The organism is Mesorhizobium monacense (assembly GCF_056781675.1).
In genome coordinates, this window is the sequence record NZ_CM165567.1 from 3,704,836 (window position 1) to 3,760,784 (window position 55,949).

A 55,949-nucleotide genomic window follows, 5' to 3' on the forward strand; every position below is an offset into this window, starting at 1 on the left:
GGGCGGCCATTCGGCCTACGCAACGACCTTCTACTCACGCGTCGTCGATCTTTACATCATCTGCGGTACACGGCTGAACGCGCCATCGCAGAAGGCCGCGGAAGACATGGCGCTGCGCAACTGTCAGGCTGGCCTGGAGAAGTGGAAGGTCAAGACCGCGAGCGGCGGCTGCGCGATCGCGGCTTCCAAGTAGGCTGGTTCCTGGCAGACTGGCGCCGCCCGAAGCAAACCCGGGAGGCTCCATGTTCGCCAAGATCCTGATCGCCAATCGCGGTGAGATCGCCTGCAGGGTGATCCGCACGGCGCGCAAGATGGGTGTGCGCTGTGTCGCCGTCTATTCCGACGCCGACGCCAAAGCCATGCATGTCGCTATGGCCGACGAAGCCGTGCATATCGGCGCCTCGCCGGTCGGCGAAAGCTATCTGCGCGGCGACAAGATCGTCGCCGCGGCCTTGGCGACGGGCGCGCAAGCGATCCACCCCGGCTACGGCTTCCTCTCGGAAAACCCTGATTTCGTCGATCAGGTGACCGCAGCGGGGCTCACCTTCATCGGCCCGTCAGCTGCCTCGATCCGCGCCATGGGGCTGAAGGACGCGGCCAAGCGGCTGATGGAAAAGGCCGGCGTGCCTGTGGTGCCCGGCTATCATGGCGAAGCGCAGGAGATCGTGCTGCTCGCCTCCAAGGCGCGCGAGATCGGCTATCCCGTGCTGATCAAGGCGCGCGCCGGCGGCGGCGGCAAGGGCATGCGGCGGGTCGAGCATCCCGACGATTTCTCCGAAGCGCTGTCGGGCGCGCGACGCGAGGCCAAGGCCGCCTTCGGCGACGACCGCGTGCTGGTCGAAAAATATGTCGACAAGCCCAGGCATATCGAGGTGCAGGTGTTCGGCGACAATTTCGGCAACGCCGTGCATCTTTACGAGCGCGACTGCTCGGCGCAGCGCCGCCACCAGAAGGTGATCGAGGAAGCCCCCGCTCCCGGCATGACGCCGGCATTGCGCAAGGCGATGACAGAAGCGGCGGTCAAGGCCGCCAAGGCGATCAGCTATTCGGGCGCCGGCACCATCGAGTTCATCGTCGATGCCTCGCAAGGGCTGAAGGCGGACCGCTTCTGGTTCATGGAAATGAACACCCGGCTGCAGGTCGAACACCCCGTCACCGAAATGGTCACCGGCACCGATCTGGTCGAGTGGCAGCTCAGGGTGGCGGCCGGCGAGAAGCTGCCGAAGACGCAGAGCGAGATAACGCTTTCAGGCCATGCCTTCGAGGCACGTATCTATGCCGAGGACGCGGCAAAGGGATTCCTGCCGGCGACAGGCACGCTGCATCATCTGAAATTTCCCGACGCAGCACCGGAAGGCGCTGCCATGCGCATCGAGACCGGCGTGCGGGCGGGCGATGCGATCTCGCCCTTCTACGACCCGATGATCGCCAAGCTGGTCGTCCACGGCAGGGACAGGCAATCAGCACTCGATGCGCTCGGCTCCGCGCTGGCGCAGACCGAGATTGCCGGCTCGACCGTCAACACCGCGTTTCTGGCGGCGCTGGCCGCCGATGCGGAGTTCTCAGCCGGCGATGTCGACACCGGTCTGATCGGCCGGCATCAGGAGGCGCTGACCGTCGTTCCGCCGCCGAGCGGCGAGACCGTTGCCGCGGCAGCGCTTGCGGCCTCTGGCGCCGGAGTTCAGGCGCCATCCGACGATCCCTGGTCATCGCTTGCCGGCTATGCGCATTTTCACACCGTGGCGCGGCGCACGCGGCTGCGCCATGGCGAGGAGGATATCCTCGCGCGGGTTTCGGTGCGGCCGGACGGACGCTTCGAGGTGGCGCTGAGTGCTCCCTATGAGGATGTCAATTCGCACGATCTTCGCGCCACCCCTCGTCTCGCCCGCTGGCCCGACCACGTCACCGTGTTCGAGGGCGCAACCAGCTATAATTTCGCGGTGCCGGACCCGCTGGCCAAGGCGGACGAAGCCGCCGCCGCTTCAGACAGCCTGCGTGCGCCGATGCCGGGCCTGGTCAAGCTGGTGCGCGTCGGCAAAGGCGATGCCGTCATCAAGGGCCAGCCGCTGCTGATCCTGGAAGCGATGAAGATGGAACACACGATTGCCGCTCCGCATGACGGGGTGATCGCCGAGATCGCGGTCGAGGGCGCGCAGGTCAGCGACGGCACCGTATTGGTACGCTTTGCCGAGCAAGCCCAGGGCTGAGGCACAGCCAAACATCGGCTGCCCGAAAATGAAAATGGCCGGGCAAGCCGGCCATTCCAAGATGCCGACAGGCGGCAGCGCTTACGGCTGAATCGGCGCGTATTTGCCGTCGTGCCACTGGTTGATGTCGTAGCTGGCGTTCTTCAAGTCGCCCTTCTCGTCGAAGGTGACCTCGCCGACCACGGTGCTGATCGGCTGGCCGTTCTTCAGCGCTTCGGCGACCTTGGCCGGGTCATCGCTGCCGGCGCGCTTGATGCCTTCGGCGAAAGCCTGGACCACGGCATAGGAGAACAGCGTAAAGCCTTCCGGTACGAAGCCGCCGGCCTTGATCTTGGCGATAGCATCCTTGGCTTCGGGCTTGGCCTGCGGATCGGACGGGAAGACGAACATGGTACCTTCGCCGGCCGGGCCGGCGATCTGCCAGAATTCCGGCGAGGCGATCGAGTCCGGCATGATCAGCTGGAACTTGACGTTCTGCTCGGCAGCCTGGCGCAGGATGAGGCCGGCCTCGGGGTGGTAGCCGCCGAAATAGACGACGTCTGCCTTCAATTCCTTCAGCTTGGTGACGAGAGCCGAATAGTCCTTCTCGCCGGCATTGATGCCTTCGTAATTCACCTCCTTGAGGCCGCCGGCATTCATCGTCGCCTTGACGGCGTCGGCAACGCCCTGGCCGTAGGCGCTCTTGTCATGCAGGATGACGACGTTCTTGCCGGCGTATTTCTTGGCGATCCACGGGCCGATGAAGGCGCCCTGCGCATCGTCGCGCGTATAGAGGCGCATGATCGTCGGCCAGCCGGCCTTTGCCGCGGCATCGGTCAGCTCCGGGTTGGATGACGCCGGGCTCATCATCAGCGTGCCGGCTTCGGCATAGACGGCCGAGGCAGGAATGCTCGAGCCCGAGCAGGCATGGCCGTCGACGAACTTGGTCCCGTCGGCGACGATGCGGTTGGCGACCGAGACAGCCTGCTTCGGATCGCACTGGTCGTCCTGGATGTCGAGCTTGATCTTGTTGCCGTTGACACCGCCTGCGGCATTGATGGCGTCGGCGGCTGCCTGTGCGCCCTGCTTGAACTGGTCGCCGATGTTGGCGAGTTGGCCGGTCATCGGGCCGACCACCGAGACGGTGATGTCGTCGGCAAACGCAACCGGTGCGCTCATCATCAGGCTCAATACGGCCGCGCTCAAAATACCCAATTTTTTCATGGTGATAGTGCTCCTCCACTCACGCGCGACCCTTCCGGCCACGCTTCTTTCAGATGGCGGGACAATTTCACCCTTCGCCCGGCATGTCTTGGCGCATCGCAGGCACTCGATTGGGCCTGCGCAGTATCACCACCGAACATGCTTCAGTCATAGACGCGGCCTGATCTCGCCCGGGCCAAGAAAGCCAAAGCCGCGCCGGCCTTGTCCCGGCCGGTCGCGGCTTTTGCCAATGGAGTTTCCCCGAACGCCCCCGCGCCCCGAAACCCGCTCACTTCCCTGTCTGCCGTACCGCTTGGCCGGAGTCGGCCTGCCGTGTTCTTGGTCTTGTTAATATGGCCGTCTTCTCGCGGCCTTGTCCCTGGTGGGGCCGGCCGTCTTTCGCGGCCTTGACCCAAAAGCGTTCCTGCCCCGTACCCGCTGCTCAGTGCATCGTCATCCATTCGCGCGCTTCGCGCAGCGCCTTGGCGATCTCGGCCTTGGACATCGCGGCCGACAGTTCCGAGCGCAACTCCGCGGCGCGGACCGAACCCTTGATGGCGGCGATGTTGAACCATTTGTGGGCGGCGATGACGTCGGTCTCGCAATCGCGGCCGGTCGCATACATCATGCCCAGTTCGAAAAGAATGTCGGCCTGGGCAGTTGCCCCCATGGCGCCGAAGCCGGCTTCAAGCATTTCAAAACGTGCCATTTCAAATCCCCTGTCTGGCTCCCGAGAGCTGCCTCCTTCTGTCCCTTGGTATCCCTTGGGGGGCCGCTCTTTCGATGCTTTCGAGAATGCAGCCGAGCCTTGAATCCGTCGTTAAATGGCGTGCTTAATTTGAGGAAAACAAAGCTAAAACAAGAGGTAAACGCGGAAATTCGTTAAGGATACAAAGCCAGCGATTCAGCCTGTTTGCGAAAAATTTGACGAAAATTCCGAGCAGCCGGGTCAAGACTCCGCTAACCACGGGAACCAATCACCAGCGCATGACCCGAAAATCGAAATCGATTTTCGGAAAGGATCATGCGCCAATTAAAGTGCTGCAGCGTCCTTTGCGCGTCCAAGAAGACGCGCAGCGCTGTAGGTCGAGATCGCTTCATTTGTTCGCCGACGGTAGCGAATAAATCCCGAAACCTTCCGTGGCGGCACCGCTTTTGTTTTGCTGGAAGCTGGATTAGCTTACGTTTGCGTAAGGGCGGGAAGGCGGAACGGAGCCCCATCGGAACCCATAGGGAGGACAGACATGTTTCGAAAAGTGAGCCTGGCCCTGGCGGCCACCTTGATCATGACCGGTGCGGCATGGGCCGACCCGATCGAAGGCAATTGGAAGACACAGGCCGGCGATACCGCAGCCATCGCTGGCGGCGGTTCGTTTTCGATCACGCTCAAGACCGGCAAATATGCCGGCAAGACCATCGGCTCGCTCAAGCCTGCCGGCGACAACAAATATGCCGGCGACATCACCGATCCGGCAAACGACAAGACCTATTCCGGCAAGGCGACGCTTTCGGGCACCTCGCTCAAGATGAGCGGCTGCGTGCTCGGCGGACTGATCTGCAAGAGCCAGACCTGGCACAAGCTCTGATCGTCTTCACCGCCAAAGAATGAGAGAACGGGGCCTTCGCGGCCCCGTTTCCTTTTGCGCTGCGCGGTGGCGCCGCCGACTTGTTGTTGCCAAGGGGCAGGCGCACAGCCTCGACCTCACGCCCCTGCGCGACGTCCAAAACACCGTCAATCAATTTGAACCGCAGATGAACGCCGGCATCAGAGCCGGTTCAGAGGCATTCGGGCATTCTCCTCGGTATTGAAGGAGGACACCACGCCAATGCTCGCTCGCCGCTTCGCCATCGTCTGCCTGCTGATGAGCCTGTTCGGCATGTTGTTCGCCATCCTCGTCGCCGAAGCAGGCCGTCCGGCCCGCTCCTGGGACGCTGCCAATTCCTGCAGCTTCGGCTGTTCGAACCATCTTCGCCACTGAAACGACAAAGCACCAGAAACCCAAAGAAAAGCAAACGACCATGAACCGCATCGCCACCAGCGCCCTGACGATCCTTCGGCTCCTGCCGCGGACAGCGCTCATCCTGACGCTTCTCGCCGCCCCGGTGCTGGCGGTGCCGATGATCCGCGCCGATGCGGGCTCGACGATCGAGGCGCCGGCGTTGAAGAAGAACGGCGTCGGCTTTGTGCTCCTGGTCAGCCTGCAGCGCGGCTGAAGAAAAAACTTGCCGCCCGGTCACGTTCGGCCCGCCTCCCCCTCCCAAGCGCCCTTCCAAGTCTCTATATTGAGCCATGGAAAAGCGAATCTACCCCCAAGCCATCGAATCGGTCGTCATGCCGGAGCCTTTCGGCAAGCAGAGCTACGACGACGCCAAGAAGGCGGTCGCGGCCTTGCAGGCGCTTTACGACCGCAACACCAAGTTCCTGCGCGATTCCTTCACGGCGCTGGCCGCGGGCGGCGACAACAACAAGCGCTATCGGGCCTTCTACCCGGAGATCGGCGTCACCACGAGTTCCTTCACGCAGATCGACTCGCGGCAGGCCTATGGCCATATGCCGACGCCGGGGCATTTCTCGACCACCATCACCCAGCCGATGCTGTTCGAGAGCTATCTCATCGAACAGCTTCGCCTGATCATGCGCAATCACGGCGTTCAGGTCACGGTTTCGGAATCGACCACGCCGATCCCGCTGCATTTCGCCTTCCTTGAAGGCACCCATGTCGACGGCGCTGCCGCCGAGCGCATCAAGCGGCCGATCCGCGATCTGTTCGACGTGCCTGACCTCGACGGCACCGACGACCAGATCGCCAACGGCACCTTCGAAGTGGCGTTCGGCGAGCCGAGGCCGCTGGCGCCGTTCACGGCGCAGCGCATCGACTATTCGCTGCACCGGCTGTCGCACTATACGGCGACCACGCCGCAGCATTTCCAGAACTTCGTGCTGTTCACCAACTACCAGTTCTACATCGACGAGTTCGTCGCCCGCGCGCGCGAACTGATGGCCAATGGCGACAGCGGATATGCCGAATTCGTCGAACCCGGCAATGTCGTCACCAAGTCCGGAGCGACGATGCCCGGTGAAGGCACGCCGCCGCAGCGCCTGCCGCAGATGCCGGCCTATCATTTGAAGAAGCCGAACCATGGCGGCATCACCATGGTCAATATCGGCGTCGGCCCGTCCAACGCCAAGACGATCACCGACCATATCGCGGTGCTGAGGCCGCATGCCTGGGTGATGCTCGGCCACTGCGCTGGCTTGCGCAATACGCAGGCGCTGGGCGACTACGTGCTGGCGCATGCCTATGTCCGGGAAGACCATGTGCTGGACGACGACCTGCCGGTCTGGGTGCCGATCCCGCCGCTGGCCGAGATCCAGGTGGCGCTGCAGGAAGCGGTCGCCGAAGTCACCGGGCTCTCCGGCTACGACCTCAAGCGCATCATGCGCACCGGCACCGTCGCCACCATCGACAACCGCAACTGGGAGCTGCGCGACCAGCGCGGGCCGGTGCAGCGGCTATCGCAGTCGCGGGCGATCGCGCTCGATATGGAATCGGCGACCATCGCCGCCAACGGCTTCCGCTTCCGCGTGCCCTACGGCACGCTGCTTTGTGTCTCCGACAAGCCGCTGCATGGCGAGTTGAAACTGCCCGGCATGGCGACCGAATTCTACAAGCGGCAAGTGGCGCAGCATTTGACCATCGGCATCAGGGCGATGGAAAAACTGGCCGGGATGCCGATGGATAGGCTGCATTCGCGCAAGCTCCGAAGCTTTTCGGAGACGGCCTTCCAGTAGGCGCGGCCCGCAGGCTCCCGGTGAGCCATTTGGTCATCTTGATTGGGCCGCATTTTGGCCGATAAACAGGCTGGACACCTCGGCGATGCAAACCCTGGTCTGATGGCACGCGTGCGAAACATGATGGCTTCGATGGCGTTCCTGGCAATGCTGGGTCTCTCTGCCGCGCTGGTGGCCGGGTTTTTTGGCGCGTTGCATCCGGCTTTCGATTCATTCTCCCACTTCCGCGTCCATCTGGCCGTGCTGATGGCACTGTGCGCCTTGCCGCTGCTTGTCACTTCGTTTCGCCTGCAGGCGGCCGCGGCGCTCGTCTTTGCGGTGGCGGCCTTCGCCACGACGTCGAACGCCTTGCCGCGCCTGTGGCAGGTGCAGGCCGCCTATGTCGACAAGCCGGTCGACCAGCCCGTCTACAGACTGCTGCAGATGAACTTGCGCTACGACAATCCGACGCCGAAGAAGGTGCTGTCGCTGATCGGCCGGACCACCCCCGACGTGATTACCCTCGACGAAGTGTCGGAGATGTGGACGACCGAGCTTGGCTATATCACCAATGCCTATCCCTACCGGATCCTCTGCCCCTACCCCAACGGGGTATTCGGCGTCGCACTGCTGTCCAGGCGACCGTTCGTCGCCGGCACCGAGCCCTTTTGTGAACGGCGCGGCGCGATGGCCATCGCGAAGGTCGATTTCGGCGGCAGCGCCGTCGATGTCGCCGCCATCCATCTCAGCTGGCCATGGCCGCGAGAACAGTCATGGCAGATCGGCGAGTTGTCGCAGCAACTGGCCTCGCTCGGCGAAACGGCGATCATGGCGGGCGACTGCAACGCCGTGCCGTGGAGCGCTGCCGTGCGGCGCGTCGCCTCGCTCGGCAAACTGACAGCGATGCCCTCGGCCGGGCCGACCTGGATCTTTCTCCAGCTGCCGGACTTCCTGCGGCGCTACGCCGGACTGCCTATCGATCAGGTCTTCAGCAAGGGAGCGGTGCAGATCCATTCGGCGTCGCGGCTGGAGGATACCGGCTCCGACCATCTTCCTGTGATGGTGGAGTTCTCGCTGCGGCCCGAGGAGAAAAAGCCTGACGACGAGCATGAGACGGCGCTCGCGGCGGTGAGGCCGTGGGGTCAGACGAAAAATTGACTTGTCGCGATCCTTCGCGCCCCTCTGTCCTGCCAGCATAGGTGGTTCAGAACCCAGTCTTCAAGGCTTGATCAAAGCGATGATGAGGCGCTCGACATGACCACCGTTGCGATGCTCGCGGGCATCGAAAGCGTTCTGCTTCGCCTCGTATACGGCATAGGTGGCCTCGATACGCCGCCGCGCCTCGCGGCGTGTCTTGTAGCAGAACGGGTCGTCGGCAACTTTCAGTCCCCGGATCGACCTCTCGGTGACGCGCATCATTTCCCGGGCGATGCGGCCGTGGGTCTCCTCATGAGCGCGGACGCCGGTGAAGAACCGCTTCCAGCGCTTCTGGAGGGCTGGCGTCGTCGCTGAGGCGACACGGGGATACGTATAGAAGAGATTGAGCGTGCCGTTGGCCCGCCGCATGCGGCAGACGCCATTGTCCTGGCCGGCGTCAAGGTCCCAATCGACGGTATAGCCGGTCTGCGCGATGGCATGCGTCATGAAGCCGTGCTTCGGTCCCCTGCGGTCCATGGCTTCCATCAGCGCCAGTCCCGTGGTTCCGGTGATGTCATAGGTCCTGGTCTTGACCACCACCTTGCTGCCGGCCGAGGCCGCCGCAGCGAAGCCGCATAGGGCAGCGATCGCCACCAAACATGTCAGAACCGCCAGGCGCATTGGCCATCTCCGTATCGTCCGGGAATGGAAACATAGGCGCGTGACAGTTTCAACAGTCCTTATGTCTCACATGTTCTGGTAGACCGGGCCTTCGCCGGCATCTTTGCCGGCGGCGGTCGAGACGGCCCGGTCGGCGCGTGGCTTACATGTTTTGATAGACCGGGCCTTCGCCGCCTTGGGGCGGAACCCAGTTGATGTTCTGGTTCGGGTCCTTGATGTCGCAGGTCTTGCAGTGGACGCAGTTCTGCGCGTTGATGACGAAGCGCACATCCTTGGCCGTCGGGTCGGCGGCGGCGTTGCCGTCCTTGTCGACCCATTCATAGACGCCGGCCGGGCAGTAGCGCGTCGAGGGCCCGGCAAAGACATCGTGCTCGGAGCGCTGCTGCAGGGCCATGTCGGCGACCAGCAGATGCACCGGCTCGTTTTCCTCGTGGTTGGTGTTGGACAGGAACACCGAGGACAGGCGGTCGAAGGTCAGCACGCCGTCGGGCTTGGGATAGGCGATCTTCTCGTGCTTGGCGGCGCTCTCCAGCGTCGCATAGTCGGCCTTGCCGTGCTTCAACGTGCCGAAGGGCGAGAAGCCGAACAGCGTGTTCAGCCACATGTCGAGGCCGCCCAGGCCGACGCCGATGATGGTGCCGAAGCGCGACCACAGCGGCTTGACGTTGCGGACCTTCTTCAGGTCCTTGCCGATGTCGGTCGAGCGCCATGCCGCCTCGTAGGAAGCCAACTCGTCATTGGCGCGGCCGGCGCCGATCGCCTCGGCGACATGCTCGGCCGCCAGCATCCCGGAGAGCACCGCATTGTGCGAGCCCTTGATGCGCGGCACGTTGACGAAGCCCGCCGCGCAGCCCATCAGCGCGCCGCCCGGGAAGGACAGTTTCGGTACCGACTGAAAGCCGCCCTCGGTGATGGCGCGCGCGCCATAGCCCAGCCGCTTGGCGCCGGCGAAGGTGCCGGCGATGGCCGGATGGGTCTTGAAGCGCTGGAATTCCTCGAACGGCGACAGGTAAGGGTTCTTGTAATTGAGGTGGAGGACGAAACCGACCGCTACCTGGTTGTCCTCGAGATGATAGAGGAAGGAGCCGCCGCCGGTCTTCATGTCGAGCGGCCAGCCGAAGGAATGCTGCACCAGGCCGGGCTTGTGGTTCTCCGGCTTGACCTGCCAGAGTTCCTTGAGGCCGATGCCGAACTTGGCCGGCTCGCGGCCTTCGGAAAGCTTGTATTTGGCGATCAGCTGCTTGGCGAGCGAACCGCGCGCACCCTCGGCGATCAGCACATATTTGCCCATCAGCGCCATGCCCGGCGCAAAGGACGGGCCGTGCGTGCCGTCCTTCTCGACGCCCATGTCGCCGGTGACGACACCGGTGACGGCACCCGCATCGTTGTAGAGCAGGCCGGCGGCAGCAAAACCCGGATAGATCTCGACGCCGAGCGCCTCGGCCTTGGTCGCCAGCCAGCGGCAGACATTGCCGAGCGAGACGATGTAGTTGCCGTGGTTGTTCATCAGTGGCGGCATCAGGATATTGGGCAGGCGGAACGAGCCGGTGGGGCCTAGAACCAGGAAATGATCGTCGGTGACCGGCGTCTTGAAGGGATGCCCCTCCTCCTCGCGCCAGCCCGGCAGGAGGCGGTCGATGCCGATCGGATCGACGACGGCGCCGGACAGGATGTGGGCGCCGACCTCACCGCCCTTTTCCAGGACGACGACGGAAAGCTCGGGATTGACCTGCTTGAGACGGATCGCTGCGGCGAGGCCGGCAGGGCCTGCGCCGACGACGACCACGTCGAATTCCATGCTCTCGCATTCGATGTCGCTCATCAACCCCTCCGCACTGGCCAATCCCATCCGGGTATCTTGCTGGCTTATCCGCTGCATAGCGCATCAATTCGCGACGGGAAACCGGCGCTGGCGTGACAATACCGATTTCGACAAAAAGTCGCGGCTGATGGGGAGAAGCATTCGGCTGCCGCTTTTTCAATTGTTCGACGGCTTGCTTATCGGCCATACTTCGCCCCATGCGCCCGCCTGAGCCATCCGGCTTTTCATTGACGCGCTTTTTCTCAACGCCCGGCCAGGCCTGCCGCGTGGCTCTTCTGCTCCTCTCGCCGCTGGCTGTCACCGAAGCCCATGGCGAGCAGCTAAAGGTCTGGGCGACCGGCGCCTATTCCTTTTCCGACGAGCTCGGCGGCTTCCACATCACAGGCGCTTCGGGCATCGGCACCAAGGACGATCCGATCGTCATCACCGAAGAGCTGAATTCGGCGACACCGGTGACGCTGACCATCCGCACGACCAAACCGATCGAGGCGTTCGGCAGGGCCGGCGATGTCGCTAACGGCATCATGTACATGCGCATCGAAGTGCTCAACAACAGCGGCCAGGCCTGGGTAGAGTTCCAGTTCGAGCTGCAGGAGATCCTCAACCAGCCGAGCGTGTTCGGCGACGGCCTGTCGTTCGACCAGCGCAACAAGACACCCGACTACATCATATCGAGCAGTTTTGCCGATTTCGACCGCGACTTCGAACCCTATGACCGGCTGTTGTTCAAGAACGGCAAGATCGATCCGCTGATGACGGGTCGCTTCGAATTCCTCATTACCGACTACACGCCGCGCTGGACGTTTTATCTGGTGCAGGATCCGCGCATACCCACCGGATGAAGTATGCCGCCATACTTCAACGCGCGGTCCAACCTTGCAAATTCATGTCGCGCGGACGATGGTGGCGGCATGACTGCCGCCTCCCCCATCAACCGATCCGACCTCGCCGACTTGCTCGCCTTCTATGCCAGCGCCGGCGTTGACGACGCGCTCGAGGACGCGCCGGTGAACCGGTTCGCCGAGGCGGCGCCGAAACTGGCGGAGCGCGCGCAGATGGCAGCGACGCCCGCGCACGAAAACGTTCAACAGCAACCGCCATCAGCGCCGTCACGGCCTGACATGAGCCGGTTGCCGGACGCGCCACCCCCGCGTGCGCCTTCAGCCGCGACGGTACCGGATGAGGCGCAGGCCGCACTTGCACGGCAACTGGCGGCGACGGCCTCGACGCTTGAGGAACTGCGCCAGCACATGGCGACCTTTGACGGCTGCAACCTCAAATTCACCGCCAAGAACCTCGTATTCGCCGACGGCAACCCGAACGCGGACCTGATGCTGGTCGGCGAAGCGCCCGGCCGTGACGAGGACCTTGAAGGCGTGCCCTTCGTTGGCCGCTCCGGCCGGTTGCTCGACCGCATGCTGGCGGCGATCGGCCTCGACCGGACATCGGCCTATATCGCCAATGTCATCCCGTGGCGGCCGCCAGGCAACCGGACGCCGACGCCGCACGAGACCGAAATCTGCCGTCCGTTCATCGTTAGGCAAATCGAGCTGGTCAATCCGAAGGTGCTGGTCAATCTCGGCGGCCCCTCGGCCAAGACCTTGCTCAACACCACCGAGGGCATCCTGCGTCTGCGCGGCAACTGGCGCGTCCATACCACCGCGTCCGGCATCGCCATTCCGGCCATGCCGACCCTGCATCCGGCCTATCTGCTGAGGACGCCGGCGCACAAGAAGCTGGCCTGGCGGGATTTTCTCGAAGTGAAGGCGAAGCTGCGGGGATTGGGTTGAGGGCTGGGCGCCTCTTGCTTCTCCCACAAGAAGGGGAGAAGGGAAAGCAGCGCTATGACCTCCCAGGTAATTGAAATCCCCTCCCGCCAGCCTAGTCCTACCGTCATGACAACAACCCAGACCTCCGCCGGCAGCCTGATCCGCGAATGGCGCACGCGCCGGCGCATGAGCCAGCTCGACCTTGCCATGGAGGCCGAGATCTCGCAGCGGCATCTGAGCTTCGTCGAAAGCGGCCGCGCCGCGCCTTCGCGCGACATGGTGCTGCATCTGGCCGAGCAACTTTCGATCCCGCTCCGGCAGCGCAACCAGCTTCTGCTGGCGGCGGGCTTTGCGCCGAGCTTCAGCGAGCGGCAGCTCACCGATGCCTCGCTGGCGCCGGCGATGGCCGCGGTCGAGACCGTGCTCAGGGGGCACGAGCCCTTCCCGGCGCTGGCGGTCGACCGCCACTGGAACCTGGTTTCGGCGAATGCCGCCATCGGCCCGCTGCTGGCGGATGTCAGCGAAACGTCGCTGCTCAAGCCGCCGGCCAATGTGCTGCGGCTCAGCCTGCATCCGGGTGGCGTCGCGCCGCGCATCGTCAATTTGGCGGAATGGCGGGCGCATCTGCTGGAGCGGCTGAAGCACCAGAACGATGCCAGCGGCGACCCGGTGCTGGTCGAACTGGAGCGCGAACTGCGATCCTATCCGTCCGGCCTCAAGGGCGGTCGTCCCGTTCCGGTCGAGCCTGATGGTATCGTGCATCCACTGAGGCTCGCGCATGGCGACCAGGTGCTGTCCTTCATCAGCACCATCACCGTCTTCGGCACGCCGCTCGATGTGACGCTGTCGGAACTGGCGATCGAATCCTTTTTCCCGGCCGACGAACAGACGAGGACGGTGCTGGTGCGGATGGCGAAGGAGCGGGCGGCGAAGGTGTCGTAACCGGAAAGGTCGCGGGGTTTGAAGGAACTCTACAGAACGAAGTCAGCCTCACCCCTGCGGCGGCGTTGCCTTACGCGTGCGGGTACGTTCCAGGCCCAGCTGCCGCTCGCGCCAGATGATGAAGATGCCGGCCGCTACGACGATTGCGCCGCCGACTAGCATGTTCAGCGACGCCACGTCGCCGAACACCAGATAGCCGACGACGACGCCGAGGATCATCGAGGTGTATTCGAAGGGCGCCACGACCGAGGCCTCGGCATGGCGGTAGGCCGCCGTCATCAGGATCTGGCCGAGCCCGCCGCAGAACCCGGCCGCGACCAGCAGCGCTGTCTGCACCGGCGTCAGCGCCTGCCAGCCGAACGGCAGCGACAACAGCGACATGACGCTCGCCGTCGACGAGAACCAGAGCACGATGGTCGCCGTCTTCTCGGTCTGGACGAGGTTGCGCACAAGGAGCATGGCGACGGCTGAGATCGCCGCGGCAATCAGCGCGGCAATGACGCCGAGCACCTCCTGGTCGCCAAGCGCGGCGCCCGAGTGCAGCAGCGTCAGTTCCGGCCAGGAGATGATCAGCACGCCGACAAGGCCGACCGCGACCGCGCTCCAGCGGTAGACGCGGATCGCCTCGCCGAGGAAGATCGAGGAGAACACCACCACCAGCAGCGGCTGGGCATAGTTGAGCGTTATCGCCTCCGGCAGCGGCAGCCTGGTCAGTGCGAAGAAGCCGAGCCCCATGGCGCCGACGCCGACGACACCGCGTGCAATGTGGTTGAACGGCCGTTTGGTCGTGAATGCGGTGCCGAGCTTTCCCCTGAAGGCGAGGAAAGCGATGATCGGAAAGATGGCGAAGAAGGAGCGGAAGAAGACGATTTGTCCGGCCGGCACCGTGCCTGCCGCCTTGATGCAGGTCGACATGCCGACGAAGACCGCCACCGAAACGACCTTGAGTGCGATGCCCCGCAGGGTGCTGTGGCCGACTGCATGATCGCCGGCAGCCTTCGGCTCGGCCCCGTTCTCCGCCGTCACGTCGGCGATGCTTCCTGGATCGCCGCCCAAATGCGCGCCGGTGTTGCCGGCATCTCGATGTGCCTGATGCCATAGGCGCGCCAGAGCGCGTCGGTCACCGCGTTGAGCGCGGCCGGCGTCGCGCCGATCGTGCCGGCCTCGCCGGCGCCCTTGATGCCTAGTGCATTGGTGGTCGAGGGCACGTTGCGGGTCTCGAAATGGAAGAACGGGAAATTGTCGGCGCGCGGCATGGCATAGTCCATGAAGCTCGCGGTCAACAGCTGACCGTCCTCGCCATAGACCGTACCTTCGGTCAGCGCCTGGCCGATGCCCTGGACGACGCCGCCATGCACCTGCCCGGCGAGCAGGATCGGGTTCACGGTAACGCCGAAATCGTCGACGATGGTGTAGCGCACGATGTCCGTCGTGCCGGTGTCGGGGTCGATCTCGACCTCGCAGATATGGGTGCCATTCGGATAGGTGCATTCGTCCTGGACGAATTCGCCGAAACCCTTGAGATCATCCGGGGTCTTGGCCGCCTTGGCGATGCTGGAAAAATCGATCGTGCGGTCGGTGCCGACGATGCGGGCGACGCCATCGGAGAGTTCGATGTCACCGGCCGAGGCTTCGAGCTCGTCGGCGGCGATGCGCCTGATCTTGTTGGCTAGGTCCTCGCCCGCGCGAGAAGCCGATACGCCGCCAAGGGGAATGGAGCGCGAGCCGCCGGTGCCGCCGCCGTCCTTCAGCTCGTCGGTATCGCCCTGGCGGACATGGATTTTTTCGATCGGCAGATCGAGCTTCTCCGACAGGAACTGCGCATAGGCGGTGGCATGGCCCTGGCCGTTGGTCTGGGTGCCGATCTTCAGCGTCACCGTGCCGTCGCCGTTGAGTTCGACAAAGGCCGGCTCGGAACCCGGAAAGGCGCAGGCCTCGATATAGGTCGCCATGCCGATGCCGCGGACCTTTCCGCCTGCTTTCGACAGCTCGAGCCGCTTTGGAAACGCCTTCCACTCGGCCTGCTCGATGGCGCGGTCCATATGGCCGGCGAATTCGCCGGTGTCGTAGAGGCGGCCGGTCTGCGTGCGGTAGGGGAACTGTTCGGGGCGGATGAAATTCTTCCGCCGGATTTCCTCGACCGGCAGGCCAAGATCATGGGCGCAGGCGTCGGCCAGCTTCTCCAGCAGCAGGGCCGCTTCCGGGCGACCGGCGCCGCGATAGGCGTCGACCGGGCAGGTGTTGGTGTAGAGGCCGGTCACCGACACGTCGAGCGCCCCGATATCGTAGACGCCGGTCGACATGGTGACGCCGACATAGGGGATGAACGGCCCGTATTGCGAGACATAGGCGCCCATATTGGCCAACAGCTCGACCTTCATGCCGAGGAAGCGGCCGTCCTTGTCGAGCGCCATTTCGGCCTGCACGACGTTGTCGCGACCTTGCGCGTCGGTGAGGAAATGCTCGGTGCGGTCGCCCGCCCATTTGACCGGACGTCCAAGCCGCTTCGCCGCCTCCAGCACCAGCGGATATTCGCGGTAGACGAAACTCTTCGGCCCGAAGCCGCCGCCGACGTCCGGCGTGATGACGCGCAGCTCACTCTTCTTGATCTTGAACAGGTCGGCGATGATGTACTGCATGGAGTGCACGCCCTGCGACCCCGTGGTCAGCACGAAGCGGTTCTCGTCCACGTTCCATTCGCCGATCGCCGAGCGCGGCTCCATGTAGTTGCAGACCAGCCGGTTGTTGACGAATTCGATGCGGGTGACGTGCGCGGCCTTGGCAAAGGCGGCCGCAGTCCTGGCCTTGTCGCCGATGTGGTAGGTGAAGGCGCGGTTGGAGCCGAGTTCCGGCCAGACCAGCGGCGTGGCTTCATCCAGCGCGGTGGCGGTGCCGGAGGCGGCGTCCTCGCTGTCGTAGTCGACCTCGACCATCTCGGCCGCGTCCTGCGCCAGCGCGCGGCTGTCGGCGACGACGAAGGCGACGGCATCGCCGACATAATTGACCCTGTCGCTGCACAGGATCGGGATATCGCGGGTCGGCGCCTTGGTGCCGTCGGGCTGCCGCTGCATGACGCCGGACTTCAGCTTGCCGAGATGGGCGAGATCGGCACCGGTCAGCACCAGATGGACGCCAGGCGCGGCCCTTGCCGCTTCCGTCGAGGCGATGGTGAAGCTCGCCTTGGCGACCGGCGAGCGCAGCACATAGCCGTGCAACAGGCCGGCAGGGCTGATGTCGTCGGTGTAACGCCCCTCACCCTTGATGAAAGCCTGGTCCTCGCGCCGCAACACGGAAGCGCCCATGCCGAATTTCGGTGTGACGACGGTCATGAATGCCTCGCGATGATGATTGGGAACGAGTGCCTGAAATAGGCACTGCCGCAGTTTTGTCGAGTGACCGTTTCGTGTAAAGAGCGCGGACTTCAAACTTTTTGGACCAGCGGACACACTTTCCGCCACGCAAATCGACGGGAAACCCAAGGGAATGCGCACCGATACCGGCCATGTCTTCAAGCTCGAAGACTATCGCCCCAGCGACTATCTCATTTTGGAAACCAGCCTTGTTTTCCGCCTTTCCCCGGAGGCGACCCGCGTCACCGCAACCCTGACGATCGAACGTCGTGACGGCGTCGTGGCATCCGCGCCGCTGGTTCTGGATGGCGATGGGCTGACGCTCATCCGTGTCGCCATCGACGGCCGCGAGCTTCAGCCCGCGGATTTCCTGGCGACACCGGATCAACTGACAATTTCCCAGCCGCCGGCGGCGCCCCGCTTCCAGTTGCTGATCGAGACCGAAGTCGCGCCGGCTGGCAACGAAACGCTGATGGGGCTCTATCGCTCCAGCTCTGTCTACTGCACCCAATGCGAGGCCGAGGGCTTTCGGCGCATCACCTATTTCCTCGACCGTCCCGACATATTGTCGGTCTACACGGTGCGCATCGAGGCAAAGCTGGACGAGGCGCCGCTGCTTCTGTCCAATGGCAACCCGGCCGGCAGCGGCGACCTTGCCGACGGCTGGCACTATGCGGTCTGGCACGATCCCTTCCCCAAGCCGTCCTATCTGTTCGCGCTGGTGGCGGGCGCGCTGGGCAAGGTCGCCGACAGCTTCGTCACCCTATCCGGCCGCACGGTCGAGCTCGGCATCTATGTCGAGCCCGGCAAGGAGTGGCTCGCCGGCTACGCCATGGATGCGCTGAAGCGGTCGATGAAATGGGATGAAGAAGCCTTCGGGCGCGAGTACGACCTCGACGTCTTCAACATCGTCGCCGTCTCCGACTTCAACATGGGGGCGATGGAGAACAAGGGCCTCAACATCTTCAACGACAAATATGTGCTGGCCGACGAGGAGACCGCGACCGATGCCGACTTCGCCAATATCGAGGCAATCATCGCGCATGAATATTTCCACAATTGGACAGGCAACAGAATCACTTGCCGCGACTGGTTCCAGCTTTGCCTGAAGGAAGGGCTGACGGTCTTTCGGGACCACGAATTCTCCGCCGACCAGCGCTCGCGGGCGGTGAAGCGCATCGCCGAGGTGCGCACCTTGCGCGCGCATCAATTCCCCGAGGACCAGGGGCCGCTGGCGCATCCGGTGCGGCCGCGCCGCTACCGCGAGATCAACAATTTCTACACGGCGACCGTCTACGAAAAAGGCTCGGAAGTGGTGCGCATGATCCGCACCATCCTCGGCGCTGAGGCCTTCCGCGCCGGCATGGATCTCTATTTCGAGCGCCATGACGGCGAGGCGGCGACGATCGAGGATTTCCTGAAAGTGTTCGAGGATGTCTCCGGGCGTGACCTGTCGCAGTTTGCGCTCTGGTACCATCAGGCCGGCACCCCGAACCTGACGGTGAGTTCGACGCACAATCCGGCGGCGCGCGAGTTCACGCTGGAGATCGAACAGTCGGTGCCGCCGACGCCGTCGGAGAGCCGCAAGCGGCTGATGCACATTCCGCTGGCCTTCGGCCTGGTCGGCGCCGACGGCAGACCGGTCACCTATGACGGCGTCGAGGGCGCCACCGTCGAGGACGGCGTCATCCATATCCGCAAGCGCCGGCAGGTTGTGCGCTTCTCGGGCGTGGCCGAGCGCCCGGCGGTGTCGCTCAACCGCGGCTTCTCCGCGCCGATCACGCTTTCGGTCGAGCAGAAGGCCGACGACCAGTTCTTCCTGGCCGGCCATGACAGCGACAGTTTCTCGCGCTGGCAAGCGTTCAACACGCTATTGACCGACGCACTGATTGCAGCCTTCCGCCAGATCCTCGGCGGCAAAGAGCCGGTCTACACGGCGCGGCTGAGCGAGCTTGCCGGCAAGATCGCCGCCGACGAGGCGCTGGAGCCGGCCTACCGGGCGCTGGCGCTGGCGCTTCCCGGCGAAGCCGACATCGCCCGCGACATCGGCAAGGGCATCGACCCGGATGCGATCTTAACCGCCCGCGAGGCGCTGGCGCTGGCGATCGCCAAGGCCAACGGGCAAGCCTTCTCGAGCCTCTACGACCGCCTTGCCGACAAGGGGCCGTTCAGCCCGGACGCGGCGAGTGCCGGGCGGCGGTCGCTGCGCAACATCCTGCTCGACTATCTGGCGCTGCTGCCGGAAGGCACCGAACTCGCAGCCCGACATTTCCGCTCCGCCACCAACATGACCGACCGCGCCGCTGCGCTGACCGTGCTTGCGCACCGCCATCGCGGTTCGCCGGCGGCGGCGAAGGCCCTGGCCGATTTCGAGACGAAATATGGCAGCGACGCATTGGTGATGGACAAATGGTTCCAGGTCCAGGCCGGCGTGCCTGGGCCGCAAACCGTCGAGACGGTGCGCGCCCTGACGAAGCATGCGGGATTCTCGATGGCCAATCCGAACCGGGTGCGCTCGCTGGTCGGCACGTTCTCCAGCGCCAACCAGACCGGCTTCCACCGCCCCGACGGCGAAGGCTACCGTTTCTTTGCCGAGACGGTGCTCGAGGTCGAAAAGCGCAACCCGCAAGTGGCGGCCAGGCTGGCAACGGCGCTGCGCTCATGGCGCTCGCTCGAGCCTGTGCGGCAGGCCAAGGCCAGGGAGGCGCTGCTGACGATCGCCGGTGCGGAGAACCTGTCGGCCGATCTGCGCGACATTGTGGAGCGGACGCTGGCATGATCCCTCCCCTCAAGGGGAAAGAGATCGCAGCTTTGGCATTATTTTAGTCGATTTTTAATCTTTTTTGGCCGCGCCTCTGGACAAGGCGAATCACCTTTGATTCCTTACTGACGATTCGGACGTGCGGTGTTGCCGGGTCGTCAAGCACAGGGAATTCGGGGAGTAGCCATTTATGGCCAAGGCGGACGCGTGGGGCGCGCCCGGAGGGACGGCTTTTGAGCGGCGTGAGGCGCGGGGCGACGGTCTTGCGGGCAACACGCGGCTGATCGCTGAACCCGCCTACCGGCGGCTCTTGGCAGCCGAGCCCTTGCTGCGCCGTTCGATCCCGGCCCTCATCATCCTGTTCCTGATCGTCATCGCGGCGCTGCGCTGCCTGTCGCTGATGAACGAGCGCGACGAGGTGGAGCGGGACACCAAGGCCATCCTTTCGCTGGCGGCGGGCCAGATGGCGAGCGCGATTGCCGCCGATCCCAACGCCGCCTCCACCGGCGCGCTGGACCTCTTGGAGAATGCCGGCCGGCTGGGCGCCATGGGCCGAAGCCATGTGCTTGCCGTCACCGACGGCGCCTTCAAGATCATTGCCGTATCGCCGCTGTCGACCGGCTGGCAGGGACGCTCGCTCGACAGCCTTGTCCAGGGCGGCCAGCCGCTGTTCATGTTCGGCGAGCGCGCCGGCGTCATGAACGTCAGCATCGCCGGACAGGACTGGTATGCGGCGGTGAGCCTGACGGCGAGCCGCAAGAATGCGGCCGCCGTGCTGGTGCCGCAGGAAGCGGTCTTCGACAGCTGGCGCAAGACCGTATCGCTCAACGTCACGCTGTTCGTGCTGACGGCAGGCGTGCTGATCATCATCCTCTATGCCTATTTCGGCCAGGCGGCGCGGGCGCAGGCCGCCGACCGCATCTACCTCGAAGCACACCAGCGCATCGACATGGCGCTGGTGCGCGGCCGCTGCGGCCTGTGGGACTGGGACATGGTGCGCGGCAAGATGTACTGGTCCCGCTCGATGTACGACATGCTGGGCTACGAGCCCTGCGACACGATGCTGTCGTTCGGCGAAGTCGACGAGATCATCCATCCCGAGGATGGCGACCTGTTCGAACTTGCCAACCGCATCGTCGAGCGCGAGATCGACCATATCGACCAGGTGTTCCGCATGCGCCATGCCGACGGGCAATGGGTGTGGATGCGCGCCAGGGCCCAGGTGATCGACCCCGAAGCGCCCGAGATCCAGCTGATCGGCATCGCCGTCGACGTCACCGAACAGCGGCATCTGGCGCTGCGCTCGGAAGCCGCGGACCTGCGCCTCAGGACGGCGATCGAGAACATCAACGAATCCTTCGTGCTGTGGGATGCCTCCGAGCACCTGATCATGTGCAATTCCAAATTCCAGAAGGACAACGGCCTTTCGGACCGCGACGTGATGCCAGGCGCGGCGCGCACGGCGCTGGAAGAGCGCATGTTGGCCTTCGCCTCGGAGCGCAGGCTGGCCAACAGCAACGGACCGCAAGGCGGCGTGACGCTGGAACGGCAGCTTGCCGACGGTCGCTGGCTGCAGGTCAACGAACTCAGGACCAGGGATGGCGGCACCGTCTCGGTCGGTTCCGACATCACCCAGATCAAGCTGCACCAGGAAAAGCTGGTCGACAGCGAACGCCGGCTGATGGCGACGATCCACGATCTCAGCCTCGCCCGCCGGGCGGAAGAGGAGCGGGCGCGAGAACTCGTCGATCTCAATCGCAAATACATGAAGGAGACCGAACGCGCCGAGGCGGCCAACCGGGCCAAATCCGAATTCCTGGCCAACATGTCTCACGAATTGCGCACGCCGCTCAACGCCATCATCGGCTTTTCTGAACTGATGGAACAGGGCCTGTTCGGGCCGCTCGGCTCGCCGCGCTACGAGGAGTATGCCACCGACATCAACGGCAGCGGCAAATATCTGCTCGGCGTCATCAACGATATACTCGACATGTCGAAGATCGAGGCCGGCCAGTTCTCGGTGGACCGCGAGGAGATCGACCTCTGCCCGCTGATCAAGGAGACCGTGCGAGTCGTCTCGCTGCAGGCGGCCGAGAAATCGATCGCGGTGGAAACCCGTATCGCCGATTCGATGCGGCTCTACGCCGACCGCCGCGCGATCAAGCAGATCGTCATCAACCTGTTGTCCAACGCGGTAAAATTCACCGGACAGGGCGGCCACATTTCGGTCAGGGCGCGCAACACTTCAGGTGCGCTGGTGCTGACCATCGAGGACAATGGCTGTGGCATCCCCAAGGAAGCGCTGGGCAAGCTCGGCCGGCCGTTCGAACAGGTGCAGAACCAGTTTTCCAAGAACCACGCGGGATCCGGCCTTGGGCTGGCCATCTCGCGCTCGCTGGCCGAGCTGCAGGGCGGCGCATTGAAGATCCGTTCGACCGAAGGCGTCGGCACCATCGTGTCGGTGCGCATCCCGGTCAAGAAGGCGACGCCGGTAAAGGTGGCGGCCTAAAGCTGGGCTTCGATGGCGGTCTTGTCTATAACCGACCACACTTCCACGATCTTTCCGCCGCGAAATTCGTAGATCACGTTCTCCGCGAAAGACACTCTCCTGCCGTCTACGTCCAGGCCAAGGAACCTTCCCCTTGGCGTGCAGTCGAATGCAATCCGGCTCGCGACATAGGGCAGGTCGGAAATCAGCATACGGACGTTGAAATGAAGGTCTCTAATTTGCTCGAAGTCGCTCTCCAGCATTTCGCGATAACCCGACAAGCCGATCCGCCGGGCATTGTGGATCGCTTGGTCGTCAACGAACTGCACGAGCTTCGACCAATCCTGATGTTCAGGCAGGCGATGTAGTCGCGGTAGATATTGGCGAGATCGGTTTTGGTCATCGCAGTCGGCCTATCTTCCCACAAGCGCCGGCGGCTTGCGCCGCCGGAGCCGGTATCCGGGTCACTGCATCCCGCCTTCGTCGTTACCGTCCCATAGGCGGTGACGGGCAAAACGGCCGCCCTTCGGCAGCTCGCTCTTCTCGATCTTGCCGTCATTGTTCCTGTCCAGCATGGCGAAGACCTTCTTCTCGCGGCTGGTGATGTCGTCGGTGGTCAGCGTGCCGTCGCCCCTGGTGTCGTAGCGTTCGATGATGCGCTTGGCCATGCGCTCGAAGCGTGCCTTCTCCAGCGCATCGGCGAGCTGGGCGACGGTGAGCTTGCCGCCATTGTCGGCGACCATCTTCTTCAGCCGTGCGTTCATGGCGTCGGAAAACTGGTCGAAGGTGATGGTGCCGTCTGAATCCTTCATCGCCTTGTCGAGGCGCATCATCATGTCGTCGCGCATTTTGGCGCTGGCATTGTTTTCGGCATAGGCCGTGGTGCCGACGGCGCCGGCAAGGGCTGCGAAAGCGAGGGCAAGTTTGGTCGACTTTCTCATTGGTCTTCTCCTGTTGCATCGTCACCCCCGATGCGATCGGGAACCGCCGCTCGTTGTTGCGGCTGTCCCACACGAAGCAAAAGGTCGAAATCCTTTCTGACCTTTCGCGACGTCTCCTTGAGGTGTGCTTCCAGCACACCGAAATCCGGCAGGTCGGTGACCGCCAGAAGCAGATCGGACAGACCCGGCGGAACGTCGTCGCGTTCGAAGACGCCGGTGAGGCAGAGCCTGATCATCTGGGTCAGCGCCAGATAAAGCTGGTAGGCATCGCATAGCTCCTGCCTGATGTCAGCGCCGGCGAAATCCGGCGCCAGCCGCGCCAGGATCTCGGCTGTCGCGGTTACCCTGCGGCCGGCCTCGACATGGCCTGATATCACAGCCACCTGGGCGATGAATTCGAGGTCGATGAGCCCGCCGGGGATCAGCTTGATGTCCCAGCGATCGCGCGGCGGCTTCTCCTTCTCGATCAGCGCCCGCATCTCCGAAGCCTCGGCCATCACCTTGGCGACATCGCGCGGCAAGGCAAGCACGGCGGCCACCTCGGCCTCGACCTCGGCGCGGAGTGCCGCATCGCCGCCGATGGCGCGCGCTCTCGCTAGCGCCATGTGCTCCCAGGTCCAGGCATCCTGGCGCTGGTACTTTTTGAAGGCATCGACATGGGTGGCAACCGGCCCCTTGTTGCCGGAGGGACGCAAGCGCAGGTCGAGTTCGTAGAGGACACCTTCCGCCGTCGGCGCCGAGACGGCGGCGATCAGCCGCTGTGTCATCCTGGTGTAGTAGTGGGATGGGGCGAGCGCCTTGTGGCCGTCGGACTCTTCGGCATCGGCGTCGTGGTCGTAGAGCAGGATGAGGTCGACGTCGGAGCCCGCCGTCAATTCACGGCTGCCGAGCTTGCCCATGCCGAGCAGCGCTACCCTGGCCCCGGCGATCCGGCCGTGGCGCAGCGCGAACTCGGCCATGACGGCCTGCAGAGCGGCCTCGATGGTGAGATCGGCGAGGTCGGAAAAGGCGCGGCCGGCGCGGGCCGGATCGATCGCGCCGGCGAGCAGCCTGACCCCGATCAGGAACTTCTGCTCGGAGGCGAAGATGCGTAGGCGGTCGAGCACGTCCTCATAGGCGCGGTCGCCTTCGATGAAGGCGGCAAGCCGCGCCGACAGATAGGCGCGGTTTGGCAATTCATTGAGCAGAGCCGGGTCGAGCAGGCCGTCGAAGACATGCGGCCGCCGGGTGATGATGGCGGCAAGCCTGGGTGCCGCGCCCATGATCGTCGCCATCAATTTCAGCAGCGCCGGGTTGGACTGCAGCAGCGAAAACAGCTGGATGCCGGCCGGCAGTCCGGCGAGGAATTCGTCGAAGCGCATCACCGCCTCGTCGGCCCGCCGCGTCTGGCCGAACCCCTTTAGCAGCGCCGGCGTCAGCTCGGTCAGCCGCTCGCGCGCTTCCGCCGACTGGGTGACGCGATAGCGGCCGAAATGCCAGCCGCGGATGACGCGGCAGATGTCGCTCGGCCGCTGGAAGCCGAGGCGATGCAAGGTCTGCAGCGTGTCGGGATCGTCGACATCACCGGTAAAGACCAGATTGCCGACGCCGGCCGACAGTTCCGGCGCGGTTTCGAACAGCGCCGCGTAGTGGCGCTCGACCTGTTGCAGCGACGCACGAAAGGCTTCGGAAAAGGTCTTGGCATCGGCAAAGCCCAGCATGCGGGCAATGCGCTCCAGCCCCTCGTCGCTGTCGGGCAGGATATGCGTCTGCTCGTCGGCGACCATCTGGATGGCATGCTCGACGCGGCGCAGGAACCAGTATTGCCGGGTCAGTGCATCGCGCGCATCGGCGGTGATCCAGCCGCGCGCGGCGAGCTCGCCCAGCATCGGCACCGTCTCGCGACCGCGCAGCTCCGGAAAGCGGCCGCCGGCGATGAGCTGCTGCGTCTGGACGAAGAACTCGATCTCGCGGATGCCGCCACGGCCGAGCTTGACGTTGTGGCCCTTGACCGCGATCTCGCCGTGGCCCTTGTGGGCGTGGATCTGGCGCTTGATGGAATGGACGTCGGCGATCGCCGCGTAGTCCATGTATTTGCGCCAGACATAGGGCTGCAACTCCTTCAGGAAGGTAGCGCCGGCGGCGAGATCGCCGGCCACCGGGCGCGCCTTGATCATGGCGGCGCGCTCCCAGTTCTGGCCGCGCCCCTCGTAGTAGTGAAGGGCGGCCTCGACCGGGATCGCCAGCGGTGTCGAGCCGGGGTCGGGGCGGAGTCTCAGATCGGTGCGGAAGACATAGCCGTGCTCGGTGCGGTCCTGCAGGATGCGCACCAGGCGGCGGGTCAAGCGTGAAAACAACTCCGTGGCATCGAGCGGATCGACGACAGCGGGCGCCTCCGGATCGAAGAAGACGACGAGATCGATGTCGGACGAAAAGTTCAGTTCATGCGCGCCAAGCTTGCCCATGCCGAGCAGGATCCAGCCCGATTGCAGCGCCGGCATTTCGGGATCGGGCAATTTGAGCTTGCCTTGCCCGTGCGCATCGCGAAGCAGGAAGTCGACGGCGGCACGGGCGCAGGCGTCAGCGAGGTCGCTGAGGCGGCGCACCGTCAGCGCGGGCTCGGCCTCGCCGGCGAGATCGGCGAGCGCGATCAGGAAATGCGCCTCGGCCTTCCACTGCCGCAGTTCCATCATCAGGCTCGTTTCCGAACCGGAATCGGTAAACGCCGCCTTGCCGATTGCCTCGCCAATCGCCATCAGCCGCGCCTCGACATCGGCGTCGAACAGCTGATCGAGAATCCCGGGCCGGCGGCGCGCCACATCACGCAGGAACGGCGACAGATCGAAGACCGCGGCGAGCAGATCCTGAACGGTACCCTCGGCTGCCAGGAATTTCGTCAGCCGGGGCAGGCCCTCTTCCTCGGCGGCGTCAGCGATCTCCGACAGTTCACGCCGGGCGCGGTTTTCATCCAGCGGCAAAAGCCTTGCCACCGGTTGCAGACGCCATTCAGTCTCGATCCGCTGCACAGGCTTCCTCGCGGCCATCAATGGTCCTCCCGTGCGGGAAAACCCATGACCACGGACAATCCGGGATTGGCGGGTAAAAGATCAAGCCTGCCGCTATGGAAAGTCATGATTGCCTTGGCGAGGCTGAGGCCCAGGCCCGACCCCGGCTGCGAGCGGCTCTTTTCCAGCCGCACGAAACGTTCGGTCGCGCGGGCGCGGTCGGCATCGTCGGGAATGCCCTGGCCGTTGTCGGTGACCGAAAGCCTGATTTCGCCGCCGACGCGCCCGAGCGCCACGCGCACCGCGGGCTTGCCGGTCGCGTCGGTCGAGTACTTGATCGCATTGTCGACGATGTTCGACAGCGCCTGGCCGATCAGTTCGCGATTGCCGTTGACGGCAAAATCACCCTCGACCGAGCTCTCCAACGTCACTCCCGCCTCCTCGGCAACTGGCTCATAGAGTTCGACGACGTCGCGCACGGCAGCGGCGAGATCGACGCGGCTGGTGCTCTCGGAGGAATAACCCGCCTCCAGCCTGGAGATCATCAGGATGGCGTTGAAGGTCTTTATCAGCTGCTCCGACTCGGCAATCGTGCCTTCCAGCGCCTGCCGGTAATCAGTGGTCTTTTGCTTGCCGGAAAGCGTCGCCTCGGCGCGGTTGCGCAGTCTTGTCAGCGGTGTCTTCAGGTCGTGGGCGATGTTGTCCGAAACCTGCTTCAGCCCTTCGTTCAGCGTGGCAATCCTGGCCAGCATGGCATTGAGGTTTTCGGACAGGCGGTCGAATTCGTCGCCGGCGCCGGTGACCGGCAGGCGCCCGGACAGATCGCCGCCCATGATGCGGCGGCTGGCTTCGGAGACGCTGTCGATGCGCTTCAGCGCCGCGCGCCCGACGAAGAACCAGATCAACAGCCCGCCGAGCCCCATCATGCCCAGCGCCAGCATCAGAGAGCGGCGTATGACGGCGCGGAACCGCTCGGGCTCGCCGAGGTCGCGGCCGACCAGCATGATCATCTGGTTGGGCAGGCGCAGCACCAGCGCAATCGCGTTGTGGCCCTTCTCGCCTTCGGCCTGGACTTCGTTCTGGCCAGACTGCGTCTCGTTCTGGTCGGCGGCAGTATTGCGCTGCCGTTCGAGCTCGCCCTCGCCGAAGCGCCGGTAGGAGAACGGCTCCGTCGTCCAGCCTTCGGTCTCGATCACCCCAGGCTCCAGACTCTGCACATTGCCGGTCAGGATCTGGCCGTTGGTGTCGGCGATCAGATAGAGGTTGGCGCCGGGCTGTCGGGAGCGGGCCTCGACCACGCGGACCAGAACCGGCAGCCCGCCGCGCTGATAGGCGCGGGCAAGGCCGAGCACCTCGTCATTGATGGTCTCCTGCGTCTGCGCGGTCAGCATGCGCGCCGACAGCGAGGTCATGTATAAGACCAGCAGCACGGCGCAGAGCGCGAAAAGCAGGAAATAGAGCGCCGAGAGCCGCGCCGCCGTCGTCCTCATGATGGCCGGCAGGGACAGGGCCATGCTGGGTTCAGCCGCTCTTCAGCATGTAGCCGGCGCCGCGAACCGTATGCAGGATCGGCTTGTCGAAGCCTTTTTCGATCTTGCCGCGCAGCCGCGAGACATGGACGTCGATGACGTTGGTCTGCGGATCGAAATGGTAGTCCCAGACATTCTCGAGCAGCATGGTGCGGGTCACCACCTGGCCGGCGTGGCGCATCAGATATTCGAGCAGGCGGAATTCGCGCGGCTGCAGCGTGATTTCGCGCGCGGCGCGACGGACCGAATGCGAGAGACGGTCGAGCTCGAGATCGCCGACCCGGTAGACGGTTTCGGCTTCGCGGGCGCTGGCACGGCGATTCAGCACCTCGACGCGGGCGAGCAGCTCGGAAAAGGCATAGGGCTTGGTCAGATAGTCGTCGCCGCCGGCGCGCAGGCCGGTGACGCGGTCGTCGACCTCGCCCAGCGCCGACAGGATCAGCACCGGCGTGGTGTTGCCGCGCGAACGCAGGCCGGCGATGACCGACAGGCCGTCGCGGCGCGGCAGCATGCGGTCGACCACCATGACGTCATAGTCGCCGGCATCGGCAAGCGTGAAGCCGGTCTCGCCGTCGCCGGCGACATGGGCGGTGTGCCCGGCCTCGGCAAAGGCTTTCTCAAGGTAGTCCGCGGCCTCGCGATCGTCTTCTATGACAAGAATCTTCATAGAGCCGTTATACGCGATTTCGCTGGAAGTTTGAGTGGCGGCCGACATGGGCATCATGGCCTTTGAGGTTAAGCGGCAGCGGGCGATGGGAAGCCCGCTGCCGCCGGGGGCGGAACACGATGACTGACTAACGCATTCAGGCCCCGTGCTTTCCCGTGCGGCGGCTCGGGGGTGTTGAAACCGCCGCACCGGAAAAGTTCTGGAACGTCAGCCCTTGGCGACAGGCAGGGCGACGAAGCGGTTCGAGTCGTCGCGGGTGATCTGCATCAGCACCGCCTTGCGGCCCGACTTCACCGCGTCGGCCATGGCCTTGGTGACATCGTCGGTTCCGATCACCTCCACCGAATTGACCGAGGTGATAACATCGCCGGGCTGGATGCCGCGATCGGCGGCGGCGCTGTCCGGGTCGACATCGGTCACCACCAGCCCCTGGCCCTTTTCGGACTTGGTGACGGTGAGGCCAAGATCGGCCAGCGTGTCGGGCTTTGCCGGAGCTGCGGGCTGCTGCTGATCGGCCGAGGCCTGCTTGTCGCTTGCCGGCAGCTTGCCGAGGTCGACCTTGATGGTCTCGCTCTTGCCGTCACGCCACACGGTGACATCAACCGGCTTGCCAGGCGAGTAGGCGCCGATCAGACGGGCGAGTTCCTTGGGCGAAGCGACGTCCTTGCCGTCGACCTGGGTGATGACATCGCCGGCGGTGATGCCGGCCTTCTTGCCGGGGCCGTCGTCCTGCGCGCTCGACACCAGCGCGCCCTTCTCGGACTTCAGCCCGAGCGACTCGGCGATGTCGGACGTGACCGGCTGGATCTCGATGCCGAGCCAGCCGCGCTGGACGGAGCCGTTCTTCATCAGGTCTTCGACGACCTGCTTGGCGGTCGAAGCCGGGATGTCGAAAGCGATGCCGACGCTGCCGCCCGAGGGCGAGAAGATCGCGGTGTTGATGCCGACGACCTGGCCGTTGAGGTTGAAGGTCGGGCCGCCCGAATTGCCGCGGTTGACCGAGGCATCGATCTGCAGGAAGTCGTCATAAGGTCCGGCGCCGATGTCGCGGCCGCGGGCCGAGACGATGCCGGCGGTGACGGTGCCGCCGAGGCCGAACGGGTTGCCGACGGCCACCACCCAGTCGCCGACGCGGACCTTGGAATCGTCGGCGAAGTCGACATAGGTGAATTTGCCGACACCATCGACCTTGAGCACGGCGAGATCGGTGCGCGGGTCGGTGCCGATCAGTTTGGCGTCGAGCTCCTTGCCGTCATTCATCACCACGGTGAAGGCCGAACCTTCCTCGACCACATGGTTGTTGGTGACGAGATAGCCGTCATCGGAGATGAAGAAGCCGGAGCCTTGCGCCACCGGGCGGGGCTGGTCGTTGTTGTGGTCGCGGTGGCTGAAGCGGCGGTTGCCGAACTGGCCGCCCTGATCGCCAAAGCCACGGAATTCCTTGAAAAAGCGGCGCAGCTGCGGATTGTCGGGCAGGTTGTTCATGCCGTCCTGGTCGTCCGACTGATCGGAACCGTCATCGGCCGCCGGCTCGATCTTGGCCTTGACCTTGACGCTGACCACCGCCGGCGAGACGCGCTCGACGATGTCGGCGAAGCCGGTGACCTGCGGCGCCTCGACACGCACGGCGTCGGCCAGGACGGGAGCCGTTCCGGTGGTGACGACACCAAAGCCGATCGCGCCGGCAACAGCCAGCGAGGCAACGGCGGCCAGAAGGCGCTTGCGGGTGCGGGAATATGAATTGGGGGCAATATTCATGGGTCTCGTATCCTCTTTTGATTGGATGCGGCTTGGCCAGGACATCCTCAGGCGAGAGGAATAGAGAGGCGCACATTACGGCGCCATTTCCAGTGCATGAAACTTTTGTAATGTTGGCCGGGTCAGTCTTGGCGCAGCATCTTGTCCAGCGCCGCCTGCTCCTCGGCGGTCAGGGCGTCCGTTGCCGTCGAACGTCGCGATCGCGCCGCGAGCACGATGAACATCCCGCCGGCCAGGAGCAAAAGCACCGGCGTGCCCCACAGAAGCGCATTGCGCAGGCTGAAGCGCGGCTTCAGCAGCACGAACTCGCCGTAGCGCGAAACGATGTAATCCATCACCTGCTGGTCGGTGTCGCCGGCGACGAGCCGCTGACGCACCAGGATGCGCAGGTCGCGGGCGAGATCGGCGTCGGATTCGTCGATCGACTGGTTCTGGCAGACCATGCAACGCAGCCCCTCCGACAGGGTTCGCGCCCTCGCCTCCAGCGCCGGATCCGAGAGCACCTCGTCCGGCTTCACCGCGAAGGCGTTGCCGGCGAACAGCAAGGCCAGCAACAGCACCAGCGAGGCAAGCCGAGCCCTGCCCGTCATGACAAACTCGCGGAAGGCACGAGTTTCTTGCGGCGCGACGGCGCGCCGACGCGCAGGCGGCGGTCCATCAGCGACATTGCAGCACCCGCCATCATCACCAGGCCGCCACCCCAGATCAGCGTCACCAGCGGCTTCCACCACAGCCTGACGACGACGGAGCCGTCATTGCCCTCGTCGCCCAACGAAAGATAAAGCTGGCTGAACCAAACAGTCCTGATGCCGGATTCGGTCGTCGTCGTCTGGCGCACCGGAAAGAAGCGCTTGGCCGAGCTTATTTCGCCCTTGGCATTGCCGTCGGCGCCGATGACGACGAAGCGGCCGCGATCCTCGCTGTAGTTCGGCCCCTGCGCCGGGTAGAGCCCTTCGAAGCGCAGCGTGTTGCCGGACAGTTCGACGGTCTCGCCGGCATGCATGGACAGGATCTTCTCGGTGCCGAAGCTGAGCGTGCCGACGATTCCGAGCAGGGTCAGGCCAAGGCCGAGATGGGCGAGCGCGGTGCCGAACACCGAGCGCGGCAGGCCGGCGAAGCGTCGCAGCATGATGGCAGGCGTCACCGAGCCGAAGCCTGATTTGACGGCGAGATCGGTGAGCGCGCCGCAGACCAGCCAGACGGCGAGGCCGACGCCAAGGGCTGCGAACACCGAGGCGCCATCGACGAACAGGCCCGTCACCAGCATGGCGGCAAGTGCGGCGGCAAAGGCCGCCATCAGGCGTTGTGCGGCGGCGAAGACATCGCCGCGCTTCCAGGCAAGCAGCGGCCCGAACGGCACGATCGCCAAGAGCGGCAACATCAGGGGACCGAATGTCAGGTCGAAGAACGGCGCGCCGACCGAGATCTTGCCGCCGGTGACGGCTTCGAGCGCCAGCGGATAGAGCGTGCCGACCAGAACGGTGGCGGTGGCGGTGGTGAGGAACAGATTGTTGAGGACGAGCGCACCTTCGCGCGAGATCGGATGAAACAGGCCGCCGGCCGTCAGCCTCGAGGCGCGCAAGGCGAACAGCGCCAGCGAGCCGCCGATGAACAGCGTCAGGATGCAGAGGATGAAGACACCACGTGTCGGGTCGGTGGCGAAGGCATGTACCGAGGTCAGCACGCCGGAGCGCACCAGGAAGGTGCCGAGCAGCGACAGCGAGAAGGTGAGGATGGCGAGCAGCAGCGTCCAGATCTTCAGCGCCGAACGCTTTTCCATGACGATGGCCGAATGCAGCAGCGCCGTGCCCGCCAGCCATGGCATGAAGGAGGCGTTCTCGACCGGATCCCAGAACCAGAAGCCGCCCCAGCCAAGCTCGTAGTAGGCCCAATAGGAGCCCATGGCGATGCCGCCGGTGAGGAACATCCAGGCGACCAGCGTCCATGGCCTGACCCAGCGCGCCCAGGACGCGTCGATACGGCCCTCGATGAGGGCGGCGACCGAGAAGGAAAAGCAGATCGAGAAGCCGACATAGCCGAGATAGAGCAGCGGCGGATGAATTGCGAGGCCGAGATCCTGCAGCACCGGGTTGAGATCGCGGCCCTCGATCGGGGCCGGATTGAGCCGGGTGAAGGGATTGGAGGTCGCCAGGATGAACAGGAAGAAGGCGGCGCCGATTGCGCCCTGCACGGCCAGCACATTGGCCTTGAGCGTTGCCGGAAGGTTGGCGCCGAAGACGGCGACAAGGGCGCCGAAGAAGGTCAGGATCAGCACCCAGAGCAGCATCGAGCCTTCGTGATTGCCCCAGGTTCCGGTGATCTTGTAGATCAGCGGCTGCAGCGAATGCGAGTTTTCCCACACGCTCGCCACCGAGAAGTCGGAGCTTGCATAGGCGGTTGCCAGCGCCGCAAAAGAAAGCGCTGTAAGCGCGAAGCCGGTCACCGCCACCGGGCCGCCGACCGCCATCATCTTCTGGTTGCCGGCGCGCGCGCCATAGAGGGGCACCAGCATCTGCACCAGCGACAGCGCAAAGGTGAGGACGAGGGCGAAATGTCCGGTTTCAACCAAGCGCGTTACTCACTCTTGCTCTCCTGCCACACACCCTTGGCCTTGAGCCCGTCGGCGACTTCCTTGGGCATGTAGCGCTCGTCATGCTTGGCCAGCACGCTATCGGCGACGAAGACGCCGTCCGGACCGAAGCTGCCCTCCGTGATGACGCCCTGCTCCTCGCGGAACAGGTCAGGCAGGATGCCGGTATAGGTGACCTTGACCGATTTCTGCTTGTCGGTCACCGAAAAGGCGACGGTCGCACCCTGCCCGCGCTCGATCGTACCCTTCTCGACGAGGCCGCCCAGCCTGATGCGCTGGCCGGGCTGGACGGTTGCCGTGGCGAGATCGCCGGGCATGTAGAAATAGGAGGCCTTCTGGCCGAGCGCGTAGAAGGTGAGACCCGTGGCGGCACCAAGGAAAGCCAGCCCCGCGACGATCACCGACAGTCTCTTCTGCTTGCGCGTCATTACTACTCCGTCGCCGTCAGGCCGAGCGAGGCGGCAAAGGCGGTGAATTTCCTGGCTTCCTCGCTGTCGACACCAAAGACGGCAATGCCGCGGGTCAGCGCATCGCGCGCCTGGTCGGCCTTGCCAAGCACGACATAGGAACGAATGAGCCGCATCCATCCTTCCGTGTCGCGCGGGTTTTGTTTGAGCTTCTCATCAAGCCCGGCGACCATGGTTTCGATCATCGCCTGGCGGTCTTGAGGCGACATCGACTGCGCCGCCTCGACCGCCTGTGCATCCGGGCCGTTGGCGGGCGTCCCTGCTGGGGCGACGGCCCTGTTCGCGTTTTGCGCGAGTGCCTGCTCGACGGCGCGGCGCCAAGGCGATTCCGACGGCAGCGTGCCGAGCATTTTCTGCCAGGCCGCCGTCGCCTCCGCAGCACGGCCTTCCTGCGCCAGGCCCATCGCCAGATAGAAGCTCGCCTTCGGATTGGCCGGATCGAGCTTCAGCGCCGCCTCGAAGGCGTCCTGCGCCTCGGCCGAGACGATACCGCCGGCGGCGTTGGCGATCGCCTCGCCGAGGCCGGCCTGGCGGGCGGCGCTTTCGCCGTCGAGGCGGATGGCGTTGCGATAGGCGCTCACCGCGTCGGAATAGCGCTGCAGCCGCAGATAGACCGGCGCCAGCACGTCCCAGCCGCGGCCATCGGAAGGGTTGGCGGCCAGATGCGCCTCGGCGCGCGCCACCAGCTCGTCCACAGAGGAGTCGGCGGGATTCTTGGCGAGCCGCATGCTGAGCGGCTGCGAGGGCAAATCGGGCGAGCCTAGCTTGATGTAAAGCCCCCAGCTGACCAGCGGAACCGCCAGCACCGCCACTGTCGCCACCAGCCTTGTCGCCACCGACGGCCGCCGCGGCGCCGCCGCGTCGGCCTTGCCGACAGCGCCCAGGCGCAGGATACGGCGGCCGATCTCGGCACGCGCCTCCTCGGCCTCGGCCGGCTGGATCAGGCCACGCGCCACGTCGCGGTCAAGCTCGGACAGCTGGTCGCGATAGACTTCGAGGTCGTGATCCCCCGCTTGCGACGCGCCCTTCGGGCCGCCGGCCAGCGGCAACAGCACGGCCAGGCTGGCGCCCAGCGTGAGGATTGCGGCTATGACCCAGAACAGCATCTTTCATCCAATACCGGCAGAGCCCTGCCCTGCCAACATGGGCATCCTGCGACGCTTTGACGGCACGTGCGCCGTCTGTCCTTGACCGATGTCAACCGGATCGGGTCTGAAACCCGATCCGGCTTCCTCTTGATGCATGTCGTTATCCCAAAACCGCTGCGCACGTTTGGGCGACATGCATTGATCAGGTCAGCGGCGTCCAGCTGCCGTCGGCATTGCGGCAGGCGGTGCCGCGCGCGGTGGCGCCGGCGGTGCCGTTGAACACCGTATGGGTGTATTGCCGGCAATCCTGCGAGCCGACCCGGTAGGGCTGAGCGGCGACGACTTCTCCGGAACGGCCCGAACTGTCGCTCTTCCATGTAACCTTCTGGCCGCTCGCCGTGTATTCGAGCGCCTTGTACTCGGCTTCCAGCGCCTTGCGCTTGTCGGCATCGCTCAGGCCGGAGCCGATCGATCCGCCGACAAGGCCGCCGCCCATGGCCGAAATGATCGTCGTTGCCACCTTGCTGCCGGCCGGAGGCGTGGCGGCAGGCGCCGGCGTGATCGCCGCGCCAGGGCCGCCTTTGCCCAACGTCCCACAGCCGGAAACGGCGAGCAGTGCGGAAAGGAGCGCGACGCGAATCTTCATGCCAACAACCGGATTTCTCGAGCAGGATGAGCTTGGGGCCGCGCCATCGGAGAAGTCGGCATGGCCATAGTGTTGATATTTGTCGGAAATTTGGCCGCAGCCCAGCACTTCGGGACCAATCGACATGCCGCCATAACACGCACCGTCCGTCGATGTCGACTGACCCTGGAAAGCATCAATGAAGGCTCCGCAACCGCACCGCCGCCTTCAACCCGCCCATGGCGGAGCGTTCCAGCGCCAGACTGCCTCCATACTCGTTGACGAGGTCGGCGACAATGGCAAGGCCGAGCCCTGTGCCCGGCTTGGTCTCGTCGAGGCGCCGTCCGCGCTTCAACGCCTCGCGCGCCTTGTCCTCTGGAATGCCCGGACCGTCATCCTCAATGGCGATCTCGAACAAATTGGTGTCCTTGCCGGGGACAGGCGAGACAGACACGGCGACCGCGCCCTTGGCCCATTTCATGGCGTTGTCGAGGAGATTGCCGAGCAATTCCTCCAGGTCCTCGCGCTCGCCGCCAAAGATGATGTCGGTGGCCGGCAGCGAAAGCGTGAGGGTTGTCCGCGGGTTGAGCTTTTGCAGCACGCGCACCATGCGTTGAACCAAGGGCGCCACTGGCGTGCGGTAGACGACGCTGTCGCGTTGGGCGGCGACACGCGCCCGCTGCAGATAGTGGTCGACCTGCTTTTGCATCGAGGCGGCCTGCTCGGTGATGAGCTGGCCCTTGGCGCCGCCGAGCGCCCGTCCCTCGTTGATGAGCACGGCCAGCGGCGTCTTCAGCGAATGGGCGAGATTGCCGACCTGCGTGCGCGAACGCTCGACGATGCGCTTGTTGTTCTCGATCAGCGCGTTGGTCTCGTTGGCCAGCGGCTCGATCTCGGCCGGAAAACTGCCGTCGAGCCGCTGCGCCGTGCCCTCGCGCACCATGGCGAGCGCGTTGCGGACGCGGCGCAAGGGCTGCAGGCCGATCAGGATGGCGAAGGCGTTGATGGCGATCATGCCGACGCCGAACAGCGACAGATAGGTCAAGAGCCGGCGCTGGAAGCTGGCAATCTCCTGCTCCAACTCGGTCTGGTTGCCCATGACGCGAAAGCGCGCGGCGCGGTTCTTAGCATCGAGGACGAATTCGCTTTCGAACACCTCCAGCTCCTCGCCATGGATGCCTTCGGTGCCATAGCTGCGCTGGAAGCTGGCGTTGAAGGGAACCTCGGCGACGCTCGGCGAAAGAATCGCCTTGGTCATCGAGGAGGAGTGCAGTTCGCCATGCACGCCCTCGGAGGCCGGTTCAACCGACCAATACCAGCCCGAATTCGGTTCGGAAAAGCGCAGGTCGCCGAGGTCCGGGGCGCCGGTCAGTTGGCCGCTTTCGGAAACGCCGACCGAGCCGATCAGGTTAAACAGATGCGCCGAAAGCAGGCTGTCGAAGCCGCGCTCGCTGGCCTGGCGGTAGAGCGTGGTGATGAGGGTGAAGATGACGACCAGCGTCAGGATCGCCCACAGGGTCGAGAAGGCTATGACGCGAAACGCCAGCGAGCGTGGCCAGAACCGCGCCGAAAGCGTCTTGGAGACGACCAGATTTGCAGGAAGAGGTTCCGCCTTACGCCTCCGGCTCACGCATGCGGTAGCCCATGCCGCGCACGGTTTCGATCATGTCGATGCCCATCTTCTTGCGAAGCCGGCCGACGAAGACCTCGATGGTGTTTGAGTCGCGATCGAAATCCTGGTCGTAGAGATGCTCGACCAGCTCGGTGCGCGACACGACCTCGCCCATATGGTGCATCAGATAGGCCAGCAGCCGGAATTCATGCGAGGTCAGCTTCAGCGGCTGGCCGTCGACATCGGCCTTGGAGGCCTTGGTGTCGAGGCGCAGCGGCCCGCAGGTCAATTCCGAAGAGGCATGGCCGGCGGCGCGGCGGATAAGCGCCCGCACCCGCGCCAGCACCTCCTCGATATGGAACGGCTTGGTGACATAATCGTCGGCGCCGGCATCGATGCCGGACACTTTGTCACTCCAGCGGTCGCGCGCCGTCAGGATCAGCACCGGCATCTTGCGGCCGCCGCGGCGCCAGCGCTCGACGACGCTGATGCCGTCCATCTGCGGCAGGCCGATGTCGAGGACAACCGCGTCGTAAGGTTCGGTGTCGCCGAGGAAATGCCCTTCCTCGCCGTCGAAGGCGCGGTCGACGACATAGCCGGCATCGACCAGCGCATCAGCTATCTGCCGGTTGAGATCCTTGTCATCTTCGACGACGAGCACGCGCATGACGGTTAGAACCTGTTGACGGATCCGGGGTCAGGTATAGGCCGATTCCGGCGGCCTGGGAAACGGAGGCCTGTAAGATGGAAGGTTGGGTCAGTTCAGCGGAACGACGATTTCGGAGCGGCGCGGACGCTGACCGTCCTTGCCCGGCACCAGCACGACGATGACACAGACTGCCTGGCCGCCGCGAGTCGTCTGAGAGGCCTTGGCCAGCGTGCCGCCATTCTGCTCGGCAACCTGCTGACCGATCGCATAGCAGTCCGACGCAGCCAGCACGAGCGGCTGCGGGTCGCCGGGTGCGACGACCGGCATTGCCGTCGCCTGCGACGCAATCAGGCCGGCCGCGGCAAGCGCCAGCGTCGCGGTTCGGAAATGGGAGCGAAGCGTTTTCATGGTCAGCGTTGTAACGCATCGGTGCTGAACGTGAAATGAACGCCCGAAAAACCATGCCCGCCACACCCCTGCAACGCGAGACAATCAAGCTGAGATTCCACCGCCCGACCCGGTGAAGTCAGCGAAAGTCCAGTCGAGAGCAATTCCAGGAAAAGTGTGAAACGGTTTTCCGTCCGGAATTGCGTCAAAACAAAGAGATAGAGCGGTTCTGCATCTCCGTGAAACGATGAACCGCTCTAGCCTCCGTTTCGCCGATATTGAAAGCGCGTCAGGCGTTTTCCTGCGTGATGGCGCGAAAGCGCAGCAGCCCGTGGTGGACCGCGAGATCCTCGTCATAGCGAGCCTCGGCGAATTCCAGTGACAACCGCGTCAAGCCATGCGGACCGATGGCCAGCGCCGCGTCGGCAAGGCGCGCCTCGATGGTGTCCATGATGACACGCGTCTCGGCTCCGCCATGGGCTTTCGACCAGACATGCAGCGTTACAAGCTGATCGGCGTCGTTGTCGGCGCCGGTGTCCAGGTCGAAAGCGCTGGTGTGGCCGCAGGTCACATGGGGGAAGGCGGCGTTGTCGGTCGCCTGCTCGAGCAATCCGGCGCCGCCCAGCAGCGCCGACAGCGACGCATCGCTCTTCAATCTCAGGAACAAGGCCTGCAGCAAATCGCCGGGCGCCGTCATCGTTTTCTCCCTCGCCCGTCGCGGCATGACATATCTGCCGTACAGCGTAGCCGCGTTATGGACATTTCGCCAGATGACGGCAATTCGGTGCAAGGCGCGAATCAGCGCCTCATGCCAGGATGATGGCCGCTCACCATCTCCGGAATAAGACTTTCCGCTGCGACGGGTCGCGTCGCTCAGGAGACCGGCGCAGGTGGCCTTTGCCCGCCGAACAAGGCGGAATGTGACCATGAAACTGCTGATCTTCGGCGTCTCGGGCGCGACGGGACGCGTCCTTGTCCAGGCGGCGCTGGCAGAGGGCCATGCGGTGAGTGCCTTCGTTCGCACGCTGGACAAGCTTGCGATCAACCACAAAAATCTGCGGGTGGTTGTCGGCGATGTCGCCGACTGGCAGGCGGTGGAGCGCGCGGTTGCCGGACATGATGCCGTGTTCAGCTCTCTCGGCGCCGGCATGCCGCTGAAGCACGACCCGGCCGTGGTTGCCGGCATCGGCTTCATCGTCGATGCCATGCAGCGGACCGGACCGGCCCGGCTGATCTATCAATCCTTCCTTGGCGTCCGCGACAGCCGGCGGCAGTTGGGCCCGCTGCTCGGCGGCATCGTCGTGCCGCTCCTGCTGCGCCATGAAGTGGCGGATCACGAGGCGAAGGAACGCCTCATCGTCCAGTCCGGACTAGACTGGACCATTGTGCGGCCGCCCAAACTCAGCAATGGCGCGGCAACCGGCCGGCTCCGCCACGACAACGGCATCCACGCAGCGTCGCTGCTGCCGACCATGGCGCGCGCCGACGTGGCAGCCTTCATGCTCGGCCAGGTCAGCGACACCACCTACTCGCGCAAAGCGGTCTCGCTGCTGCACTGAGCCTCAAGATACCGGCAGCGCCCCGCCCTCTTCGGTGCGGCGCGCGATGAAGTCGTCGAGTACGCCGGCGGTGGCGGCGGCCCGAACTGGAACAGGAAAGGGCGTGGCCGCGGGCGAAATCGATGATGCCCGGAGCCATCGGGATATCGAGCTGGTGCGGCGAGTTGGTATCGATAATGGTGTCCGCGGCATGCGCCGCCAAGCAACTCGTCTTCGGGGAGCCGCGCGCGACCCAGTTAGCGAAAATCAGCCGCGGTCAGCACATACATGCTCTTGCGGGTGCGGTCGTAGGCCGTCCTGGCGACGTCGTATATGGCGCTGCTGGCCGTATCGAAGGCGGCGAGATAGCCGGCCTCGTCGGCTGCGGTTTCGGGCCGCATCTTCGACATGGCATCCGCAGCGACCGAGAAGGAAATCTGGAACATGCCGTCATGGCCGACAAATCGGATGCGCCGACCCGCCGCGTCATAGCTGCGGCTGCGATTGGGGAATGTGAGGCTCATGACTTGAACTCCGTTGCGGCGACCTTCTTGACAACCCGCTTCTTCTTCGGCGTCGGGTTCAGGGCCTCCGCCACGCGATCGGCCTCTTCCTTGGCCAGCCGCAATTCGCGCAGCCTTGCCGTCTTGATGATCCGGGCCTTGGCCTCGGACATATATTCGGCGGTCGCCTTGTTTCGCTCCGCCGTCTTTTTCTGCTTGTCGACGAAGCGGGCTTCAGCTTTTTCCATGATACTTTGACTGCCATCGGCCATCGCCAAATCTCCCTTGCGCTTGAAATCGTGAGAACGAACTTGTTCGATAAAATAGGCACTCGGCTGTTAAAATTCAAACTTTTGAAATATTTTTGATTCTTGAAAATTTGGAAACGATTCCGCAAAACAATACTTTTCGATATTTCATAGCGTCGTACGAATAATTTTTGGCACTCCTATCTATCGAGTGCCAACGCGCCTATACAGGGGCAGCGGCCGCGTATGCCGGGTCCAGAAGAAATTCCCATGAAATTCCGGCCAGTCCGCGACCGGCCGGGCGACCGATTCCAACGCCAATTCAGGAAGGAACTGTTCCGTGTCCAGACAAAGCAGCAAGCCATCTCTCGCGCGTCGATGGGAAGACTACCAGCCGGCCAAATCCACGCTTTTCTGGGCATGCGCGGTAACCCTCATCGCCACACTGATCATCGGTTTCAACTGGGGCGGATGGGTGACAGGCGGCACCTCGCGCTCGTTGGTGGCAACGGCCGGCGATGTAGCGCGCGGCAAACTGGCCTCGGCCGTCTGCGTCGATCGCTTCAACGCAGCGCCCGATGCCGCCGCCAAGCTTGTCGAGTTCAAAGCCCTGACCGACAGCTACAAGAAGCGGCAGTTCATTGAGACAGGCGGTTGGGCGACCATGCCCGGAGAAACATCGCCCGACAGGCTGGGCGCCACGAGCTGTGCGGTCGCTCTCGCAGCCTGAACTCTTCGACCTCTTCGAGACAAACGAACTCTTCACGAGAGCCTGAAAGACAGCCGCCGGGGCATCTTCCCCGGCGCGGACCAGCGGCAAGGAGATCGACAAATGATTACGTTCGTACCGAAGCCAAATACCGTCCCGGCGACTGAAACAGCCGAGGAAAGCCGCTTCGACCGCATTCGCAGGCTTGCCGCCGACAAGCACCGGAAAGCCGATGCCGGCACGATACGCCGCGACCCCCAAAAGGCCGGCGACAAGCGCCCGATGTAACGGGCGCATGCCCCGGTCACGAGACGGGTGCCGCGCCGCCCTGTTCGGTGCGGCGTGCGGTGAACTCATCGAGGATGCCTGACGTAGCAGCGGCGGACGCCGGCGGTCGGAAATCAGCCACCAGCCGCTTCCAGATACCCGTGGCGCGCTCGGTCGCGCTCTTCGAGCCGGCCTGCGTCCAGTTGCCGAAATTCGACCAGTCGGCCACCAGCGGCTCGTAGAAGGCGGTGCGGTAGCGCGCCATTGTATGGCCGGCCGAGAAGAAATGTCCGCCCGGCTGCACTTCGGCGATGGCCTCGAAGCCGATGGCGTCATTGTCGCCGGGGGTCGCCGCGCAGAGTTCGGCGACGGTCTGCAGCGCCTCGATGTCGGTGATCAGCTTCTCGAAGGAGACGCTGAGGCCGCCCTCCAGCCAGCCGGCGGCGTGGATGCAGACCGTTGCGCCGGCCAGCACCGAGCCCCACAGCGCGAACTGCGTCTCGTGGGCGGCCTGCGCGTCGGAGATGTTGGCGGCGCTGCCGCCGCCGGAGCGCCAGGGAAGGCCGGTGAAGCGCGCCAGTTGGCCGGCGCCTAGCGTCGCCTTGACATGCTCCGGCGTGCCGAAGGCGGGAGCGCCCGACTTCATGTCGACATTGGAGGAGAACGAGCCGTAGACGACCGGCGCGCCCGGCCGCACGATCTGGGCCAGCGTCAGCCCGGCCAGCGCCTCGGCATGCTGCAGGGTGAGCGCGCCTGCCACCGTGATCGGCGCCATGGCGCCGGCCAGGCAGAAGGGCGTGATGATCGATATCTGCCCAGCGAGCGCAAAGTCGATGATGCCTTGCGCCATCGGGATGTCGAGCTGGCGCGGCGAGTTGGTGTTGATGACGGTGTAGCAATGGGCGCCGGCAAGGAACGCGTCTTCGGAGAGCCCGCGCGCCAGCCGCACCATCTCGAACCCGTCCTCGACTTGCGGCGTACCACGGGCGAAGATGAACGGGACTTTGTCCGACAGCGTCAGCTGGGCGCGGTTGACGGCATAGTGGCGGAAGCGATTGTCGACGTCCTGCGGCTCGATGCACGGGCAAAGCATATGCAGCACGTCGAAGTGCTGGATCAGCTTGGTCAATTCCTCAAAAGCGGCAAGCGTTCCTGGCCGCCGGCCGCGTTCGAGATCGGTGACGTTGGGCGCGCCGGCCCCGGCGAGAAAGGCCATCGAGCCGAGTTCGAGGATCAGGTCGCGGCTACGGTCGCCCGCCAGCGCCCGGATGGATTTTGGCGCCGAGGCAAGTGCTGTCGCCACGATGTCGCGGCCGATGCGCACCATCTGGCTGTCCTCGTCGACAAGCGCGCCGGCGCGGGCAAATCGCTCGCGCGCCTCGGGCAGCAGCACCTTGATGCCAAGCTCCTCCAGCACGCGCAGCGCCGTATCGTGGATCGCCGCCACCTGGTCGTCCGAAAAGACCGGCTGCGGCAGGAAGGGATTCTTGAGCGAGCGATAGTCCGGGCGGCGGCTCGACTCGCTGCCGGCCTCGCCGGTGCGGCCGCGCCGGCGCTCGCGCCTGGTGTCGCGTGCAGCATCATCGATCATGGCAGTTCCTCCTCATTGCCGCATCGCCTTGCCCTCGGGGTCGTAGGGCGAGGCCGGAATGACGCGCGCCGGCCGCTCGACGCCGACGATATGCACCGACAGCGCCGTGCCCTCGGCTGCAAAATCGCGGTCGACAAGCGCCAGCGCCAGGCTCTTGCCGACCGTGTAGCCATAGCCCCCCGAGGTGACGAAGCCAACGCGTCGGCACTTGTGCCAGACTGGCTCGAAGCCGCTGGCGTCGGCGTCGACGGCATCGACCTCCAGCGTCACCAGGCATTGCCTGGCGCCACCGCCATCGCGCTCCTTCAGCGCGGCATCGCGGCCAATGAAATCGCCCTTGCCGAAGGCTATGAAACGGCCGAGCCCGGTTTGGGCAGGCGTGTAGGCCTGGGTGAACTCGCGCGACCAGATGCCAAAGCTCTTTTCCAGCCTGAGCGCATTCAGCGCATAGAAGCCGACTTCCGCCAGGCCGAGATCCTCGCCGGCGGCAAGCAGGGTGTCGCGCAACGTGGCATGCATGGTGGCCGGACAATTGATCTCGAAGCCTACCTCACCGGCGATCGACAGGCGGGCAACCCGTGTTTGCGCCATGCCGACGTCGAACGCGCCACAAGCCATGAACGGCAGGGCGTTCGTCGAGACATCCTGATGCGTGGTGCGTTCGACAATCGCCCGGGCATTCGGTCCGGTGACGAGGAAGCCTGATGTCACGTCGGAAATGTCAGCGACGGAGACACCGTCGGCCCCATGCACCTCGAACCAGCGCATGTGGAATTCCCTGAGATAGTAGGAGCCCATGATCCAGTATTCACCGCCGCCCCAGTTGAAGACGGTGAGATCACCCTTCAGCCTTGCATCATGACCGAGCATCGGCGCCAGTCTCGCCTGTCCCGGCTTCGGCAGCCTGCAGGCGAGCAGCCGGTCGAGCCAGGCTTCCGCGCCCGGCCCGGACACCGCGTAGCGCGAGAAGGCGGAGGTATCGACAAGACCGGCGGCGCGGCGGACCTGCAGCGCCTCGTCGCCGACGATGTCGAAGGCGTTGGAGCGCTTCAGCGTGGTGTTTTCGCGAAAACCCATCGGCGCGAAATAGGCCGGGATCTCGAGACCCCAGGACGACGTCCATTCGCATCCGGCCGCCGTCATGCCGTCATAGGCGCCGGGGCGTTTCAGCGGCCGGCCGGCAGGCAGGCGCTCGTTGGGGAAGGTCATGACGAAGCGGCGGGCGTAGAACTGCCGCGTCGTCTGTTTCAGATACTCGCGGTTGGCGGCGAAGGCGCCGTAGCGGGCGATATCCATGCCGAAGATGTCGGCCTCGGGCTCGCCACGGATCATCCACTCGGCCAGCGATTTGCCGACGCCGCCGCCCTGGCTGAAGCCGGCCATGACGCCACAGGCGACCCAGTAGTTGCGCAAGCCGCGCACCGGCCCGACGATCGGGTTGCCGTCGGGTGTGAAGGTGAAGGCGCCGTTGACCCATTTGCGGATGCCGGCCGTCGCCAGGCACGGGAAGCGCTCATAGGCCTTGGCGAGTTCCGGGCTTATGCGGTCGATGTCTTCCGGGATCAGCTCGATACCATAGTCCCAGGGCGCGCCATCCATGTTCCAATGCTTCGGGTTCTGCTCGTACACGCCGAGCAGCACGCCTTTACGCTCTTGGCGGAGATAGGCAAAGCCGTCGAGATCGACGGCGAGGCCAAGCTCCTTGTCGAGCGCCGCGACCTCCGGAATGTCCTCCGTGATGAAATAGTGGTGCTCCATCGGCGTCACCGGCAGCTCGACGCCGGCCATGCGGCCGAGTTGCTTTGCCCAGAGACCGCCGGCGTTGACGACATGCTCGGCGACGATCGTGCCTTGTTCGGTGAAGACGTCCCAGCCGCCATCGGCGCGCTGCTTGAGGTCGAGCACGCGGTTGCGCAGGATGATTTCGGCGCCGCGCTTCTTCGCCGCCCCGGCATAGGCATGGGTGGTGCCGTAGGGGTCGAGGTGGCCTTCGTTGGAATCGTAGAGGCCGCCCAGCACATCGCTGACATCGACGATCGGGCAGATCTCCTTGATTTCTTCCGGGCTCACCAGCCGCGCGGTTTCGATACCGACCGACTGGAACACCGCCCAGGCCGATTTCAGCCACTCCCAGCGAGCGGGGTCGCTGGCCATGTTGACGCCCCCGGTCATGTGCAGACCGGCATTCTGGCCGGACTCGGCCTCGATCTCGCGATAGAGTTTTATCGTGTAGTCCTGCAGCGCCGCGACGTTTGGGTCGGCGTTCAGCGCGTGGAAGCCGGCAGCCGCATGCCAGGTTGAACCGGCGGTCAGCTCGGCGCGTTCGATCAGCGCCACATCGCTCCAGCCGAAGCGCGCCAGATGGTAGAGCACCGAGGCGCCGACCACCCCACCTCCGATGACGACTGCCCGGTAATGCGACTTCACGAGCCTCTCCCTCTCGTTGGATGCTCGCACCATACAGGCACTGTACATATGTGTCTAGACACTTGTGTACAGACCGCTTGCACGCCGCTGCGCGCCATGGCACTTGTGCGGTCATGATCATGATTGCACCCCAGGACGAGCCGGCGCCCGGCAACATCAAGGTGACGCGCTGGGACTGGATCAATCTGGCGCTGCAGACGCTGATTTCGGACGGCATCGAAAGCGTTCGCGTGCTGCCCCTCGGCCAGAAGCTCGGCGTCTCGCGCTCGAGCTTCTACTGGTATTTCCAGAGCCGCCAGGACCTGCTCGACCAGTTGCTCGCGCACTGGCACGACACCAACACCAAGGCGATCGTCGAACGCGCCCAGCGGCCGGCCGAAAGCATCATCATGGGCGTCATGAACGTCTTCGAATGCTGGGCCGACGAGCGCCTGTTCGATCCCCGGCTTGACTTTGCCATCCGCGAATGGGCGCGCCGCTCCGATGACGTGCGGCGCATGATCGACCAGGCCGACGACGAGCGCCTCGTCGCCATCCGCGACATGTACCGCCGGCACGGCTATGACGAGGAAGATGCCTTCATCCGCGCCCGCGTGCTCTACTACATGCAGATCGGTTACTACGTGCTCGATCTGAAGGAACCGGTCGAGGCCCGGGTCAGCCATCTCGCCGCCTATCTGCGCAGCTTCACCGGCCAGGAGCCGAGCGAGGCCGACGTAGCGCATTTCATGCGCTTCATCGCGGCGCGCTGACATCGGCGAGACGTATCAGCCTCGAAGCCTTCTCTACCCCGGTCAACAAACCGCGCGGTGTGGCTTCGCTGCCCTTGTGAGCAGTGCTAAAATGGATGAATAGTCTTCTCCGGGGCGCCGTCCTGAAATTGCCCGCATGCGGCTCTCAGGTCACGGCGTGGGGCGGAATTCTGGAATGACCAGTCCTTTGAAGCCACGCAAGAGAAGAGGTCCGATCGCAGCGGCGCTGCTGGCGGTGGATGCGTGGCTCGATTCCTCGCTCTACGAGATCGGCTTCAAGGCGCGCCAGTTCTGGGAAGCGGCGACCATCTTTTCCCGGCGTTTCCGTGTTAAAGGCTGGCGGCGCGGCATCGTCGAGGTGCTGAGCGAAGGGTTTACGCTGGGCGCTGGCGGCATCGTGGTGCTCTTGGCGCTGGCCTTGCCGGCCTTCCAGATCACCACCGGCGACTGGCGCACGCAGGGCGACTTTGCCGTCACTTTCCTCGACCGCTACGGCAACGAGATCGGCCAGCGCGGCATCATCCAGCGCGACTCGGTGCCGGTCGACGAGATGCCCGACCATGTCATCAAGGCGGTGCTGGCGACCGAGGACCGGCGTTTCTTCGATCATTACGGCATCGACGTGCTCGGCCTGTCGCGCGCGATTTTCGAGAACGTGCGGGCCAATTCCGTCGTCCAGGGCGGTTCCAGCATCACCCAGCAGTTGGCCAAGAACCTGTTTCTCAGCAATGAGCGCACCTTGCAGCGCAAGATCAAGGAAGCCTTCCTGTCGCTCTGGCTGGAGGCCAATTTGTCGAAGAAGGAGATCCTGCAGCTCTATCTCGACCGCGCCTATATGGGCGGCGGCACCTTCGGCATCGAGGCGGCGGCGGATTTCTATTTCGGCAAGAGCGTCAAGGACCTCAACCTTGCCGAGGCGGCGATGCTGGCCGGCCTGTTCAAGGCGCCGACCAAATACGCGCCGCACATCAACCTGCCGGCCGCCCGAGCGCGGGCCAATGTGGTGCTGTCGAACCTCGTCGATTCCGGCTTCATGACCGAAGGCCAGGTGCTGCAGGCAAGGCTGCATCCAGCCGACGTCGTCGATCGCGGCGAACAGAAGAGCCCGGACTATTTCCTCGACTGGGCCTTCGACGAGGTCAAGAAGATCGCTGCCAAGTCCGGCCAGCACTCGCTTGTCGCCCACACCACTTTCGACGCCAACATCCAGAAGGCGGCCGAAGAGTCCGTCGAATTCCACCTGCGCCAGTTCGGCAAGGAATACAACGTCACCGAAGGGGCGGTGGTGGTCATCGAGACCAATGGTGCGGTCAGGGCGATCGTCGGCGGCCGCGACTATGGCGCCAGCCAGTTCAACCGCGCCACCAAGGCACTGCGCCAGACCGGCTCGTCCTTCAAGCCCTATGTCTACGCCACCGCGATGGAGCACGGCTTCACGCCGGACTCGGTTGTTTCCGGCGGCGCGATCAGTTGGGGCGGCTGGTCGCCGCACAATTACAATGGCGGCTCGGCCGGCAACGTGACGCTGATCACGGCGATCGCCAAATCGATCAACACCGTGCCGGTGCGACTGGCCAAGGACTATCTCGGCATCGGCCCGATCAAGGCGATGGCCGAGGCGATGGGCGTGGAGTCGCCGCTCGAAGGGCACAAGACCATGGTGCTCGGCACGTCGGGCATGACCGTCATGGACCAGGCGACAGGCTACAGCGTGTTCGCGCAGAACGGCTTCGTCGGTTCGCGGCACGGAATCACACAGCTCCTCACCCGCACCGGCGGCGAGGTGGTCTACGATTTCGCCAAGGACGCGCCGCCGCCGCACCGCGTGCTGTCGGAGCAGGCGCTGAAATACATGAACACCATGCTGGCGGCAGTGCCGGTGATCGGCACGGCACGGCGCGCCCTGCTTCCCAACATCGTGGTCGCCGGCAAGACCGGCACGACGCAATCCTACCGCGATGCCTGGTTTGTCGGCTTCACCGGCAACTACACAGCCGCCGTCTGGCTCGGCAATGACGACTTCACCCCGACCAAGAACATGACCGGCGGCACGCTGCCGGCGATGGTGTGGCAGCGGCTGATGGTCTATGCGCACCAGAACATCGACCTGAAGCCGATCCCCGGCCTCGACCATCCCTTCATCGATCCCGAAGTCGCGGCCAAGGCCGAGGAGGCGGCAAAGAAGAACGCCGAGCAGGCGGAGGCTGAAGCCGCCACCGAGCGCCCGCCGGTGCTGTCCAGCCGCACCACGCAGACGCTGCGGGAGATGACCAAGATGTTCCAGGCAGCACCCGTGCTCGAGGCGCCCAAGGCGCCGGAGACGCTGTCGGCGCTCTGAGCGGCCAATTCAGCCGGACGCCGGCCTTGCCACGAGCCCCTGCCCCGCGATATCCCCGAGCGGCAATCCTCTCTGTTCCCGGCTCCTGATGCTCAAGAACGCCTTTCTGACGCTCGTCGCGCTTGCCATCGCCATCGGCGGCGGCGGCGGAAGCGTCTGGTATGCGCTGAAGGCACAGGACGGCGTCGGCGCGATCAGGATCGGCCAGTGGACGGCCTTCCCCGAGATCGGCACGCAAGCAGCCGACCCCTATTCGAAGGCACGCGTGGCACGCGAGGGCGTGCTGGCGCTCGGCCGGGCCGAAGGGCTCTCCTTCATCGCCGAACGCGATGCCGGCGGCGACCAGCTCAGGCGCGAATGCGCCTACACGATCGAAGGCGGCTTTCCTACCGCCCGCTTCTGGACCCTCTATGCTGCCGACCAATCGCTCGGCGTGGTCGACACCGACAAGCCGAGGCTTGCGGCGCTGCAGTCCTACCAGGTGCTGCGCCAGCCCGACAATTCGGTGATCATCACCGTTGGCAACCGCCCGACCCCCGGCAACTGGCTTCTGACCGAGGGCTTCGGACGGATGTATTTCGTGCTCACCTTCTACGACACGCCGATCGCCAGCAGCACCGGCCTTTCCGATGTGACGCTGCCCAGGATCGTGAAGGCCGGCTGCAATGCGTAAGTTGCTGCACAGCGTCCTGCTCGGCCTGCTCGGCGCCGGCATCGTGCATATCGTCGTCTTGATGCTGGTGCCGGAGTTTTCCGAACGCGACGCATGGTCGCGACTGGCGATGGCCTCGGACCTCTACAAGATGACCAGGCTCGATGCCGAGGCCGGCGGCGCGCCGGTGGTGAAATCCGTCGACCCGCTGTTTTACGCCGCGGCCTGCCGCTTCGATCTTGCCGAGGGAATGGTGCGGGTCAAGGCGCCGGGAACCGTGCCGTTTTGGTCGGTCTCGGTCTATGACCGCAGCGGCCACAACCTCTATTCCTTCAACGACCACAGCGCGACGGGCGGCGTGCTCGACACCGTGGTGCTGACGCCGGCTCAGATGATCGATGTGCGCAGGGAACTGCCCGAGGAGCTGCAGGGCGCGATCTTCGTCGAAGCGCCGATCGAGGAAGGCATATTCGTCATCCGCTCCTTCGTGCCCGACGACAGCTGGAAGCCTGTCGTCTCACGGTTTCTGGAGCAGAGTTCCTGCGAGCTGCAGGACTACTGATTTCGGCCGCGGCGGCCTAATGATGCGGAACAGGAGCCCTCGGCGCACCCGGCTTGTCCGGACCGCTTGGCCTCGCATCGCCGGTTAGCGGCGAAGGTTCGTAACGGACACCGGGGAAAATGATCACCGCCGCCGGCGTGCCGGTGTTTTGACTTGCTCGATTGGTTGGTGCCGTTCGCGGCACGAAAGACAGTACCATGCCCATGGTTCGCGCATTCCTCTCGGTTGCCCCGGAGCACAACGCAACGCCTCCAAATATGATTAAGGCGGGCAGAGGGTTAACGGAACGCTAACGGATCATCGCTAACTTGATCTTTGTTCTTGGTAATCGCGAAACCGACACAGTCCCGGTCGAGCGTGGTCCAGGTCGTGTCGAGTGTCGGGCGTATCCTCCGTGTCATCTTCGGATTTCAGGCAAATCGCTATTCGGGCTGAATCGGGAAAGGCCGAAAGGCTGTTCCGCGCCGTGGTGTCGGCGTTCTGTTCGCTGACCCGGCCGTCGCGCCGCGAGATCGCCCAGCTCGAGGATCTGACACTGCCGCTATTCGACGAGGTGTCGGTCGAATCGCGCCGCTATGTCGCCGCGGCACTTTCCGAATGCGAATATGCGCCCAACGCCCTGGTGCGGCGACTGGCCGAAGAGCCGGTCGACATCGCCGCTCCCCTGCTCATCCGCTCGCGCGCGCTGAGCGACATCGACCTCATCGCGCTGATCGGACGGCACGGCCTGCCGCATGCGCGCGCCATTGCGCGGCGCAAGGACCTGAACTCGACCATATCGGATCTGATCAAGGCGCTCGAAAAGCCAACGCTGGTCAGGATGCGGCCGCCGCAGACGATCGTGAAGGCAATGCCGGCGAAAGCCGAGGCAGCGCCGGGCAATGCCGAGGCGATACCGTCGAACGAAGCGGCCGTCGCTGCCGCGGGCACGGAAACGCGAGAGCCCCTCGGCAATGCCGCCGAGAACGCCAGGCGCCGGCTGCGCGCGATGATGCGCCCCGATACGGCCGGCAAGGATGCCAGCGTCAACCCGTTCCTCGGCCAGGCGAGCTACGTCAAGCTGCGCGAGACGGCGCTGACCGGCAATGCCGCCTTTTTCCAGACCGCACTCGCCGATGCGCTCGACATCGATTTCCAGACGACACGGTCATTGATCGAACAATCGAGCTATGCCGCGCTGCTTACTGCGCTCAGGGCACTCGACCTCAGCGAGGACCGGGCCTTCCTGATCGCGGTCGCCGTCTATCCGAGGGATTTTCCGCATCCGCAGGCGATTCGGCTGTTCCTCGACCGTTACCGGCTGCTGCATCGCGAGGCGGCGCTGGACAGGGTGCGCAGCTGGAAGGCAGAGACATTGTCGCGAGCGATCCGCGGCAATGGACCGGATGCGGCGAAGGCCGAAAGCCGTCAGGCGTCGAACGGCGACGATCCGGCCGCGGCCCTCAAGGCGTCTTGACGGACAAAAGGTCCTCGACCGGAACGGCGCCGGCCTCGATCTCGACCACCCAGATATCAGGGTCGAATTTTTTCTCGCGCTCCAACCTGGCGTCGAGCACGGCGGCATCGTCGCCCGAACCGAGCAGGGTGAAGAAACGGTCGTCGGGCCTGGCCGAATCGTAGCTCGTTTGCGGCGCCGGCCCGAACAGGGTGACCTCGCCCAGCCTGCTCCGCGCAAGCACGAAGACAGCGCCGGCCTCGGTCGCACCACGCTTGACCACGGCGGCAAAGCCGCCAGCCGCAAACACCCGGCGCAACATGGCCGACACCCACAGATCGGTGGTTACACGCATAGGAGGTTTCCGGTGGACATGCGCCGCTCTTTACAGCAACGAGCCGGAAACAGAAACGGCCCAGACAGCCACTGCCCGAGGGTCAGTTGGTCAGGCCGATCTCGCGCATCTTGACGTAGACGAGCTCGTCGGGCTCGCCGGTTTCGGGCAGGCCGAACAGCGACTGGAACTCCTTGATCGCCGCCTTGGTGCGGGCGCCGACGACGCCGTCGAGTTGCATATCGTCATTGCCGAATGCCTTCAGCCCGGCCTGGATCTTGACGATACGGGCATCGGGCGCCTGCGCCTCTGCATCGGCCGGCGCAGAGGCCGGGATCGGTGCGGGCGTGGGATCGGCGACGGCCGGGGCGGCGGCGCTGTCCAAAGGCCTCGGCACCGGGTGCGGAATGGCCGCTGTCGTCTGCCTGGCGCCGAGCTGGTCGAGGAGCACGGCGTCGATTTCGCCCGAGGCCGGCAGACCGACTTTTTGCTGATAGGCCTGGATGGCCTTGCGCGTGTTGGGACCGGAAATGCCGTCGACGGTGCCGGAGTAGAAATCGAGGTCCTTCAATATGCCCTGGACCTCTTCGACGGTCGGGTCGCTCTTGACCGGCGCCGGGCGCACGATGTTGATGGTGGTTTCCGGCTCGTCTGAGCCTGTGCGCGGAAAGTCCTCGATGCTCCTGGTGGCAAAGAACGCACCGGCATGCGGAAACGGCTGGTACCACAGCGCATTGGCCGAGACGTAGAACAATGTCACCAGGAAAGCGGTCGAGCCGCCGACCAGGACAGGGTTGCGCGAGATCATCCCGCCGACGGCCATCGCGCCGTCCTCGAAGGTGCTGCCGCGGCGCTTGACTGCCTTAGCCTGTTTTGCGGAGCGAGCCATTCCTGTCCCCCTTCGTCATCACCGCGGGCATCGCCAGCACGCCGCCGTCCTGGCCCTTCGAACGTCCCTTCGGCCCGTTCACCGGTAGGCTGATCGTCACCGTGGTGCCCTCGCCCAGCATGCTCTCGATCGACATCGTGCCGTCATGCAGCGCCACCAGGCCCTTGACCAGCGACAGGCCGAGACCGGTTCCCTCGAAGCGGCGCGTATAGTCGTTCTGGATCTGCATGAACGGCTTGCCGAGATTTTCAAAATCCTCCTCGGCAATGCCGATGCCGGTGTCGCTGACCCAGAAATGTAGCCTCGAGCCGACCCGCTTGGCGCCGACCACGACATTGCCGCCATCAGGCGTGAACTTGATGGCGTTGGAGACGAGGTTGATCAGGATCTGCTGCACGGCGCGGCGATCGGCATTGATCTCGCCAGAGTCAGGGGCGATCTGCGTCGCAAGGCGGATGCTCTTGGCCTCGGCCTGCAACTGCATCATCGACCGGCACATGTCGACCGCCTCGACGAAACGGAACGGTTCCGGCTCCGTCGCGTAGGCGCCGGCCTCGATCCTGGAGACATCGAGGATCGAGGTGACAACGCCGAGCAGATGCTGGCCGGAGTCCCTGACCAGGCCGACATATTCCTTCTGGCGCGGATCCTTGAAGGTGCCGAACATCTCATGCAGCAGCATGTCGGAAAAGCCGATGATGGCATTCAAAGGCGTGCGAAGCTCGTGGCTGACCACCGCCAGGAAGCGGCCCTTGGCCACTTCGGCGGCCGCGGTCGCCTCTTTTGCCGCGGCAAGCTCTTCGCGCAGCCCGGCGACGTCGTCGTTTTCGCGCAGCAGCAGCGTGAACGCATCCTGCTGATGCTCGGCCCGCATCAGGTCGAGGCGGAACGGCCTGAAATTGTCGGACGAAGCACCGTCGCGCGGCAGCCGTACGCGCAGGTCGACCCGGCGCGCCGCGGCCCCGTCACGCATGTCGGCCAGCGCCGTGAGGTAGGCGACGCGGTCGGAAAGATGGACGCGCTCGAACAGGCCGGCGCCGAACAGAAGCTCCGGCGGCAGCTTCAGAACGGCGCGCGCCTTGGCCGAGGCATCCAGCACCTCGCCATGCCTGGCAACGCGCAGGACGACCGCATCGATCATATGCTCGAGATGGTCGCCAGCAGGGGTCGCATGCCCGGCGTTTGCCTGGTTGCGGAGCGCCGTCAGCCGTGGAACCAGCGTCAGGGTCCAGGCCAGCGGCAGCAGCCAGTGCCAGGCCGCGATTTCCGACGGGCCGAGCGGCAGGATGGAGCCGGCAAAAGGCTGCAGCAGGGTCGCTGCGAGCGCGCATAGCGCACCCCACCAGCCAGCGCGCCGCGATCCGCCGATCCACCAGGCCTCGAACGGCAATGCTACGGCGAACAGGGCAATCGGCGAGGCCAGGCCGCCTGCCGCAAAGATCGCGCCGGCAAGCGCAAGGCCGCCCATCGCGAGCGCCGCCTGGCCGGCCAAGGCCATCCGGCCCGTCGCGGCGACCAGCAAGGCGGCGAACCAGCACATGCCGAAGGCAGCGAAGATCGCAGCCACCGTGACGGCCGCGCCTAGGCTGGAGGTGACCAGCGTCACCGCGGCGCCTGCGGCAAGGAAAGGGGCTGCCAGCATGACACCGATGAACCGGCGCTGGCGCAAGCGCTCATCCGGCACGGTGATGGTCGGATGAACCATACGTTCGCAGCCGGCCGCTACCGCGCCAGGCAATTCAACGTATCTGGCCGTTATCGAACTCAACGCACTCGCACCCGGTCGTGAACTGCCCTGCTTTTTGCAGGTCGCTTTTATTGATCTGAAACTCGCATTGAGCGTTTAAGGAATGGATAAGGCAGGACCCGGCCGACGCCAGGCCCGCGGCAAATATCGGGACGCCGGCGCCGCAAAACCCGGCGATCTGCCGTCATGGTAAATGGAGCGTTATACGGATCGGGCGCCGCCGTACCTTCAGCCCAGTCTGCCATCGTCGCTCCGAATTCGATAATACCCATAAAAATCAAACGGATGGATGGTTACTGCCTGATGAACAAAATCGACAGCTTTCAAGTCAAATCGGTTGCAAAATCAATCGTTTCGAATTTGCCTAAAATTTGAGGAAAATCCTCGGTTTCGCCGCAAGCCGTCCTTTGCGCGGCTGTGCCACCATCCTGCCCATAAAAGAGGTCATGCCGACGGATGCATGATCCGGTCACGGACGAGAGGGCATTGAGATGGGCTTTCTTATAAGGGCGGCTTTCTGGTTTTCGCTGGTGCTGCTGGCGCTGCCGCTGAATGTCGGCACCGACGAGGCCGGCCACGAGAGCGTCGGACCGATCCAGGCCCTGTTTGCGGCGCGCGAAGCGGTCGGTGACATCGCCGGTATTTGCGAGCGCAAACCCGATGTCTGCGAGACCGGCAAGTCCGCCATGCATACGATCACCGCCCGGGCCAAGGAGACCGCCAAGATCGCGGCCGCCATGCTGGACGACCAGCCGACGAGCGACAAGCAGACGGGCGGCAAGCAGGCTGCCGGGCTCGACACCACGGTTGCAACCGGCAGCGTAGCCGAGACTATCGTCCTGCCGGCGACAGTCGAGATACCGGTAAAACTGCCGACGACCAACTGAGACCTTTTCCTGCCGCAGATCTTGGCGGCACCGCAGGCGCGTCCGACCTCTCGACGCCTGCGGTGTTTTTCTTCTTTTTCCGTGACGCGACAGCGCCGGATGACTATATCCGGCAGGATGACGACGACGATCCAGACGATCCGCGACGACTTTTCCCTGCTCGACGAGTGGGAAGACCGTTATCGCTATGTGATCGAGCTGGGCGAAGCGCTCCCGCCATTTCCGGATGCCGAGCGTACCCCCGCCAACAAGGTGCCGGGCTGCGTCAGCCAGGTCTGGCTGACCACCGAACAGGGACCGGGCGCCGATCCGGTCATCTCTTTCAAGGGCGATTCCGACGCCCATATCGTGCGCGGCCTGGTCGCCATCATGCTGGCGCTGTTTTCGGAACGGCCGGCGAGCGAAATCCGGGAGACCGACGCGGAAGCGACGCTGAAGGGCCTCGGCCTCGACGAGCACCTGTCGCCGCAGCGCGCCAACGGCCTCCGCTCGATGGTCAAGCGCATCAAGCGCGACGCCGATGCGGCGCTGAAGCTGACCGCCTGACTCGACAAATCGGATTTTTGCAAGGCTAGCCGTCGCAGAGCCAGGCGATTGAGCTGCACATCAGCGCCGGCCTTAAAGCAAAAACGGCGCCCGAAGGCGCCGTCTGTCGTCGAAACGAAATCAGGAAAGAGCCAGTATTTAGCGACCCTTGCGCTTGCGGCCGAGACCCATCTTCTTGGCAAGCTGCGAGCGAGCCGCGGCATAGTTGGGAGCAACCATCGGATAGCTTGCGTCCAGGCCCCACTTCTCGCGGTATTCGTCGGGCGTCAGATTGTAGTGGGTCATCAGGTGGCGCTTCAGCGACTTGAATTTCTTGCCGTCCTCGAGACAGACGATGTAGTCGTCGTGGACGGAGCGCTTCGGGTTCACCGCAGGCTTCTGCTTGTCGGCGACCGGCGCCTCGGCAGTCCCGCCCACGCGCCCGAGAGCGGCATGGACATCGGCGATAAGGTTCGGCAGTTCGCCGACCGGCACGGGGTTGTTGCTGACATAGGCGGCCACCACATCGGCGGTCAGCTCAATCAGCGCATCGCTGTTTTTGGAAGGTGTTTCGACGATATCCATCATATTCAGGCCCCAACGAGAGTTGTTTCTAACTGCGCCCTTTTTTGGCCGGGCATCGCGCGAATTTTCATGCAGGTGAGAAACCCTGCGATTCGCGTCGGGGAATCTTAATGAGCCCATGAACCAAGTAAGTCAATTCGCATCTTGCGTTATATTCAACGATAATAATCAAATATTCGCCGTTCAGCTTCAATCTTTCGTGCGCTGTGTAACTTAGCGAGATTTTTCTGGCCAGACCAGCGCCGGCTGACGCCACGTCAAGTCCCCGTTACATCAACAGCAACAGCTAAAGGGAGCGTAATGCTTCGGCATTGCTGGTCCGAAACAGGCCGAAAGGTTTCCCAATCCTAATGAAATCACGGGTTGCAGCGCGTTACTGGTGCGCGTAACCTGAGCGACAGGCAACCCGGCCACTCAAAGGGGCGTGATGTATTTCCCATAGACCCACCCGGTGACGAAATGGCCGTTCTGCGCCGGATCATGCCAGATTTCGCACCAGCGATAGCGGATCTTCTGTTCCTGCATCCAGTGCGGCCGACCGGCAATATCAAG

The 55,949-nt window shown here is 64.4% G+C and carries 52 protein-coding genes and 1 pseudogene (2 of these 53 only partly in view); 23 read left to right on the forward strand and 30 right to left on the reverse strand.

Annotation, left to right across the window (positions count from 1 at the left end; all coding sequences use genetic code 11):
* Together AC1RUK_RS18180 and AC1RUK_RS18185 are read left to right on the forward strand one after the other, a co-directional pair.
* Positions 1 to 193 carry the 3' portion of a hypothetical protein gene (locus AC1RUK_RS18180; protein ID WP_481834515.1) on the forward strand. It extends 107 nt beyond the left edge of the window, so only the last 193 of its 300 coding nucleotides appear in the window; its start codon lies off the left edge, out of view; its stop codon occupies positions 191 to 193.
* A 49-nt stretch (positions 194 to 242) separates the two neighbouring features.
* Positions 243 to 2,207 (forward strand): acetyl/propionyl/methylcrotonyl-CoA carboxylase subunit alpha, encoded by a 1,965-nt coding sequence (locus tag AC1RUK_RS18185; RefSeq protein WP_481834514.1) that lies wholly within the window; start codon positions 243 to 245, stop codon positions 2,205 to 2,207.
* 81 nt (positions 2,208 to 2,288) lie between these two features.
* Here AC1RUK_RS18185 and AC1RUK_RS18190 read toward each other — a convergent pair whose 3' ends face one another.
* Positions 2,289 to 3,410 (reverse strand): ABC transporter substrate-binding protein, encoded by a 1,122-nt coding sequence (locus tag AC1RUK_RS18190; protein ID WP_481834513.1) that lies wholly within the window; start codon positions 3,408 to 3,410, stop codon positions 2,289 to 2,291.
* Positions 3,411 to 3,831: 421 nt separating this feature from the next.
* On the reverse strand, positions 3,832 to 4,098 hold the full coding sequence (locus AC1RUK_RS18195; protein WP_436171716.1) for a sel1 repeat family protein: 267 nt from the start codon (positions 4,096 to 4,098) through the stop codon (positions 3,832 to 3,834).
* 535 nt (positions 4,099 to 4,633) lie between these two features.
* Between AC1RUK_RS18195 and AC1RUK_RS18200 the strand changes: the two genes are divergently transcribed.
* The 5 genes from AC1RUK_RS18200 to AC1RUK_RS18220 all read left to right on the forward strand — a co-directional run bounded on the left by AC1RUK_RS18200 (position 4,634) and on the right by AC1RUK_RS18220 (position 8,319).
* Positions 4,634 to 4,975, forward strand: coding sequence for a DUF2147 domain-containing protein (locus AC1RUK_RS18200; RefSeq protein ID WP_481834512.1), 342 nt, complete (start codon positions 4,634 to 4,636; stop codon positions 4,973 to 4,975).
* Positions 4,976 to 5,215: 240 nt separating this feature from the next.
* Positions 5,216 to 5,368 (forward strand): hypothetical protein, encoded by a 153-nt coding sequence (locus AC1RUK_RS18205; protein ID WP_481834511.1) that lies wholly within the window; start codon positions 5,216 to 5,218, stop codon positions 5,366 to 5,368.
* Between the two features lie 40 nt (positions 5,369 to 5,408).
* Positions 5,409 to 5,603, forward strand: a complete 195-nt coding sequence (locus AC1RUK_RS18210) for a hypothetical protein (RefSeq protein ID WP_481834510.1) — start codon at positions 5,409 to 5,411, stop codon at positions 5,601 to 5,603.
* Positions 5,604 to 5,721: 118 nt separating this feature from the next.
* Positions 5,722 to 7,182 (forward strand): AMP nucleosidase, encoded by a 1,461-nt coding sequence (locus AC1RUK_RS18215; protein WP_481839464.1) that lies wholly within the window; start codon positions 5,722 to 5,724, stop codon positions 7,180 to 7,182.
* Between the two features lie 102 nt (positions 7,183 to 7,284).
* Positions 7,285 to 8,319: an endonuclease/exonuclease/phosphatase family protein gene (locus AC1RUK_RS18220; protein ID WP_481834509.1), complete on the forward strand. Its 1,035-nt coding sequence runs from the start codon at positions 7,285 to 7,287 to the stop codon at positions 8,317 to 8,319.
* A gap of 60 nt (positions 8,320 to 8,379) precedes the next feature.
* On the opposite strand, the gene AC1RUK_RS18225 is transcribed toward AC1RUK_RS18220, so the two are convergent.
* The gene (locus AC1RUK_RS18225; RefSeq protein ID WP_481834508.1) at positions 8,380 to 8,979 is read right to left on the reverse strand and encodes a DUF922 domain-containing protein; all 600 of its coding nucleotides are present in this window, start codon (positions 8,977 to 8,979) and stop codon (positions 8,380 to 8,382) included.
* A gap of 142 nt (positions 8,980 to 9,121) precedes the next feature.
* Positions 9,122 to 10,801 carry an electron transfer flavoprotein-ubiquinone oxidoreductase gene (locus tag AC1RUK_RS18230; protein ID WP_481834507.1) on the reverse strand — a complete coding sequence of 560 codons (1,680 nt, stop codon included), beginning with the start codon at positions 10,799 to 10,801 and terminating at the stop codon, positions 9,122 to 9,124.
* On the opposite strand from AC1RUK_RS18230, the gene AC1RUK_RS18235 reads away from it, so the two are divergent.
* The 4 genes from AC1RUK_RS18235 to AC1RUK_RS18250 all read left to right on the forward strand — a co-directional run bounded on the left by AC1RUK_RS18235 (position 10,791) and on the right by AC1RUK_RS18250 (position 13,512).
* The gene (locus AC1RUK_RS18235) at positions 10,791 to 11,012 is read left to right on the forward strand and encodes a hypothetical protein (protein WP_481834506.1); all 222 of its coding nucleotides are present in this window, start codon (positions 10,791 to 10,793) and stop codon (positions 11,010 to 11,012) included. The two genes, AC1RUK_RS18230 and AC1RUK_RS18235, sit on opposite strands and share 11 nt — an antisense overlap.
* A complete protein-coding gene (locus tag AC1RUK_RS18240; RefSeq protein ID WP_436171709.1) occupies positions 10,999 to 11,643 on the forward strand; it encodes a hypothetical protein in 645 nt (214 codons plus the stop codon). Before AC1RUK_RS18235 ends, AC1RUK_RS18240 begins: the two co-directional genes overlap by 14 nt.
* Positions 11,644 to 11,712: 69 nt before the next feature.
* On the forward strand, positions 11,713 to 12,591 hold the full coding sequence (locus AC1RUK_RS18245; protein ID WP_481834505.1) for a uracil-DNA glycosylase: 879 nt from the start codon (positions 11,713 to 11,715) through the stop codon (positions 12,589 to 12,591).
* A gap of 105 nt (positions 12,592 to 12,696) precedes the next feature.
* The gene (locus tag AC1RUK_RS18250; RefSeq protein ID WP_481834504.1) at positions 12,697 to 13,512 is read left to right on the forward strand and encodes a helix-turn-helix domain-containing protein; all 816 of its coding nucleotides are present in this window, start codon (positions 12,697 to 12,699) and stop codon (positions 13,510 to 13,512) included.
* A 48-nt stretch (positions 13,513 to 13,560) separates the two neighbouring features.
* Here AC1RUK_RS18250 and AC1RUK_RS18255 read toward each other — a convergent pair whose 3' ends face one another.
* Positions 13,561 to 14,538, reverse strand: coding sequence for a DMT family transporter (locus tag AC1RUK_RS18255; protein WP_481834503.1), 978 nt, complete (start codon positions 14,536 to 14,538; stop codon positions 13,561 to 13,563).
* Entirely contained in the window at positions 14,535 to 16,841 is a 2,307-nt protein-coding gene (locus tag AC1RUK_RS18260) for a xanthine dehydrogenase family protein molybdopterin-binding subunit (RefSeq protein WP_481834502.1), read from the reverse strand. Before AC1RUK_RS18260 ends, AC1RUK_RS18255 begins: the two co-directional genes overlap by 4 nt.
* A gap of 154 nt (positions 16,842 to 16,995) precedes the next feature.
* On the opposite strand from AC1RUK_RS18260, the gene pepN reads away from it, so the two are divergent.
* Positions 16,996 to 19,641: an aminopeptidase N gene (pepN, locus tag AC1RUK_RS18265; RefSeq protein WP_481834501.1), complete on the forward strand. Its 2,646-nt coding sequence runs from the start codon at positions 16,996 to 16,998 to the stop codon at positions 19,639 to 19,641.
* 172 nt (positions 19,642 to 19,813) lie between these two features.
* On the forward strand, positions 19,814 to 22,132 hold the full coding sequence (locus tag AC1RUK_RS18270; RefSeq protein WP_481834500.1) for a PAS domain-containing sensor histidine kinase: 2,319 nt from the start codon (positions 19,814 to 19,816) through the stop codon (positions 22,130 to 22,132).
* On the opposite strand, the pseudogene AC1RUK_RS18275 reads toward AC1RUK_RS18270, so the two are convergent.
* The 15 genes and pseudogenes from AC1RUK_RS18275 to AC1RUK_RS18345 form a co-directional block, all read right to left on the reverse strand.
* A pseudogene (locus tag AC1RUK_RS18275) lies at positions 22,129 to 22,514 on the reverse strand (ester cyclase). The gene AC1RUK_RS18270 and the pseudogene AC1RUK_RS18275 overlap by 4 nt on opposite strands.
* Positions 22,515 to 22,575: 61 nt before the next feature.
* On the reverse strand, positions 22,576 to 23,052 hold the full coding sequence (locus tag AC1RUK_RS18280; protein WP_481834499.1) for an EF-hand domain-containing protein: 477 nt from the start codon (positions 23,050 to 23,052) through the stop codon (positions 22,576 to 22,578).
* Complete coding sequence (locus tag AC1RUK_RS18285; protein WP_481840077.1) at positions 23,049 to 26,075, reverse strand: bifunctional [glutamine synthetase] adenylyltransferase/[glutamine synthetase]-adenylyl-L-tyrosine phosphorylase; 3,027 nt, start codon at positions 26,073 to 26,075, stop codon at positions 23,049 to 23,051. Before AC1RUK_RS18285 ends, AC1RUK_RS18280 begins: the two co-directional genes overlap by 4 nt.
* The gene (locus AC1RUK_RS18290) at positions 26,075 to 27,550 is read right to left on the reverse strand and encodes a sensor histidine kinase (protein WP_481834497.1); all 1,476 of its coding nucleotides are present in this window, start codon (positions 27,548 to 27,550) and stop codon (positions 26,075 to 26,077) included. Before AC1RUK_RS18290 ends, AC1RUK_RS18285 begins: the two co-directional genes overlap by 1 nt.
* A 7-nt stretch (positions 27,551 to 27,557) precedes the next feature.
* The gene (locus tag AC1RUK_RS18295) at positions 27,558 to 28,232 is read right to left on the reverse strand and encodes a response regulator transcription factor (protein ID WP_006199726.1); all 675 of its coding nucleotides are present in this window, start codon (positions 28,230 to 28,232) and stop codon (positions 27,558 to 27,560) included.
* Between the two features lie 207 nt (positions 28,233 to 28,439).
* The gene (locus tag AC1RUK_RS18300; RefSeq protein ID WP_481834496.1) at positions 28,440 to 29,990 is read right to left on the reverse strand and encodes a Do family serine endopeptidase; all 1,551 of its coding nucleotides are present in this window, start codon (positions 29,988 to 29,990) and stop codon (positions 28,440 to 28,442) included.
* Between the two features lie 122 nt (positions 29,991 to 30,112).
* Entirely contained in the window at positions 30,113 to 30,580 is a 468-nt protein-coding gene (locus AC1RUK_RS18305) for a cytochrome c-type biogenesis protein (RefSeq protein WP_481834495.1), read from the reverse strand.
* A complete protein-coding gene (locus AC1RUK_RS18310) occupies positions 30,577 to 32,559 on the reverse strand; it encodes a heme lyase CcmF/NrfE family subunit (RefSeq protein WP_481834494.1) in 1,983 nt (660 codons plus the stop codon). Before AC1RUK_RS18310 ends, AC1RUK_RS18305 begins: the two co-directional genes overlap by 4 nt.
* Positions 32,560 to 32,564: 5 nt before the next feature.
* The gene (gene ccmE, locus AC1RUK_RS18315; RefSeq protein ID WP_120016928.1) at positions 32,565 to 33,008 is read right to left on the reverse strand and encodes a cytochrome c maturation protein CcmE; all 444 of its coding nucleotides are present in this window, start codon (positions 33,006 to 33,008) and stop codon (positions 32,565 to 32,567) included.
* Positions 33,009 to 33,010: 2 nt separating this feature from the next.
* On the reverse strand, positions 33,011 to 34,153 hold the full coding sequence (gene ccmI / locus AC1RUK_RS18320) for a c-type cytochrome biogenesis protein CcmI (protein ID WP_481834493.1): 1,143 nt from the start codon (positions 34,151 to 34,153) through the stop codon (positions 33,011 to 33,013).
* A gap of 184 nt (positions 34,154 to 34,337) precedes the next feature.
* On the reverse strand, positions 34,338 to 34,781 hold the full coding sequence (locus AC1RUK_RS18325; protein WP_436171692.1) for an RT0821/Lpp0805 family surface protein: 444 nt from the start codon (positions 34,779 to 34,781) through the stop codon (positions 34,338 to 34,340).
* A 175-nt stretch (positions 34,782 to 34,956) separates the two neighbouring features.
* A complete protein-coding gene (locus tag AC1RUK_RS18330) occupies positions 34,957 to 36,390 on the reverse strand; it encodes an ATP-binding protein (RefSeq protein WP_481834492.1) in 1,434 nt (477 codons plus the stop codon).
* Positions 36,374 to 37,039, reverse strand: coding sequence for a response regulator transcription factor (locus tag AC1RUK_RS18335; protein WP_006199718.1), 666 nt, complete (start codon positions 37,037 to 37,039; stop codon positions 36,374 to 36,376). The genes AC1RUK_RS18330 and AC1RUK_RS18335 overlap by 17 nt, the downstream gene beginning before the upstream one ends.
* Before the next feature lie 90 nt (positions 37,040 to 37,129).
* The gene (locus tag AC1RUK_RS18340) at positions 37,130 to 37,429 is read right to left on the reverse strand and encodes a hypothetical protein (protein ID WP_481834491.1); all 300 of its coding nucleotides are present in this window, start codon (positions 37,427 to 37,429) and stop codon (positions 37,130 to 37,132) included.
* A gap of 268 nt (positions 37,430 to 37,697) precedes the next feature.
* Positions 37,698 to 38,105, reverse strand: a complete 408-nt coding sequence (locus AC1RUK_RS18345) for a DUF3168 domain-containing protein (protein ID WP_436171688.1) — start codon at positions 38,103 to 38,105, stop codon at positions 37,698 to 37,700.
* 229 nt (positions 38,106 to 38,334) lie between these two features.
* On the opposite strand from AC1RUK_RS18345, the gene AC1RUK_RS18350 reads away from it, so the two are divergent.
* Positions 38,335 to 38,967 carry an NAD(P)-dependent oxidoreductase gene (locus AC1RUK_RS18350; protein WP_481834490.1) on the forward strand — a complete coding sequence of 211 codons (633 nt, stop codon included), beginning with the start codon at positions 38,335 to 38,337 and terminating at the stop codon, positions 38,965 to 38,967.
* A 236-nt stretch (positions 38,968 to 39,203) separates the two neighbouring features.
* Here the strand turns inward: AC1RUK_RS18350 and AC1RUK_RS18355 are convergent, their stop codons facing one another.
* Entirely contained in the window at positions 39,204 to 39,470 is a 267-nt protein-coding gene (locus tag AC1RUK_RS18355) for a DUF1488 family protein (RefSeq protein ID WP_192183447.1), read from the reverse strand.
* Positions 39,467 to 39,721 carry a hypothetical protein gene (locus AC1RUK_RS18360; protein WP_436171685.1) on the reverse strand — a complete coding sequence of 85 codons (255 nt, stop codon included), beginning with the start codon at positions 39,719 to 39,721 and terminating at the stop codon, positions 39,467 to 39,469. The genes AC1RUK_RS18355 and AC1RUK_RS18360 overlap by 4 nt, the downstream gene beginning before the upstream one ends.
* A 316-nt stretch (positions 39,722 to 40,037) precedes the next feature.
* Between AC1RUK_RS18360 and AC1RUK_RS18365 the strand changes: the two genes are divergently transcribed.
* Both AC1RUK_RS18365 and AC1RUK_RS18370 read left to right on the forward strand, forming a co-directional pair.
* A complete protein-coding gene (locus AC1RUK_RS18365; RefSeq protein WP_481834489.1) occupies positions 40,038 to 40,427 on the forward strand; it encodes a hypothetical protein in 390 nt (129 codons plus the stop codon).
* 102 nt (positions 40,428 to 40,529) lie between these two features.
* Positions 40,530 to 40,694, forward strand: a complete 165-nt coding sequence (locus tag AC1RUK_RS18370) for a hypothetical protein (protein ID WP_436171683.1) — start codon at positions 40,530 to 40,532, stop codon at positions 40,692 to 40,694.
* Positions 40,695 to 40,710: 16 nt separating this feature from the next.
* On the opposite strand, the gene AC1RUK_RS18375 is transcribed toward AC1RUK_RS18370, so the two are convergent.
* On the reverse strand, positions 40,711 to 42,264 hold the full coding sequence (locus tag AC1RUK_RS18375; protein ID WP_481834488.1) for a trimethylamine methyltransferase family protein: 1,554 nt from the start codon (positions 42,262 to 42,264) through the stop codon (positions 40,711 to 40,713).
* A 12-nt stretch (positions 42,265 to 42,276) separates the two neighbouring features.
* Complete coding sequence (locus AC1RUK_RS18380) at positions 42,277 to 44,691, reverse strand: GcvT family protein (RefSeq protein ID WP_481834487.1); 2,415 nt, start codon at positions 44,689 to 44,691, stop codon at positions 42,277 to 42,279.
* Between the two features lie 113 nt (positions 44,692 to 44,804).
* Here AC1RUK_RS18380 and AC1RUK_RS18385 point away from each other — a divergent pair, with 113 nt between their 5' ends.
* The 5 genes from AC1RUK_RS18385 (at position 44,805) to AC1RUK_RS18405 (ending at position 50,451) form a co-directional block, all read left to right on the forward strand.
* Positions 44,805 to 45,443, forward strand: a complete 639-nt coding sequence (locus AC1RUK_RS18385; RefSeq protein WP_436171680.1) for a TetR/AcrR family transcriptional regulator — start codon at positions 44,805 to 44,807, stop codon at positions 45,441 to 45,443.
* Positions 45,444 to 45,618: 175 nt separating this feature from the next.
* Entirely contained in the window at positions 45,619 to 47,781 is a 2,163-nt protein-coding gene (locus AC1RUK_RS18390; protein WP_481834486.1) for a transglycosylase domain-containing protein, read from the forward strand.
* An 88-nt stretch (positions 47,782 to 47,869) separates the two neighbouring features.
* Positions 47,870 to 48,454 carry a DUF1214 domain-containing protein gene (locus AC1RUK_RS18395; protein ID WP_481834485.1) on the forward strand — a complete coding sequence of 195 codons (585 nt, stop codon included), beginning with the start codon at positions 47,870 to 47,872 and terminating at the stop codon, positions 48,452 to 48,454.
* Entirely contained in the window at positions 48,447 to 48,995 is a 549-nt protein-coding gene (locus tag AC1RUK_RS18400) for a DUF1254 domain-containing protein (protein ID WP_481834484.1), read from the forward strand. Before AC1RUK_RS18395 ends, AC1RUK_RS18400 begins: the two co-directional genes overlap by 8 nt.
* A gap of 394 nt (positions 48,996 to 49,389) precedes the next feature.
* Positions 49,390 to 50,451, forward strand: a complete 1,062-nt coding sequence (locus tag AC1RUK_RS18405) for a hypothetical protein (RefSeq protein ID WP_481834483.1) — start codon at positions 49,390 to 49,392, stop codon at positions 50,449 to 50,451.
* Here the strand turns inward: AC1RUK_RS18405 and AC1RUK_RS18410 are convergent.
* The 3 genes from AC1RUK_RS18410 to AC1RUK_RS18420 all read right to left on the reverse strand — a co-directional run bounded on the left by AC1RUK_RS18410 (position 50,438) and on the right by AC1RUK_RS18420 (position 53,358).
* A complete protein-coding gene (locus AC1RUK_RS18410; RefSeq protein ID WP_481834482.1) occupies positions 50,438 to 50,785 on the reverse strand; it encodes a DUF1491 family protein in 348 nt (115 codons plus the stop codon). The genes AC1RUK_RS18405 and AC1RUK_RS18410 overlap by 14 nt on opposite strands.
* A gap of 82 nt (positions 50,786 to 50,867) precedes the next feature.
* The gene (locus tag AC1RUK_RS18415; RefSeq protein WP_481834481.1) at positions 50,868 to 51,653 is read right to left on the reverse strand and encodes a peptidoglycan-binding domain-containing protein; all 786 of its coding nucleotides are present in this window, start codon (positions 51,651 to 51,653) and stop codon (positions 50,868 to 50,870) included.
* Positions 51,628 to 53,358 carry a sensor histidine kinase gene (locus AC1RUK_RS18420; protein WP_481834480.1) on the reverse strand — a complete coding sequence of 577 codons (1,731 nt, stop codon included), beginning with the start codon at positions 53,356 to 53,358 and terminating at the stop codon, positions 51,628 to 51,630. The genes AC1RUK_RS18415 and AC1RUK_RS18420 overlap by 26 nt, the downstream gene beginning before the upstream one ends.
* A gap of 533 nt (positions 53,359 to 53,891) precedes the next feature.
* Here AC1RUK_RS18420 and AC1RUK_RS18425 point away from each other — a divergent pair.
* Positions 53,892 to 54,287, forward strand: coding sequence for a DUF5330 domain-containing protein (locus AC1RUK_RS18425; RefSeq protein WP_481834479.1), 396 nt, complete (start codon positions 53,892 to 53,894; stop codon positions 54,285 to 54,287).
* Between the two features lie 117 nt (positions 54,288 to 54,404).
* The gene (locus AC1RUK_RS18430; RefSeq protein WP_481839463.1) at positions 54,405 to 54,833 is read left to right on the forward strand and encodes a SufE family protein; all 429 of its coding nucleotides are present in this window, start codon (positions 54,405 to 54,407) and stop codon (positions 54,831 to 54,833) included.
* Positions 54,834 to 54,971: 138 nt separating this feature from the next.
* Here AC1RUK_RS18430 and AC1RUK_RS18435 read toward each other — a convergent pair whose 3' ends face one another.
* Positions 54,972 to 55,397: a Ros/MucR family transcriptional regulator gene (locus AC1RUK_RS18435; RefSeq protein WP_436171910.1), complete on the reverse strand. Its 426-nt coding sequence runs from the start codon at positions 55,395 to 55,397 to the stop codon at positions 54,972 to 54,974.
* Between the two features lie 414 nt (positions 55,398 to 55,811).
* Positions 55,812 to 55,949, reverse strand: partial view of an SH3 domain-containing protein gene (locus AC1RUK_RS18440; RefSeq protein ID WP_481839462.1) — the final stretch only. It continues 234 nt past the right edge of the window; only the last 138 of its 372 coding nucleotides appear in the window; its start codon lies beyond the right edge, outside the window; its stop codon occupies positions 55,812 to 55,814.

Coding starts and splice junctions, on each gene's coding strand:
- ccmI (WP_481834493.1), bottom strand. CDS start 34,153: ATGCTGTTCTGGGTCATAGCCGCAATCCTCACGCTGGGCGCCAGCCTG.
- AC1RUK_RS18355 (WP_192183447.1), bottom strand. CDS start 39,470: ATGAGCCTCACATTCCCCAATCGCAGCCGCAGCTATGACGCGGCGGGT.
- AC1RUK_RS18350 (WP_481834490.1), top strand. CDS start 38,335: ATGAAACTGCTGATCTTCGGCGTCTCGGGCGCGACGGGACGCGTCCTT.
- AC1RUK_RS18390 (WP_481834486.1), top strand. CDS start 45,619: ATGACCAGTCCTTTGAAGCCACGCAAGAGAAGAGGTCCGATCGCAGCG.
- AC1RUK_RS18335 (WP_006199718.1), bottom strand. CDS start 37,039: ATGCGCGTGCTCGTCGTCGAAGATGACAAGGATCTCAACCGGCAGATA.
- AC1RUK_RS18245 (WP_481834505.1), top strand. CDS start 11,713: ATGACTGCCGCCTCCCCCATCAACCGATCCGACCTCGCCGACTTGCTC.
- AC1RUK_RS18240 (WP_436171709.1), top strand. CDS start 10,999: ATGCGCCCGCCTGAGCCATCCGGCTTTTCATTGACGCGCTTTTTCTCA.
- AC1RUK_RS18185 (WP_481834514.1), top strand. CDS start 243: ATGTTCGCCAAGATCCTGATCGCCAATCGCGGTGAGATCGCCTGCAGG.
- AC1RUK_RS18415 (WP_481834481.1), bottom strand. CDS start 51,653: ATGGCTCGCTCCGCAAAACAGGCTAAGGCAGTCAAGCGCCGCGGCAGC.
- AC1RUK_RS18280 (WP_481834499.1), bottom strand. CDS start 23,052: ATGAGAAAGTCGACCAAACTTGCCCTCGCTTTCGCAGCCCTTGCCGGC.
- AC1RUK_RS18410 (WP_481834482.1), bottom strand. CDS start 50,785: ATGCGTGTAACCACCGATCTGTGGGTGTCGGCCATGTTGCGCCGGGTG.
- AC1RUK_RS18430 (WP_481839463.1), top strand. CDS start 54,405: ATGACGACGACGATCCAGACGATCCGCGACGACTTTTCCCTGCTCGAC.
- pepN (WP_481834501.1), top strand. CDS start 16,996: ATGCGCACCGATACCGGCCATGTCTTCAAGCTCGAAGACTATCGCCCC.
- ccmE (WP_120016928.1), bottom strand. CDS start 33,008: ATGACGCGCAAGCAGAAGAGACTGTCGGTGATCGTCGCGGGGCTGGCT.
- AC1RUK_RS18345 (WP_436171688.1), bottom strand. CDS start 38,105: ATGACGGCGCCCGGCGATTTGCTGCAGGCCTTGTTCCTGAGATTGAAG.
- AC1RUK_RS18250 (WP_481834504.1), top strand. CDS start 12,697: ATGACAACAACCCAGACCTCCGCCGGCAGCCTGATCCGCGAATGGCGC.
- AC1RUK_RS18370 (WP_436171683.1), top strand. CDS start 40,530: ATGATTACGTTCGTACCGAAGCCAAATACCGTCCCGGCGACTGAAACA.
- AC1RUK_RS18220 (WP_481834509.1), top strand. CDS start 7,285: ATGGCACGCGTGCGAAACATGATGGCTTCGATGGCGTTCCTGGCAATG.
- AC1RUK_RS18305 (WP_481834495.1), bottom strand. CDS start 30,580: ATGACGGGCAGGGCTCGGCTTGCCTCGCTGGTGCTGTTGCTGGCCTTG.
- AC1RUK_RS18290 (WP_481834497.1), bottom strand. CDS start 27,550: ATGGCCCTGTCCCTGCCGGCCATCATGAGGACGACGGCGGCGCGGCTC.
- AC1RUK_RS18215 (WP_481839464.1), top strand. CDS start 5,722: ATGCCGGAGCCTTTCGGCAAGCAGAGCTACGACGACGCCAAGAAGGCG.
- AC1RUK_RS18340 (WP_481834491.1), bottom strand. CDS start 37,429: ATGAAAACGCTTCGCTCCCATTTCCGAACCGCGACGCTGGCGCTTGCC.
- AC1RUK_RS18190 (WP_481834513.1), bottom strand. CDS start 3,410: ATGAAAAAATTGGGTATTTTGAGCGCGGCCGTATTGAGCCTGATGATG.
- AC1RUK_RS18295 (WP_006199726.1), bottom strand. CDS start 28,232: ATGAAGATTCTTGTCATAGAAGACGATCGCGAGGCCGCGGACTACCTT.
- AC1RUK_RS18225 (WP_481834508.1), bottom strand. CDS start 8,979: ATGCGCCTGGCGGTTCTGACATGTTTGGTGGCGATCGCTGCCCTATGC.
- AC1RUK_RS18395 (WP_481834485.1), top strand. CDS start 47,870: ATGCTCAAGAACGCCTTTCTGACGCTCGTCGCGCTTGCCATCGCCATC.
- AC1RUK_RS18360 (WP_436171685.1), bottom strand. CDS start 39,721: ATGGCCGATGGCAGTCAAAGTATCATGGAAAAAGCTGAAGCCCGCTTC.
- AC1RUK_RS18195 (WP_436171716.1), bottom strand. CDS start 4,098: ATGGCACGTTTTGAAATGCTTGAAGCCGGCTTCGGCGCCATGGGGGCA.
- AC1RUK_RS18205 (WP_481834511.1), top strand. CDS start 5,216: ATGCTCGCTCGCCGCTTCGCCATCGTCTGCCTGCTGATGAGCCTGTTC.
- AC1RUK_RS18375 (WP_481834488.1), bottom strand. CDS start 42,264: ATGATCGATGATGCTGCACGCGACACCAGGCGCGAGCGCCGGCGCGGC.
- AC1RUK_RS18300 (WP_481834496.1), bottom strand. CDS start 29,990: ATGAATATTGCCCCCAATTCATATTCCCGCACCCGCAAGCGCCTTCTG.
- AC1RUK_RS18230 (WP_481834507.1), bottom strand. CDS start 10,801: ATGAGCGACATCGAATGCGAGAGCATGGAATTCGACGTGGTCGTCGTC.
- AC1RUK_RS18260 (WP_481834502.1), bottom strand. CDS start 16,841: ATGACCGTCGTCACACCGAAATTCGGCATGGGCGCTTCCGTGTTGCGG.
- AC1RUK_RS18325 (WP_436171692.1), bottom strand. CDS start 34,781: ATGAAGATTCGCGTCGCGCTCCTTTCCGCACTGCTCGCCGTTTCCGGC.
- AC1RUK_RS18235 (WP_481834506.1), top strand. CDS start 10,791: ATGTCGCTCATCAACCCCTCCGCACTGGCCAATCCCATCCGGGTATCT.
- AC1RUK_RS18425 (WP_481834479.1), top strand. CDS start 53,892: ATGGGCTTTCTTATAAGGGCGGCTTTCTGGTTTTCGCTGGTGCTGCTG.
- AC1RUK_RS18210 (WP_481834510.1), top strand. CDS start 5,409: ATGAACCGCATCGCCACCAGCGCCCTGACGATCCTTCGGCTCCTGCCG.
- AC1RUK_RS18270 (WP_481834500.1), top strand. CDS start 19,814: ATGGCCAAGGCGGACGCGTGGGGCGCGCCCGGAGGGACGGCTTTTGAG.
- AC1RUK_RS18435 (WP_436171910.1), bottom strand. CDS start 55,397: ATGGATATCGTCGAAACACCTTCCAAAAACAGCGATGCGCTGATTGAG.
- AC1RUK_RS18385 (WP_436171680.1), top strand. CDS start 44,805: ATGATCATGATTGCACCCCAGGACGAGCCGGCGCCCGGCAACATCAAG.
- AC1RUK_RS18400 (WP_481834484.1), top strand. CDS start 48,447: ATGCGTAAGTTGCTGCACAGCGTCCTGCTCGGCCTGCTCGGCGCCGGC.
- AC1RUK_RS18420 (WP_481834480.1), bottom strand. CDS start 53,358: ATGGTTCATCCGACCATCACCGTGCCGGATGAGCGCTTGCGCCAGCGC.
- AC1RUK_RS18285 (WP_481840077.1), bottom strand. CDS start 26,075: ATGGCCGCGAGGAAGCCTGTGCAGCGGATCGAGACTGAATGGCGTCTG.
- AC1RUK_RS18200 (WP_481834512.1), top strand. CDS start 4,634: ATGTTTCGAAAAGTGAGCCTGGCCCTGGCGGCCACCTTGATCATGACC.